General features: G+C 40.5%; 53 protein-coding genes, 1 tRNA gene and 1 pseudogene (2 of these 55 only partly in view). 32 read left to right on the top strand and 23 right to left on the bottom strand.

The window, feature by feature from the left end:
- A protein-coding gene (sbmA, locus tag EAH57_RS02265) for a peptide antibiotic transporter SbmA (protein ID WP_121928660.1) crosses the window boundary here: on the top strand, positions 1–1,100 show its 3' portion. It extends 97 nt beyond the left edge of the window; 1,100 of the gene's 1,197 nt are visible here — the last part of the coding sequence; its start codon lies beyond the left edge, outside the window; the stop codon is at positions 1,098–1,100.
- Positions 1,101–1,157: 57 nt separating this feature from the next.
- On the opposite strand, the gene EAH57_RS02260 is transcribed toward sbmA, so the two are convergent.
- Positions 1,158–1,673 (bottom strand): chromate transporter, encoded by a 516-nt coding sequence (locus EAH57_RS02260; protein ID WP_121928659.1) that lies wholly within the window; start codon positions 1,671–1,673, stop codon positions 1,158–1,160.
- Positions 1,670–2,242, bottom strand: a complete 573-nt coding sequence (locus tag EAH57_RS02255) for a chromate transporter (RefSeq protein WP_121928765.1) — start codon at positions 2,240–2,242, stop codon at positions 1,670–1,672. Before EAH57_RS02255 ends, EAH57_RS02260 begins: the two co-directional genes overlap by 4 nt.
- A 100-nt stretch (positions 2,243–2,342) precedes the next feature.
- Between EAH57_RS02255 and EAH57_RS02250 the strand changes: the two genes are divergently transcribed.
- The 4 genes from EAH57_RS02250 (at position 2,343) to EAH57_RS02235 (ending at position 7,027) form a co-directional block, all read left to right on the top strand.
- A complete protein-coding gene (locus EAH57_RS02250) occupies positions 2,343–3,245 on the top strand; it encodes a LysR family transcriptional regulator (RefSeq protein ID WP_121928658.1) in 903 nt (300 codons plus the stop codon).
- 83 nt (positions 3,246–3,328) lie between these two features.
- Positions 3,329–4,399, top strand: a complete 1,071-nt coding sequence (locus EAH57_RS02245; protein WP_121928657.1) for a DUF1176 domain-containing protein — start codon at positions 3,329–3,331, stop codon at positions 4,397–4,399.
- A gap of 81 nt (positions 4,400–4,480) precedes the next feature.
- Positions 4,481–5,002, top strand: a complete 522-nt coding sequence (locus EAH57_RS02240; protein ID WP_121928656.1) for a hypothetical protein — start codon at positions 4,481–4,483, stop codon at positions 5,000–5,002.
- 165 nt (positions 5,003–5,167) lie between these two features.
- Positions 5,168–7,027, top strand: a complete 1,860-nt coding sequence (locus EAH57_RS02235; RefSeq protein ID WP_121928655.1) for an ATP-binding protein — start codon at positions 5,168–5,170, stop codon at positions 7,025–7,027.
- Positions 7,028–7,121: 94 nt separating this feature from the next.
- Here EAH57_RS02235 and EAH57_RS02230 read toward each other — a convergent pair whose 3' ends face one another.
- The 4 genes from EAH57_RS02230 to gatC all read right to left on the bottom strand — a co-directional run bounded on the left by EAH57_RS02230 (position 7,122) and on the right by gatC (position 11,046).
- Complete coding sequence (locus EAH57_RS02230; RefSeq protein WP_121928654.1) at positions 7,122–7,589, bottom strand: hypothetical protein; 468 nt, start codon at positions 7,587–7,589, stop codon at positions 7,122–7,124.
- 123 nt (positions 7,590–7,712) lie between these two features.
- Positions 7,713–9,197 (bottom strand): Asp-tRNA(Asn)/Glu-tRNA(Gln) amidotransferase subunit GatB, encoded by a 1,485-nt coding sequence (gatB, locus tag EAH57_RS02225; RefSeq protein WP_121928653.1) that lies wholly within the window; start codon positions 9,195–9,197, stop codon positions 7,713–7,715.
- Positions 9,197–10,675: an Asp-tRNA(Asn)/Glu-tRNA(Gln) amidotransferase subunit GatA gene (gene gatA / locus EAH57_RS02220; protein WP_121928652.1), complete on the bottom strand. Its 1,479-nt coding sequence runs from the start codon at positions 10,673–10,675 to the stop codon at positions 9,197–9,199. Before gatA ends, gatB begins: the two co-directional genes overlap by 1 nt.
- A 53-nt stretch (positions 10,676–10,728) precedes the next feature.
- Complete coding sequence (gene gatC / locus EAH57_RS02215) at positions 10,729–11,046, bottom strand: Asp-tRNA(Asn)/Glu-tRNA(Gln) amidotransferase subunit GatC (protein ID WP_004669364.1); 318 nt, start codon at positions 11,044–11,046, stop codon at positions 10,729–10,731.
- A gap of 133 nt (positions 11,047–11,179) precedes the next feature.
- On the opposite strand from gatC, the gene EAH57_RS02210 reads away from it, so the two are divergent.
- From EAH57_RS02210 to EAH57_RS02185, 6 genes are all read left to right on the top strand, one after another.
- The gene (locus tag EAH57_RS02210; protein ID WP_121928651.1) at positions 11,180–12,226 is read left to right on the top strand and encodes a rod shape-determining protein; all 1,047 of its coding nucleotides are present in this window, start codon (positions 11,180–11,182) and stop codon (positions 12,224–12,226) included.
- 17 nt (positions 12,227–12,243) lie between these two features.
- A complete protein-coding gene (gene mreC / locus EAH57_RS02205) occupies positions 12,244–13,101 on the top strand; it encodes a rod shape-determining protein MreC (protein WP_121928650.1) in 858 nt (285 codons plus the stop codon).
- On the top strand, positions 13,088–13,582 hold the full coding sequence (gene mreD, locus EAH57_RS02200) for a rod shape-determining protein MreD (RefSeq protein WP_121928649.1): 495 nt from the start codon (positions 13,088–13,090) through the stop codon (positions 13,580–13,582). The genes mreC and mreD overlap by 14 nt, the downstream gene beginning before the upstream one ends.
- Positions 13,570–14,136, top strand: coding sequence for a Maf family nucleotide pyrophosphatase (locus EAH57_RS02195; protein ID WP_121928648.1), 567 nt, complete (start codon positions 13,570–13,572; stop codon positions 14,134–14,136). Before mreD ends, EAH57_RS02195 begins: the two co-directional genes overlap by 13 nt.
- Positions 14,137–14,178: 42 nt before the next feature.
- On the top strand, positions 14,179–15,633 hold the full coding sequence (rng, locus tag EAH57_RS02190; RefSeq protein WP_004669353.1) for a ribonuclease G: 1,455 nt from the start codon (positions 14,179–14,181) through the stop codon (positions 15,631–15,633).
- A 134-nt stretch (positions 15,634–15,767) separates the two neighbouring features.
- A complete protein-coding gene (locus tag EAH57_RS02185; RefSeq protein ID WP_005195458.1) occupies positions 15,768–15,941 on the top strand; it encodes a PA1571 family protein in 174 nt (57 codons plus the stop codon).
- A 34-nt stretch (positions 15,942–15,975) separates the two neighbouring features.
- Here the strand turns inward: EAH57_RS02185 and EAH57_RS02180 are convergent, their stop codons facing one another.
- Positions 15,976–17,361, bottom strand: a complete 1,386-nt coding sequence (locus tag EAH57_RS02180) for a WS/DGAT/MGAT family O-acyltransferase (RefSeq protein WP_005195460.1) — start codon at positions 17,359–17,361, stop codon at positions 15,976–15,978.
- A 224-nt stretch (positions 17,362–17,585) separates the two neighbouring features.
- A complete protein-coding gene (locus tag EAH57_RS02175; protein ID WP_004669347.1) occupies positions 17,586–18,317 on the bottom strand; it encodes a phosphoadenylyl-sulfate reductase in 732 nt (243 codons plus the stop codon).
- Between the two features lie 173 nt (positions 18,318–18,490).
- Here EAH57_RS02175 and thrH point away from each other — a divergent pair, with 173 nt between their 5' ends.
- Complete coding sequence (thrH, locus tag EAH57_RS02170; protein WP_121928647.1) at positions 18,491–19,108, top strand: bifunctional phosphoserine phosphatase/homoserine phosphotransferase ThrH; 618 nt, start codon at positions 18,491–18,493, stop codon at positions 19,106–19,108.
- A 78-nt stretch (positions 19,109–19,186) separates the two neighbouring features.
- On the opposite strand, the gene EAH57_RS02165 is transcribed toward thrH, so the two are convergent.
- Both EAH57_RS02165 and EAH57_RS02160 read right to left on the bottom strand, forming a co-directional pair.
- The gene (locus EAH57_RS02165; RefSeq protein ID WP_121928646.1) at positions 19,187–20,416 is read right to left on the bottom strand and encodes an OmpP1/FadL family transporter; all 1,230 of its coding nucleotides are present in this window, start codon (positions 20,414–20,416) and stop codon (positions 19,187–19,189) included.
- Positions 20,417–20,640: 224 nt separating this feature from the next.
- The gene (locus EAH57_RS02160; RefSeq protein WP_121928645.1) at positions 20,641–22,080 is read right to left on the bottom strand and encodes an opacity family porin; all 1,440 of its coding nucleotides are present in this window, start codon (positions 22,078–22,080) and stop codon (positions 20,641–20,643) included.
- Positions 22,081–22,567: 487 nt separating this feature from the next.
- Here EAH57_RS02160 and kdpA point away from each other — a divergent pair, with 487 nt between their 5' ends.
- From kdpA to EAH57_RS02120, 8 genes are all read left to right on the top strand, one after another.
- The gene (kdpA, locus tag EAH57_RS02155; RefSeq protein ID WP_121928764.1) at positions 22,568–24,265 is read left to right on the top strand and encodes a potassium-transporting ATPase subunit KdpA; all 1,698 of its coding nucleotides are present in this window, start codon (positions 22,568–22,570) and stop codon (positions 24,263–24,265) included.
- A 13-nt stretch (positions 24,266–24,278) separates the two neighbouring features.
- Positions 24,279–26,291: a potassium-transporting ATPase subunit KdpB gene (gene kdpB, locus EAH57_RS02150; RefSeq protein WP_121928644.1), complete on the top strand. Its 2,013-nt coding sequence runs from the start codon at positions 24,279–24,281 to the stop codon at positions 26,289–26,291.
- Positions 26,292–26,300: 9 nt separating this feature from the next.
- Entirely contained in the window at positions 26,301–26,912 is a 612-nt protein-coding gene (kdpC, locus tag EAH57_RS02145; protein WP_121928643.1) for a potassium-transporting ATPase subunit KdpC, read from the top strand.
- 13 nt (positions 26,913–26,925) lie between these two features.
- Positions 26,926–29,577 (top strand): sensor histidine kinase, encoded by a 2,652-nt coding sequence (locus EAH57_RS02140; protein WP_121928642.1) that lies wholly within the window; start codon positions 26,926–26,928, stop codon positions 29,575–29,577.
- Positions 29,578–29,587: 10 nt separating this feature from the next.
- Positions 29,588–30,286 (top strand): response regulator, encoded by a 699-nt coding sequence (locus tag EAH57_RS02135; protein WP_121928641.1) that lies wholly within the window; start codon positions 29,588–29,590, stop codon positions 30,284–30,286.
- A gap of 145 nt (positions 30,287–30,431) precedes the next feature.
- On the top strand, positions 30,432–31,103 hold the full coding sequence (locus EAH57_RS02130) for a CsgG/HfaB family protein (RefSeq protein WP_121928640.1): 672 nt from the start codon (positions 30,432–30,434) through the stop codon (positions 31,101–31,103).
- 18 nt (positions 31,104–31,121) lie between these two features.
- Positions 31,122–31,490 carry a DUF4810 domain-containing protein gene (locus EAH57_RS02125; RefSeq protein ID WP_121928639.1) on the top strand — a complete coding sequence of 123 codons (369 nt, stop codon included), beginning with the start codon at positions 31,122–31,124 and terminating at the stop codon, positions 31,488–31,490.
- Positions 31,487–32,164, top strand: coding sequence for a DUF799 domain-containing protein (locus tag EAH57_RS02120; RefSeq protein ID WP_121928638.1), 678 nt, complete (start codon positions 31,487–31,489; stop codon positions 32,162–32,164). The genes EAH57_RS02125 and EAH57_RS02120 overlap by 4 nt, the downstream gene beginning before the upstream one ends.
- Positions 32,165–32,221: 57 nt before the next feature.
- Here the strand turns inward: EAH57_RS02120 and EAH57_RS02115 are convergent, their stop codons facing one another.
- Entirely contained in the window at positions 32,222–33,682 is a 1,461-nt protein-coding gene (locus tag EAH57_RS02115) for a coniferyl aldehyde dehydrogenase (RefSeq protein WP_121928637.1), read from the bottom strand.
- A gap of 153 nt (positions 33,683–33,835) precedes the next feature.
- Here EAH57_RS02115 and EAH57_RS02110 point away from each other — a divergent pair, with 153 nt between their 5' ends.
- The 3 genes and pseudogenes from EAH57_RS02110 to EAH57_RS02100 all read left to right on the top strand — a co-directional run bounded on the left by EAH57_RS02110 (position 33,836) and on the right by EAH57_RS02100 (position 35,915).
- Positions 33,836–34,396, top strand: a complete 561-nt coding sequence (locus EAH57_RS02110; RefSeq protein ID WP_121928636.1) for a phosphatase PAP2 family protein — start codon at positions 33,836–33,838, stop codon at positions 34,394–34,396.
- Positions 34,397–34,456: 60 nt separating this feature from the next.
- A pseudogene (locus tag EAH57_RS02105) lies at positions 34,457–34,746 on the top strand (IS3 family transposase); the annotation flags it as partial.
- A 359-nt stretch (positions 34,747–35,105) separates the two neighbouring features.
- The gene (locus EAH57_RS02100) at positions 35,106–35,915 is read left to right on the top strand and encodes a metal-dependent hydrolase (protein ID WP_171407344.1); all 810 of its coding nucleotides are present in this window, start codon (positions 35,106–35,108) and stop codon (positions 35,913–35,915) included.
- A gap of 51 nt (positions 35,916–35,966) precedes the next feature.
- Here EAH57_RS02100 and EAH57_RS02095 read toward each other — a convergent pair.
- Together EAH57_RS02095 and EAH57_RS02090 are read right to left on the bottom strand one after the other, a co-directional pair.
- Positions 35,967–36,042 (bottom strand) — tRNA-Arg (locus EAH57_RS02095).
- 82 nt (positions 36,043–36,124) lie between these two features.
- Positions 36,125–37,483, bottom strand: coding sequence for an amino acid permease (locus EAH57_RS02090; RefSeq protein ID WP_121928634.1), 1,359 nt, complete (start codon positions 37,481–37,483; stop codon positions 36,125–36,127).
- Positions 37,484–37,850: 367 nt separating this feature from the next.
- On the opposite strand from EAH57_RS02090, the gene prpF reads away from it, so the two are divergent.
- The 3 genes from prpF to EAH57_RS02075 all read left to right on the top strand — a co-directional run bounded on the left by prpF (position 37,851) and on the right by EAH57_RS02075 (position 40,542).
- Positions 37,851–39,038, top strand: coding sequence for a 2-methylaconitate cis-trans isomerase PrpF (gene prpF, locus EAH57_RS02085; RefSeq protein WP_121928633.1), 1,188 nt, complete (start codon positions 37,851–37,853; stop codon positions 39,036–39,038).
- Between the two features lie 169 nt (positions 39,039–39,207).
- Positions 39,208–40,119 (top strand): polyprenyl synthetase family protein, encoded by a 912-nt coding sequence (locus EAH57_RS02080; RefSeq protein ID WP_121928632.1) that lies wholly within the window; start codon positions 39,208–39,210, stop codon positions 40,117–40,119.
- Between the two features lie 54 nt (positions 40,120–40,173).
- Positions 40,174–40,542 carry an MmcQ/YjbR family DNA-binding protein gene (locus tag EAH57_RS02075; protein ID WP_121928631.1) on the top strand — a complete coding sequence of 123 codons (369 nt, stop codon included), beginning with the start codon at positions 40,174–40,176 and terminating at the stop codon, positions 40,540–40,542.
- Between the two features lie 43 nt (positions 40,543–40,585).
- Here the strand turns inward: EAH57_RS02075 and EAH57_RS02070 are convergent, their stop codons facing one another.
- From EAH57_RS02070 to EAH57_RS02055, 4 genes are all read right to left on the bottom strand, one after another.
- The gene (locus EAH57_RS02070; protein WP_121928630.1) at positions 40,586–41,437 is read right to left on the bottom strand and encodes an SPFH domain-containing protein; all 852 of its coding nucleotides are present in this window, start codon (positions 41,435–41,437) and stop codon (positions 40,586–40,588) included.
- A 20-nt stretch (positions 41,438–41,457) separates the two neighbouring features.
- Positions 41,458–41,919 carry an NfeD family protein gene (locus EAH57_RS02065; protein WP_121928629.1) on the bottom strand — a complete coding sequence of 154 codons (462 nt, stop codon included), beginning with the start codon at positions 41,917–41,919 and terminating at the stop codon, positions 41,458–41,460.
- Positions 41,920–42,016: 97 nt separating this feature from the next.
- The gene (locus EAH57_RS02060) at positions 42,017–42,934 is read right to left on the bottom strand and encodes a patatin-like phospholipase family protein (RefSeq protein ID WP_121928628.1); all 918 of its coding nucleotides are present in this window, start codon (positions 42,932–42,934) and stop codon (positions 42,017–42,019) included.
- 62 nt (positions 42,935–42,996) lie between these two features.
- Positions 42,997–43,623 (bottom strand): 1-acyl-sn-glycerol-3-phosphate acyltransferase, encoded by a 627-nt coding sequence (locus EAH57_RS02055; RefSeq protein ID WP_121928627.1) that lies wholly within the window; start codon positions 43,621–43,623, stop codon positions 42,997–42,999.
- A 144-nt stretch (positions 43,624–43,767) separates the two neighbouring features.
- Here EAH57_RS02055 and EAH57_RS02050 point away from each other — a divergent pair, with 144 nt between their 5' ends.
- From EAH57_RS02050 to EAH57_RS02030, 5 genes are all read left to right on the top strand, one after another.
- Positions 43,768–45,042: an MFS transporter gene (locus tag EAH57_RS02050; protein ID WP_121928626.1), complete on the top strand. Its 1,275-nt coding sequence runs from the start codon at positions 43,768–43,770 to the stop codon at positions 45,040–45,042.
- A 524-nt stretch (positions 45,043–45,566) separates the two neighbouring features.
- On the top strand, positions 45,567–46,850 hold the full coding sequence (locus tag EAH57_RS02045) for a DcaP family trimeric outer membrane transporter (RefSeq protein WP_121928625.1): 1,284 nt from the start codon (positions 45,567–45,569) through the stop codon (positions 46,848–46,850).
- Between the two features lie 164 nt (positions 46,851–47,014).
- On the top strand, positions 47,015–48,655 hold the full coding sequence (locus EAH57_RS02040) for a phosphoethanolamine transferase (RefSeq protein WP_121928624.1): 1,641 nt from the start codon (positions 47,015–47,017) through the stop codon (positions 48,653–48,655).
- A 14-nt stretch (positions 48,656–48,669) separates the two neighbouring features.
- The gene (locus EAH57_RS02035) at positions 48,670–49,347 is read left to right on the top strand and encodes a response regulator transcription factor (protein ID WP_121928623.1); all 678 of its coding nucleotides are present in this window, start codon (positions 48,670–48,672) and stop codon (positions 49,345–49,347) included.
- Between the two features lie 6 nt (positions 49,348–49,353).
- Complete coding sequence (locus tag EAH57_RS02030; RefSeq protein WP_121928622.1) at positions 49,354–50,724, top strand: ATP-binding protein; 1,371 nt, start codon at positions 49,354–49,356, stop codon at positions 50,722–50,724.
- A gap of 11 nt (positions 50,725–50,735) precedes the next feature.
- Here EAH57_RS02030 and EAH57_RS02025 read toward each other — a convergent pair whose 3' ends face one another.
- The 6 genes from EAH57_RS02025 to EAH57_RS02000 all read right to left on the bottom strand — a co-directional run bounded on the left by EAH57_RS02025 (position 50,736) and on the right by EAH57_RS02000 (position 56,627).
- Positions 50,736–51,545 carry a serine/threonine protein kinase gene (locus EAH57_RS02025; protein WP_121928621.1) on the bottom strand — a complete coding sequence of 270 codons (810 nt, stop codon included), beginning with the start codon at positions 51,543–51,545 and terminating at the stop codon, positions 50,736–50,738.
- A 189-nt stretch (positions 51,546–51,734) separates the two neighbouring features.
- Positions 51,735–52,460 (bottom strand): amino acid ABC transporter ATP-binding protein, encoded by a 726-nt coding sequence (locus tag EAH57_RS02020; RefSeq protein ID WP_171063413.1) that lies wholly within the window; start codon positions 52,458–52,460, stop codon positions 51,735–51,737.
- A 14-nt stretch (positions 52,461–52,474) separates the two neighbouring features.
- Complete coding sequence (locus tag EAH57_RS02015) at positions 52,475–53,158, bottom strand: ABC transporter permease subunit (RefSeq protein ID WP_004669291.1); 684 nt, start codon at positions 53,156–53,158, stop codon at positions 52,475–52,477.
- Between the two features lies 1 nt (position 53,159).
- Positions 53,160–53,903, bottom strand: a complete 744-nt coding sequence (locus EAH57_RS02010; RefSeq protein WP_121928619.1) for an amino acid ABC transporter permease — start codon at positions 53,901–53,903, stop codon at positions 53,160–53,162.
- A 157-nt stretch (positions 53,904–54,060) separates the two neighbouring features.
- Positions 54,061–55,005: a transporter substrate-binding domain-containing protein gene (locus EAH57_RS02005; protein WP_121928618.1), complete on the bottom strand. Its 945-nt coding sequence runs from the start codon at positions 55,003–55,005 to the stop codon at positions 54,061–54,063.
- A gap of 434 nt (positions 55,006–55,439) precedes the next feature.
- Complete coding sequence (locus tag EAH57_RS02000) at positions 55,440–56,627, bottom strand: ammonium transporter (protein WP_004669285.1); 1,188 nt, start codon at positions 56,625–56,627, stop codon at positions 55,440–55,442.
- A 414-nt stretch (positions 56,628–57,041) separates the two neighbouring features.
- Between EAH57_RS02000 and EAH57_RS01995 the strand changes: the two genes are divergently transcribed.
- Positions 57,042–57,671, top strand: the 5' portion of a protein-coding gene (locus tag EAH57_RS01995) for an AEC family transporter (RefSeq protein WP_121928617.1). It continues 276 nt past the right edge of the window; 630 of the gene's 906 nt are visible here — the first part of the coding sequence; the start codon lies at positions 57,042–57,044; its stop codon lies beyond the right edge, outside the window.

Here is a 57,671-nt window from a genome sequence, read left to right as displayed (position 1 = left end):
CTTGGGGTGAATATTTAGGTTTTCCTCAAGGGTACGCAGAGGCTACATTACCCGTTGGTGTTAGTCGTTTTTGGCAAGCATCATCACTTTGGTTTTATATTTGGTTTGTGATTGCGACAGCTCTGTTTGCTGGGTTTTGGCGATTCTTTTCGGATAATAAATGGCAGCGTTGGTCGATCTGGGGCTCAGCTTTTATTTTGTTTAATATCTGGTTTGGTGTGCAAGTCAGTGTTGCCATAAATGCTTGGTATGTTCCTTTTTGGGATCTCATTCAGAAAATGCTCACCAATGGCGGTGGCGATGTTACTGAGTTATATCGAGAGACACTTGTATTTCTATATATCGCGATGGTTTATGTAACCTTGGCGATCTTAAATATTTTCTTTACCAGTCATTACGTCTTCCGTTGGCGTACGGCGATGAATGAATACTATGTAGAGCATTGGGAAAAACTACGAAATGTTGAAGGTGCTTCGCAACGTGTTCAAGAAGACACCATGCGTTTTGCTTCGATTGTTGAAGATTTAGGTGTGGAATTTGTCAAAGCGATCATGACACTTATTGCATTTTTACCGCTATTATTCCAACTGTCGAAACATGTGCCTGTCATTCCTATTATTGGGGAAATTGAACATTCCTTAGTTTGGGCGGCGGTCAGTTGGTCCATATTTGGAACTGTATTATTGGTGGTTGTTGGGATTAAATTGCCGGGTCTACAATTTAACAATCAAAAAGTTGAAGCGGCTTATCGTAAAGAATTGGTTTATGGTGAAGATCATGCAGATCGGGCCGAACCTTTAACTTTAAAAGAGCTGTTTGGTCAGGTTCGAAAAAACTACTTCCGACTATATTTCCACTATGCTTATTTTAATATGACTGCAACTTGGTATGGACAGCTTGATATTTTATACAATTTCGTGGTGCTATTTCCCGCCATTGCAGCAGGAAAATTAACATTAGGTTTATTACAACAAATTTTGGGTGTGTTTAATCGAGTGCGTGATTCTTTTCAATATTTAATTACGTCATGGAAAACCATCATCGAGCTGTTGTCGATTCATAAACGTCTTAAAGCCTTTGAGTCGATTTTAGATAAATAGATAATTCTAGAAAAACCTGCATTGATAAATCATGCAGGTTTTTTTATGCGCTTATACTTATAAAAAACAGATGCCTAACCCAGCCCCAAAAGTCATAACCCATAATGGATGTATTTTCTTAAATAAGCCCAGTATTGCGGTCAAAATTACAATCAAAACCAGCAGTATATTTTGAGCAGAAGCATCGGCGATTAGCCACGCACTGACCAAAACCAAGCCGACTGTGATGGGTTTAAGTGCTTTTTCAAAACGTGCACGTAAAGGGTGATGTTTGAATCGTTGCCAAAACTTGAGTGCATAAATGGTAATAATAGATGATGGTCCAAACTTAGCGATGGATGTCACGATAAGTCCTGCTGGCCCTGCAATATGCCACCCGACTAATGGAACGACCATCATATTTGGTCCGGGAGCCGCCTGTGCCATCGCAAACAATGAACTAAACTGTTCGGCTGTCATCCATTGATGTACCGTGACAACTTGATGCTGCATTTCAGGCAAGATCGCATTCCCTCCACCAAAAGCAACCAGCGATAGTTGTGTGAATACGATCGCAAGCGTGAGCAATATCATGATTTTTTCACTCCCAATATCAACATATTTATCGCCAGTAAAATAACCAAGATCAGCAGCAACGGCAGCTTGAACCACAACATAAAGATAAAGGTCAGCAAAATCGTGACAATGGTTAAACGTTTTTTAAAAATAGGTTTCAACATTTTTATGCCTGTTGCAAAAAGTAAGCCTGCAGCGGCGGCAGCTAAACCTTGGATCAGATGTTTAACGCTCGACAAATGTTGAAAATGCACGTAGGTCTGATAGATCAGTAACACAATGATGGTTGGGGCAGAGATCAAGCCAAGTACAGAACTGACTGCTCCTTTAATACCTTGAAATTCCATGCCGATCGCCACGGCCATATTGATAATATTGCCACCGGGTAGTACCTGACAAATCCCCAGCAGATCTGTGAATTTAGCCTCATCTAACCATTTTTGTTCTTCTACGATGACGCGATATGCCAATGGCAGAACCCCACCAAAGCCGATCAATCCCAACTTCATAAATCCCATAAACAGCGCCTTGCTATCTGGCGTTGTAGATGATGATTCATTCGCGATTGAAAGGGCTTGAGCTTTCATTGGGACGGTTTCCTGATTGACTTTACTGGTAATAGGATGGTGGAATAGTGGTATATTTACAAATGCTTTATTTTTCATTATCTATACTTTTAAGGTATGTATGATCGACATCCATAAACTCAAAGCCTTTATTGCAGTTGTTGAGGAAAGCAATATTTCCAAGGCAGCCGTTCGCTTGCATATACAACAACCGCCACTGACGCGTCTGATTAAAAGTCTAGAGAAAGATTTAGATACCGTGCTGTTAAAACGATTGCCGCGTGGTGTAGAAGTGACAGAGGCAGGCAAGGCCTTATACCAAGAGGCGCTGACGATTTTGGATCATGCGGAGTCCATTCCTCGAAGAGTGCGTAATATTGCGCAAGGAAAGGAAGGTCAGATTAATATTGGATTTACCCACTCTATTGGTTTACACCCTTTTTTACCTGCTTTATTGCGTCAATATCGAGAGCAATTTTCTGCTGTTGCCATTCACTTAGAAGAGGATAGTAGTAGTGCTTTGGTGGATGCTGTGATCAATGAAAAATTAGATATTGCCTTCCTGCGAAAACCAGCACCGATACATGCGGATTTGCACAGTTTGTATGTCTTAGATGAACCTTTAATGGTGGCTTTGCCGAGCAACCATCCTTTGGTCGAGCAGCAAGGAGCAATTCATTTACCTGATTTAGAAGCGTATGAGTTCGTGTTATATCGCCGTCTAGGCGGACAAGACTTATTTGATAATATTTTGGCAAATTGCTATCAGGCAGGATTTAGTCCAAATATTGTCCAAGAGGCGCCACGTTTAACCTCAAGTCTTAATTTGATTGCGGCAGGGATTGGACTCTCGATCGTACCAGCCTCTATTCAAGAGTTTTGGAATAAGCAGATTGTCTATCGTCCCTTAGAAGCGGATCAACCATGTATTGCACCCATTTATGCAATTTACCGAACGAAAGAAAAGAGCGTGCGAGTTAATCATTTTCTGAGGTTATTAAATACGAGTAGGTTAAGTGCTTAGGCATCTTCTGCTTAGATTGTAATTAGAAAAAGCGTTAAACTGCTGTTGAGATGAATAATAAATAAACCAAATAGAGAAAAGCCATGAAAAATTTGCTGTCAGGTTGTTGTTTAGTTGCGATGAGCTCCGTTGCTGTTGCTCAAGAGATAAAAGGAATTGCTTTTTTCCATCAAAACTGGGAAATGTATTGCAGCAATACAGGTACTTGTCGTGCGGCTGGCTATCAAGCGGATGCTGGAGGGGATAATCCAGCTTCATTACTTTTGACACGCCAAGCAGGTGCGAAGCAAGCGGTGACAGCCAAGTTTGCTTTAACGCTATATGATGAACAAAGCATTCCAGCCAATAAACTGAAAAATATTCGATTCTATCTCAATGGAAAAGACTTAGGACAGGTTAAGGTGGATGGCAATGAATCTCCCTTAATGGGAAAACTCTCTGTATCGCAAGTCACGGCTTTATTGCAACAGGCGCAACAAAAATCAGAAATTGTATTTAAAAATGCGTTTTTCCAATGGCAAATCTCGGACGCTGGTATGACGGCGACTTTATTGAAAATGGATGATTTTCAGAAGCGTGTCGGAACAGTAGGCGCACTGGTGAAAAAAGGCAAGGGCGATGAATCTAAGGTCTTAAAGGCTCAGCCTAAACGAGTGATCAAGCGGGTCAATACCGCAACTGAGCCTTATTTGACCTTGCAACCGAGTAACAAGCAGTACCCATCTATTTATCAGCGTTTAATGGCAGCACAACCGACTCCAAAAGAGGAGGGTTTCTGTGAAGGGACTTATGATTATGCTCGTGATGGTGCGCAATCTCAGCCGATCCAACTTTATAAGTTAAGTAATCATAAAGTATTGGCAATGAGCTTATGCTGGCGTGCTGCTTATAACGAAGGTTATGGTGCGTGGGTGATGGATGAGTCATTAAAGGGTAAAGCCACTTTTGTGACGGAACATGCTTCTGATTTTGGTGCTGGCGTGATTGGTAGTGCGCAAAAAGGTCGAGGTGTTGGGGATTGTTGGTCAAGTTCGGAGTGGGTTTGGGATGGTCAAAAGTTTGTCCAAAGTAGAGATATGTGGACGGGAATGTGTAAAGGTTTAGCTGCTGGTGGTGTGTGGGAATTAGATTTGATCGAAGCGGCTGTGAAATGATACCTGTAGTTACACAGTCTCACAGATGATTGTATTGGCTCTATGGTACAAAGAGACAGATTGCAATTTGGAACTGTGCTTATGTCTCGTGTTTATATTTCTCCCCGTCGTAAATTTTCTCATTTGAGTCGTTCTGTATTGATGGCTGCGGCTGTGTTAGGCACAACTCAAGTGGCAATGGCAGGACCTACAGTTGATCAACTCAGTGATTGTTTAGTTAAAGCGACCACGGCAGCCGATAAAACCACGGTATTGCAATGGACCTATAGTGCTTTAGCGGCACATCCTGATTTAAAAACGTTTAGTAATGTCACGCCTGAGCAAAAAACTCAGCTTGATCAAAAGTTGGCACAAGTTTTACAGCGTGTAATTGTGGAGCAGTGTTCAACTCAGACCAAAGCAGTGATTCAGGCAGAGGGCATTCAAGCGGTTGGGGAGGCTTTTCAGCAGTTAGGTCAGAGTGCGGGTGAGGATATTGTCAAAGACCCAGCGGTCAGACAGCAGTTGCAAGGAACGTTGCGTTATATTGATTTAAATAAATTAGTCACGACTTTTTTAACACCTGATATATGGAATAAGTTGGGTGTGTTAAGAGGGGAGTGATAAGTACTTGTGAGAGATTTTTAAAACTTCCTGAAAGTAATTATTCTATAGAATGAATGCGACATAAATCTTCGTGCCGATGGAGACATAAGAGGTTATAGAAGATACTTTTGAGTTATGATATTTCAAAGAGTGACTAACTATTGAAATATTTGGAGGGAGTAGATGGAAATCGAAACAAGTAGTGCCATTAGATTGTTTTTCCACAATTCCTCATTACAATTAGTTTACTTTGAAGCACTGGCTAATGCTTTTGATGCTGACGCAACTGAAATCCACGTTGAAGTGGATATACCATTATTCAAATCAGCTGAAAGATTGAGTATAAGAATTATAGATAATGGAGCAGGATTTAATGAAGAAAATTTTATTAGATTTAAAACTCTATTGAAACCTCGTGATGAACTACATAAGGGCTTAGGTCGTTTAGTTTTTTTGAAATACTTCAACAAAGTAGAAATTGTTAGTACATGGGATAAATTTCAAAGAGAATTTATTTTTAAAGATGGTTTTGATGGTGCATCAATTTTAACAACTTCAAATGTTGATCAAAAAAATAAAACAACATTATTTTTTACTGGTTTTTCGAATAAAAAAATCAAATCTTATGATGACTTAATACCTTCAGTATTAAAGTCTGAAATAATAAATCATTTTTTACCTACTTTGATTTCGTTCAAAGGCCAAAAAAGAGATTTTAGAATTACTGTAAAATTAAATACACAAGATAAAAATTTTGATAGAGGGTTTTTCTCTCAGGAAGAGATAATAACTGCAGATGATTTACCTCGAATGAGTGAGGTTATTGTTGAGGATCATGGATTGGATCTTCACTCAGATATTAAAATTTACTACCATGTAAACTTAGATGCTAAAGCTAAAGGTACTTCATTGGTAGCATTCAGTATTGATGGACGAACAATTCCTATCAACAATTTAATCCCTCCCTCTTCGTTTCCTTCTGATCATCATTGTATATTTCTATTCGAGTCAGAATTATTTAATTCACATTCAGATAGTGCTCGTCAAAAAATAATTTTTCCTGATCATATTGATGACACCAAGCTATATCAAATTCTTAGAGGTGAAATAGGTAAAATTTTATCTGAAAAAATTCCTCAGATTAATGAACTTAATAAGAAGACTCAAAAAGAGTTTGAAGCTAAGTTTCCCCATCTTTTAGGTTTTTTTGAGACGGATACAATAGGTCTTATAGATAAAGATTCTGCTCTTAATACGGCGCAACAAAAGTTTTTTCAAAAACAGAAAGAAGTTTTACAAAGTGATCATTTGAGTGATAGAAATTATCAAAAAGCTTTAGAGTTATCATCAAGAACTTTAACGGAGTACATTTTATATCGTGAAAAAATAATTGATAAAATGGCAGAATTTTCTGAAGAAAATAAAGAATCTGAAATTCATGATCTTATTGTGCCAAAATTTAGTGAGTATTGTGGGGATGAAGTTTGTTCAAATGTCTATCAAAATAATGCTTGGCTTTTAGATGATAAGTTCATGGTGTTTAGAACTATTCTTAGCGAAAAAAGAATGGAAAAGGTCATAAATGCTATTCGCTTAGATGACGAAAAAGTAGATGACAATGGACGTCCAGATATAACAATGATCTTTTCAGCCGATCCATTAGACGTAGAAGTGGTAGATGTGGTGGTCGTTGAAATCAAGAAGAAAACTGATGATGAAAAAGAAAATCAATATGCTGTTAATCAATTAATGAAACGTGCTAGGAAACTAGTGGAATATTGTCCGAAAATCCAAAGAGTTTGGTTCTATGCTGTAATTCAAGTGAATGATGAGATGGCAATTGGATTACGTCAGCAAAATTGGTCTCCATTATATTCTAAAGGTAAAGTTTTCTATCAAGAGTTTAAAACAGAAAAACCAAATGGTCACTTAGTACCAACACCAACGTTTATTATGTCTTTTGATGCAATCGTAAATGATGCAAAAAATCGCAATCATATATTTTTAGAAATTTTAAGAGATAGTATGAAAAAATTCTCTTAAAAAACCCACTCTAAAGCGGGTTCTGTTAGAAATTAGATCAGTTTAACTAATCAATTGATTGATTGGCTCATTGAACTGAGAGAGTCTGATTTATTTATCTTAACTCACAAGCCTTACCTTCATATTCATAACGATTAACTTCGTAGGCTTGACCATCCCAACGATAAACTGCAAAGCAGAAACCAGGACCACCATTTTCAATATCTGGCCAGCCATCTTTTCCTTTGGTTTTCAAAAAGGTGGGGATGCCCGGATTACTAAATAACTGCTTCCATTTACCATTTTTTTGCTGTGAAACAATATAGTAACCGACACCAGTTCTGCCATAACACATGCTGCTATTATCTTGAATAACGGCATCTTTACGACCGTCACCATTTAAATCTTTATAAATGATAATTTCACCAGTATCACAATTACCTTCCCAGCCATATTTGGTTCTTTTGAAATCTGCAGCTTTAAAAATAGCTTGAGCATCTGCTTTAGGGACTTTAGGCTGTTGTGCAAAATTAGGTGTGCTGATTAGAAATAAAGAGGCGCTAAGTAATAATTTATTTTTCATAAGTTTTACGATCATGTTGGTTGAATTTAAAATTTATTGTTTGGATGTTTTATCGTATTAAAATTATAAAACCCCACATTAAGTGAGGTTTTATATCATGAAATAAATTGACTAGCCAACTAATCAACCAATCAATTTTTTCATTAATTCATTGACTTGAGCAGGGTTGGCTTTACCCTTAGACGCTTTCATCACTTGACCGACAAGACCGTTAAAGGCTTTTTCCTTACCAGACTTGTATTCCTCAACCATTTTTTCATTGGCTGCAAGTACTTCTTTGATGATCGCTTCAATCGCACCCGTATCAGTTTCTTGCTTCAAGCCTTTCTCAGCAATGATGTAATCTGCAGATTTACCTTCTGCTTCCCACATAAAGCCAAACACTTGCTTCGCAATCTTACCGCTGATGGTGTTATCCACAATACGTGCCACCATACCGCCCAATTGCTCCGCAGAAACAGGAGAATCCGCCAATTCTAGGCCCGCTTTGTTTAAAGCACCTGAAAATTCACCCATTACCCAGTTAGCCGCAATTTTACCTTGTTTCGCACCACCCGCAGCAACCACAACAACCTCATAGAAGTCTGCGATTTCGCGTGACAGCGTCAACACATGTGCATCGTATTCAGTCACACCAAAGTCAGCGATGAAACGTGCACGACGCGCTTTAGGTAATTCTGGAAGGGCAGCACGTGCCGTTTCGATCTGCTCATCAGCAATGATGACAGGAAGCAGGTCAGGGTCAGGGAAGTAGCGATAGTCGTTCGCTTCTTCTTTCGAACGCATCGAACGAGTTTCCATTTTCACTGGATCGAACAAACGTGTTTCTTGGTCGATCTTGCCGCCGTATTCCAAGATTTCCATTTGGCGTTCAATTTCAACATTGATCGCTTGCTCAATGAAACGGAATGAATTGAGGTTTTTCAACTCACAGCGTGTACCAAATGGCTGATCAGGACGACGTAAAGACACGTTACAGTCACAACGGAATGAACCTTCCGCCATGTTGCCATCAGAAATACCTAACCAACGCACTAAAGTGTGAATCGATTTGATATAAGCAACTGCTTCTTCAACCGAACGCATATCTGGTTCAGATACGATCTCAAGTAACGGAGTACCTGCACGGTTTAAATCGATTCCTGACATGCCTTCAAACTGGTCATGGATAGATTTACCTGCATCTTCTTCAAGATGCGCGCGAGTAACGCCTATGCGCTTGATCGTGCCATCTTCAAGTTGGATATCAATATGACCCAAGCCAACGATTGGATTGTCCATTTGGCTGATCTGATAGCCTTTTGGAGAGTCAGGGTAGAAATAGTTCTTACGTGCAAACACAGATGCTTGGTCGATATAAGCATCAATCCCTAAACCAAAGCGAATCGCAAGATCAACCACTTCTGCATTCAATACAGGCAATACACCCGGCATCGCCAAATCAACGAGGCTAGCTTGTGTATTTGGGTCTTGACCAAATTCAGTCGATGAACCTGAGAAGATTTTTGATTTAGTTGCAAGCTGCGTGTGAATCTCGATCCCGATAACAACTTCCCAACCGTCAATCAGATTTGATTTTGGTTTAGCCAACTTTTGAGCTTCAGTCATTATGCAGTCTCCTCAGCAACGCTAGCACGCTTGGTATGCCAGTCTGTGTTTTGTTGATATTGATGCACAATCGAAAGTAATTGTGATTCTGACCAGTAGTTACCAATTAACTGTAAGCCGACAGGCAAGCTTTCTTGATCAAAACCAACAGGGGCGTTAATGGCTGGAAGACCTGCCAAGTTCACCGCGAGGGTATAAATATCGCCTAAATACATTTCAGTTGGGCTGAGGTTCGCACCGATCTTATACGCTGTGGTTGGTGCAGATGGCGCAGCGATTACATCGACATTTTCAAATGCTTTTAAGAAATCTTGTTGGATCAGACGACGTACTTTTTGTGCTTTGACATAGTATGCATCGTAATAACCAGCAGAAAGGGCATAAGTACCAATCAAGATACGACGTTGTACTTCTGCACCAAAACCTTCTGAACGTGAACGCTTGTACAAATCCATCAAGTCCACAGGATTTTCACAGCGGTAGCCATACCGTACGCCATCAAAACGAGACAGGTTCGATGAAGCTTCCGCAGGAGCGATCAGGTAATAAGTTGGAACATAGGCTTCGGTCATGTTGAGATCAATCTCAACTAAGCTTGCGCCCATTTCCTCAAGTTTTTTCAATGATTCTTCGACACGGGCTTTGACCTCAGCATCTAAACCAGAGACGTTGAAGTATTGCTTTGGAATACCAATACGTAAGCCTTTGACCGATGTACCGTTCAAGTTTGCAACGTAGTCATCAACTTCTTTATTGATAGAGGTTGAGTCTTTGGCATCATGGCCTGCGATTACATTCATCAAGTAAGCACAGTCTTCGGCAGTACGTGCCATTGGACCGCCCTGATCCAGTGATGAGGCATAGGCGATCATACCGAAGCGAGAAACACGACCATACGTCGGTTTTAAGCCTGTTAAACCGCAGAATGAGGCAGGTTGACGGATTGAACCGCCAGTATCCGTACCTGTAGCAATCGGTGCGAGATCAGCCGCTACAGCAGCAGCAGAACCACCTGATGAACCACCCGGTACATGATCAAGTGCCCAAGGGTTGCCTGTTGCACCAAAGTAAGAGCTTTCCGAGGTTGAACCCATGGCGAATTCATCCATATTCACCTTACCTAAGGTCACAAGACCCGCAGCTTTGGCTTTGGCCACCACAGTTGCATCATAAGGGGAGATGAAGTTATCCAGCATTTTTGAACCAGCAGTGGTTTTAATGCCTTTGGTACAAAAAATATCTTTATGCGCCAGTGGAATACCTGCAAGTACAGATGCATTGCCAGCTTTTAATGCAGCATCAGCGGCATCCGCTTCAGCCAAAGCTTGTTCTGCTGTAACCGTCACATAACTCTTTACTTTTGTGTCAATTTTGGCGATACGTTTTAAATAATGTTCAGTCAATTCACGTGATGAAAATTGGGCTTGTTGTAAGCCTTCAGAGAGTTCACGAATTGTTAAGCGATGTAAATCTGTCATATGAAAAATTTCTTTACATTCTAAATATAAAATATTGACTAATCGAATAAAAATTATTCAATTACACGAGGAACTAGGTACAAACCTGCTTCTGTCGCAGGAGCGACCGCTTGGTATTCATCACGGTGATTAGTTTCACTCACAACGTCAGTACGTAAGGGTTGTGGGTGATCAAATGGGCTTTTTAAAGGTTCAACATCATCGGTGTTAATGCCTTTTAATGTTTCCATCATACCTAAGATTTTATTCAAACTTTGAGCATATTCAGCAGATTGCGTGTCATTTAGGGATAAGCGAGCCAAATTTGCGATTTGCGATACAGTTTGCGCATTTAGATCCGCTGTCTGTGACGCATCAGATGATGTAGACATAACTTTACCTAATTCAGTATCAAAAAAATTCAAAATATAGTGCGTTATAATAAGCGATTGACTTGTTCAAATCATCACATTTAGTTAAAGTTGCCACCTTGTATTCACACAAAGTTTAATTGAGAACGCCCCCGTGATTCTAAAAAGACTACTTGGCTTGTTTTCGCCGGATTTAGCCATAGATTTAGGTACTGCAAATACACTTATTTATGCACCAGGCCGTGGCATTATATTAAATGAACCGACAGTTGTGGCGATTCGTCACAGTGGTTCACAAAAAATAGTTGCTGCTGTTGGTCTTGATGCTAAACAAATGTTAGGCCGTACCCCAGCGAATATTTCAGCCATTCGTCCCATGAAAGATGGTGTGATTGCTGATTTTGAAGTTACTGAAACGATGCTGCATCAGTTTATCAGTAAAGTACATGAAAAACGCTTGTTCCCCAATCATCCAAAAGTTGTGGTCTGCGTACCATGCAAATCAACTTTGGTTGAACGTCGCGCGATTCGTGAAGCCGTATTTAATGCAGGTGCGCGTGAAGTTCGTCTGATCGAAGAGCCAATGGCTGCTGCGATTGGCGCAGGTATGCCAGTTGAGCAAGCATGTGGTTCGATGGTGGTTGATGTTGGTGGTGGTACCACTGAAATTGCTATTATTTCATTACAAGGTTGTGTTTACGCGGACTCTCTACGTATCGGTGGTGATGTTTTTGATGAGCAAATTATCAATTATGTGCGTAAAGCGCATGGTTGCGTGATTGGTGAAACAACTGCTGAAGTCATTAAAAAAGAAGTCGGTATGGCGATTGCAGATGCAGATGGCAAAACGCTTGAGATTGAAGTGCGTGGTCGTAACTTGGCTGAAGGTGTTCCTCGTGCCATTACCGTAACTTCTGATGAAATTACCCAAGCGATTACTGATCCATTACAAAGTATTGTAAGTGCGGTGAAATCAGCACTTGAACAAACACCGCCTGAACTCTCATCTGATATTGCAGAGCGTGGGATCGTACTGACTGGTGGTGGTGCATTACTCCGTAATCTCGATAAATTGATCGCGCAAGAAACAGGCTTACCTGTCGTTGTGGCAGAAGAACCGCTGACCTGTGTTACGCGTGGTGCAGGTAAAGTATTAGAGTTCTTTGACAATCCAAACCATGACATGCTGTTTGTTGGTTAATTCATAAGGAATAGGCGGTGCAACCGAATCTTTTTTCAAGAAAACCGCCCTCTTTTCGTTCGTTTGTTATTGCGGTCATCACATGTTTGGTCGTGCTTTTCTTTGATTGGCGCATGCCACATGTGGTTCAACCTGCCAGAGAAGTATTGTACGCTGCGTATAATCCAATTTATGCGCTGGCAAGTTATCCAGTACTGTCGCGTGAATGGCTGAATCAACAAACCAAGTCTGAAGCTCAGTTGCGCCGTGAAAATACCGCGATGCAAGCTGAGTTATTGCAAGCACAGGTTCGCTTGCAAAAACTTTCAGAACTTTCTGCTGAAAATAATCGATTGCGTGGTCTACTTGATACCCCATTGATTATCGATGGTCGTATGCAAATCGCCGAAGTAATCGGTACAGATGCAGATCCACTACGTCATATTATTATTATCAATCGTGGTGCGCTCGATCATCTTAAAATCGGTCAGACCGTTTTAGATGACAAAGGGATCATGGGGCAAATTATCGATGTCTATCCGCATAGTGCCCGAATCATGTTGCTTTCAGATAAAGAACATTCCTTATCGGTACGTTTAGAGCGTACGGGAATGCGAGCGATTGTGTCTGGTACTGGTGATTTGGGACAGCTAAAAATGCAATATGTGCCAACCAGTGCAAATATTAAAGTGGGCGACAAAGTTTTTAGTTCTGGTTTAGGTGAACATTTTCCAGCAGGTTACTTAGTCGGAACAGTGTCTAAGGTCAGCCGTCATAACTCGGGTGAGTTTGCTGAAATTGATGTCATGCCGACTGCACAGTTGGCCAGTGGTCATCATGTCGTGGTTCTGTTCTCAGAATCTTTGGCAAAGGAGCAGCCTTATGCCGATCGCTAAATTAAATTATGCCAGAACCAATAAAGACCCACTTTGGATGATTATTCTCTCCATTGTGATTGGGTCGGTACTGATGGTCTATCCATTGGCTTATGATACATCTGGATGGCGACCGTCGGTAATGTTGATGATCACGTTATTTTGGATTCTCTATCAGCCCGTTTGGTGTGGTATTTGGTTCGCATTTGCGATGGGGGTCTTTGTCGATTTATTGTTAGATGCACCGCTTGGCTTAAATGCACTGAGCTTTGTTCTGATTTGTTTTTCGACACGCTATTTTATCCGTGAACGTCGAATTTTGACCTTTGCTAATTCATGGGTGATTGCGATTATTGCGATTACTGCACATATTACCTTTTTGTGGGTGGCTCAGACGATTGCAGGTACACATTTCTCAATTGCACGACATTGGCAACCGCTCATTACGGGTATACTTGCATGGCCTGTCATTTATTATTGTTTACATAAATGGCGAATATAATTTTAGCATCCAGCTCTCCTCGTCGACAGGAGCTGTTACAGCAACTCGGTTTGGACTTTCAGGTTTTTAGTCCAGAGGTGGATGAAACAGTATTGGCGGGTGAAACAGTCGAACACTATGTTGAACGTTTGGCGAAAGACAAAGCCAAAGTTGTTTTAACACGTTATCCTGAAGCAGTTGTGATTGCTGCAGATACCAATTTGAGTTTTGCTGGAAAGATTATAGGTAAACCCGAGTCAAAGCAGCACGCCTTTGAAATTTGGTCGGCGCTTTCAGGACACTGGCATGACGTGTTGTCTGGACTATGTGTCGCTCAATCCTCTAAGATGCTTAGTACAGTAGTAAAAACTCAGGTTGAGTTACAAGTATTGAGCCATGCAGAAATGGAAAAATACTGGGCAACGGGTGAGCCGATCGGAAAGGCAGGGGCATATGCGATACAAGGAATTGCTGCACAATATATTCCTCAGATTCGTGGCAGTTATAGCAATGTTGTTGGTTTACCTTTGCATGAAACAGCACAGTTATTAGAAAGCATAAAGGCATTTCGCTGATACTTTCGGATATAAGAATTTTTATAAAGTTTTGAGTTGGTTATGGCTGAAGAGTTGCTAATTAACGTCACACCGATGGAATGTCGTGTGGCATTAATCGAAAATGGTACGGTCAATGAGCTATTTGTTGAACGTACAGTAAAACGTGGGTTGGTCGGTAATATTTACAAAGGCAAAGTTGTACGGGTATTGCCCGGTATGCAGGCGGCTTTTGTGGATATCGGTTTATCGAGAACTGCCTTTTTACATATCAATGATATGGTCTGGCCGCGTTCACAGCCAACCCCAAATGTTTTTGAACTTTTGCATCCGGGGCAAATGCTTACGGTTCAAGTCATGAAAGACATGTTGGGGACCAAAGGTGCACGTTTAAGCACTGATCTTTCTATTCCATCGCGTTATCTCGTGCTTATGCCTTATGGCAATCATATTGGGGTATCCCAGCGTATCGAATCTGAGGAAGAACGAGATCGACTGCGTGGCATCATTGAGCACATTCAGGAAGAACACCTTCTTCCCGGTAGTGTGATTGTACGTACGGCAGCAGAGGGTGTGGACGAAGCTGCAATCGCCCAAGATATGAATTATCTAAGTAAACTTTGGGAGTATATTCAACGCAAACAAAAAGAAGTTGCGACCCCTGAAATCATTTTCGAAGAATTGCCACTTCCACAGCGAATTGTTCGTGATCTTGCAAGTGGTGAAACCGCTAAAATCTATGTCGATTCACGTGAAATCCATGCCAAACTTAGTGAGTTTGTCGATGAATTTGTACCGATGATCAAAAACCGCCTGATTCACTATCCGGGGGAAAAGCCATTATTTGACTTGTATAACGTCGAAGAAGACATCCAAAAAGCATTGCAAACGCGCGTCGCACTTAAATCTGGTGGTTATCTGATGATCGACCAGACTGAGGCAATGACCACGATCGATGTCAATACAGGTTCTTATGTTGGTGGTCGAAGCTTAGAAGATACGGTTTTTAAAACCAATATGGAAGCCACGCAAGTGATTAGTAGGCAACTCCGCTTGCGTAATTTGGGTGGCATTCTGATCATTGATTTTATTGATATGCAAGAAGCTGGGCATCGTGAAGAGGTGATGCGTCAGTTTGAGAAAATGCTCGAACGTGATCATGCGAAGACCAAAATTACTCAAGTTTCTGAGCTTGGTTTAGTTGAAATGACACGTAAACGTACGCGTGAATCTTTGGAACATTTGCTTTGTGAATCTTGCCCAACCTGTCAGGGACGAGGATATGTGAAAACAGCAGAGACAGTATGTTACGAAATATTTCGAGAGGTCATGCGATATGCCCGTGCATTTGACTCCAAGGGTGGCTTTACTGTCGTTGCGCATCCAGCGGTGATTGATCGGCTCTTAACAGCAGAAGCCCCAGCCGTGGCGGATTTAGAGCATTTTGTGAACCGCGTCATAAAATTCCAAGTTGAAAATCTATATACGCAAGAGCAATACGATATCATTTTAAGCTAAAGTTGTAACAAGATTTCGCTTAATCCTTGTTACAACTGAAATTTTACTTTCTATCATGAATTTTAAATACTAGAACCATAAGATTAGCCATAGGCATTTTTCAGTGCCTTAGCAAATATAATGAGGTATATAATATGAATGTTAGTAAAAGATTAGTGAGTCACGGTTTTAAGCATGTTTTGGACAGCACCCCTGTAAATACATGTTACATGGTCGATAGCCAAGGTAAAGAAGTTCCGATTACCACAGCTATGATCCGCTCTGCTTGCCATCAACTGCTACAACGGTGTCGCGCAATTAAAAACTAAGGGGCTATGAAAGCCCCTTAGTTTTTTCTGAAAGTTAATTCGCAATTTTTTGCTTTTCGAACTCTTGAATCTTTTGTTCAAAACGTTGAATTTCTTCTTCTAAATGAGTCAGTAGATTTTGCATTTTAGGTAATGCATTGCGACATGCAATCAGTCCAACCTCAAGTTTATCGAGATAACTGGTCAAAGTGATATTCAGCGCTTGACCATCCATAACGATTGAAGCAGGGTACAAAGCATCTAGTCTTGCCCCATTCCAATATAAAGGCTCACGTGGACCGGGTACATTCGAAATCACAAGGTTAAATGCTTGGCGTTTAGGCAGCATGCCTGAAACGATATTTAGACCTGCTGGTCCATACACAACAGCACTATAGTTCAAAATCTCATTTGCAGTCATACGGCTAAAACGTTGTTTAGAGTTTTGTACGCTACGACGAATAATTTCTAAACGTTCAATCGGATTTTCAATGTGCGTCGCAAGATTTGCCAAAATCATGGTGATACGGTTACTGACGTCTGAATCATCTGTGCGTAATGAGGCAGGAACCATCGCAATGAGCGGTTTTTTCGGCAGACTATTTTGGCTAATTAAATATTCACGCAATGCACCTGAGCACACGGTAAGTACTACATCATTGATGGTCACACCCAAGACTTTAGCAATATAGCGCAAGCGATTCAGCTCAAAAGATTGTGCTGCGAAACGACGAGAAGAACTGACACGCTGGTTTAAAATTGAAGGCGGTGCTTGAAAGGTTGAAACGTAGTCTGGGTTTTTCCCCATTTCTTTAAATATGGTTTGAGACAACTCTTGCATGACTTTAGGGGTGACTTCAAGCTGAGATTTAATCCCATCTATAAACCCTTTGATTTTGCTGACTGTTGGTGGTTTTGGTACTTTTAAACGTTTACCGCGCGTTCCTTCAACACACCATAAAGGCACAACGTGTTTTTCGTTTGGATCTTTAGATAGTGATTTTTCAATCAAGCGCATACCCGCAACGCCATCAACCATCGCATGGTGGATTTTGAAGTACATGGCAAAGCGATTGCCTTCAATGCCTTCAATAATGTCACAGGTCCATAGTGGCTTGGCACGATCAATTAGTGAACTATGCTGCTGTGAAATATAGACCAGCAATTCGCGAATACGTCCGGGATTCGGTAGTGCAATATGACTGAAATGATGATCTAGGTCGAATTCATTGTCTTCACCCCAAAATAAACCATTAAGTTGGTTATTAAATGGAGGGACTGGAATGCTTTTTGATTGGCGAATTTCTTCCACTAAGTCATGCACGAAAGTCGGCGAAGCATTCTTAGGAAGTTCGAATAAAAACAAGCCACCTACATGCATAGGTTGTTGTCTTTTTTCTAATGAAAGAAAAATGAAGTCGATTGGGTGTAATGGGCGCATAGCAGATTAGCCTCTCGTCGCATTTTTTATAAGATACTCGTAGGGTTTGCTGATATTTCAACCATGAAGTGTCAACAGACCCTATAACTCTTATTAGAATTATTGAACCGTTCTGTCGAGTATATACGGTTTGTTCTGGTTAAAATATGACTTTGTACACGGCAGTCATAAAAAATAAAACCACTGATTAATCAGTGGTTTTAATATACCAAATCTGTAATTGATTATTTTTTGAGATTGCCAGCATGCAAGCCGCATTCTTTGTGTGTGGCTTCTTCCCACCACCAGCGTCCTTCTCGCTCATGCTGATTTGGAAGTACGGCACGCGTACATGGCTCACAACCAATCGAAATAAAACCACGCTCATGCAATGGATTGTATGGGATTTCCATCATACGGATATAACTCCATACATCCGCACTGCTCCAGTTCGCAAGTGGATTGTATTTAATCAATTGCTTACCTTCACCTGAAAAACCAACATCGGCTTGAACCACTGGAACGTCACTTCGCGTTGGGCTTTGATCCTTACGCTGACCTGTAATCCAGCCGTCTAAAGTTGCTAACTTTTTACGTAAAGGCTGTACTTTACGGACGCCACAACACTCCTGATGACCATCTTCAAAAAAGCTAAATAAGCCTTTTTCATCTACAAGTTGCTGAACTGCTGCTGATTCAGGAAAGCAAATTTCGATATTGATCTTGTAATGTTTACGCACAGTTTCGATGAACTGATACGTCTCGGCATGCAAGCGCCCGGTATCTAAACTAAATACACGGAAGGGTTTGCCAATACGAGATGCGATATCAATCAATACAACATCTTCAGCGCCTGAAAAAGAAATAGCGATTTCACCTGATTGGCTTAAAGCAAGTTCTAAAATTTCTCGTGGTGATTTATCTGCATAGTCAGCAGCGAGAGCATCTACAAGGTCAATAGTCGGAATAACAGTCATGAATGTTCCTGGCGATAGGCTTGGGCATAATTGTAAATCATTCTAAGCAAAGCGGAGGGCTTGCCGTCAACTTTAATCTTGCAGAATAAAGTCGTTTTATTCAACAACAGCGCAAAAAATTGAAAATGTTAATGGTATGATACAGCAATTTTTAACCAACATTGGACGCATTCATGGAAATCGTATGCCTAGATCTTGAAGGGGTTTTAGTTCCAGAAATCTGGATTAATTTTGCAAAAAAAACAGGGATTAAAGAACTCGAAGCGACCACGCGTGATATTCCAGACTATGATGTGCTGATGACGCAACGTCTAAATATCTTAAAACAACATGGTCTGGGTTTAAACGATATTCAGGCTGTGATTGCTGATATGGGGCCTTTTGAAGGAGCAAAGGAGTTTGTTGATTGGGTGAGTACTCATTTTCAACTGATTATTTTGTCTGATACTTTCTATGAGTTTGCACATCCGTTGATGAAGCAACTCGGTTGGCCAACTATTTTCTGTCATAAGTTAGAGACAGATGAAAATGGTATGATTACCGCGTATAAACTGCGTCAACCTGATCAAAAGCGTCAAGCAGTCAAAGCATTACATGGTTTGAATTTTCGTGTAATCGCAGCGGGCGACTCTTATAATGATACAACGATGCTTGGTGAAGCAGATCATGGTTTCTTATTTGATGCGCCAGATAATGTCATTGCTGAGTTTCCACAATTTCCACCACTTCATGGCTATGAAGCATTGAAGCAAGCGATTCGCTCTGTATCGCAACGTAATATTCCAGAATAATATGTGTTTTTTCACCATCGTGTGAAAAATGTATAAAATAAAAGGCGCATAAAGCGCCTTTTATTTTATCAAATGCAATTAGAACTTATAACCAATTTTCATACCGTAAGCGATCGCATCGTTATTGTTAAACTCGGCGATATAATTAGGCGTATCAAACTGAGAACCAGATTGTGCTTTGGCATCACCTAACCAGAAATATTTCACACCGCCAGCAATGAAGTAATTTGGAGCAGGGCTGTATTGAACCCCGACACCAACATTCCAGTATCCTTCTGTTGGTCCAAGTGTGGTGACTGGATTACCTGCACCAGAGTCCCAACCGACAGATAGATTACCTGCCCATTGATCATTCAGTTTACGTCCTACACCCGCAGTAACCGAATATTGATCATCGGTATAAGCGACGAGATCGAAACCTTCTTTTTTGCCAGTGCTACTCACAACAGGAGCGAGTACGGATGCAGCACCAAACTTATAAGGACGAATAGCAAAGTCTTTCCAGTTGACCCAACGTATGTTAGCAAAGGCAACGGTATTTTCCATGATCCCTGTTTGTAAATCGAGATTGATCGACTGTGGGGTGGTAATCTCAGTTGTACCTTCTGAATGATTAATTTGATTTAAAATAGCATCAAAACCAGCATTGCCAGTCATACCTGCTACGCCATGTTTTTCATAAGCATTCATTTCGTGCTTGATCTTGGCACGGTAGGTTAGGGATGCTTTAAGGGCGATTTCAGGAATTTGATAAGCGACACCCGCTAACCAGCCCACTGCTGCATCTTTACCTGTTTTAAAGTCATAGCCATTGTATGCGCTATAGCTAGTGCCACGTAATAACACAGTACTGTCTAAGGTTTGATAAACCGCACCTGCATAAACGTTCCAGTTTTGATTTGGCTGATAACCAAAGATTAAATTTAAATTTTCGGTGCTTACCGTAACTGATGTTCTGCCGTTAAAAGGTACTGGTCGATTTTCGACAAAATTGTTTTGACCGTGATATTCAGCATCAGCACCATAAGGATGATCATAGAGTAGACCAATAGAAAAATGCTCAGTTGCTTGAATTTTTAATGCGGCACTTGGTGAGTAATACTGGTTTGCCATGTCCCCTGTATTATTTTGTGAAGTATCTTTTCCTGAAACATCTGCGCTCAGAAAGGTAATACCCGCTTCAAAATAGTTGTCTGGCTGTAAAAATGCAGCGATTGACTGACCCGAACGATCTAATGCAGCAGCAAAGGCTGAGGTCGTTGGTAGTAAACTGAGTAATACAGCTTTTTGAATGGCATGCAGCTTCATTGATATTTTTCTCTCATATCACGGTGTAACAAGAATGCCGCGGAAAGTAACATAATTTTGGTAAGCCTAAATATTTTACAAATGTCAATAAATGAACTGCTAAAGTCATGGAAAGGTGTTGAGTTATATGGGCTTATAGATTATTCACTCTAATTTTTTTATTTAACGGTAAATTATGAGTAAAAAAAGACCGTCGTATGACGGTCTTTTTATCTTGATATAGATTAGAAGCGGTAACCGATTTTTAAGCCGTAAGCTAGAGCGTTATTGTCTTCAAACTTCGCAACGTATTCATTAGTACCTGCTTGAGCGCCAGTTTGAGCTTTAGCATCGCCTAACCAGAAGTACTTCACACCACCTGCAATAAAGGTCGCTGGAGTAGGGCTATATTGAACACCTAAACCCACATTCCAGTAGCCTTCTGTAGGACCTAAAGTCGTAATTGGGTTGCCTGCGCCTGAGTCCCAACCTACAGAAACATTACCAGCCCATTGTTCGCTGAGTTTACGACCAACACCTGCGTTGACTGACCATTGGTCATCAGCATATTCAACAAGATTGAAACCGTCTGGACGTCCAATGATTGGACCAACGAGTTTTGATAACTTACCAAATTTATCAGGTTGAATTGAAAAGTCTTTCCAGTTCACCCAACGTACATTAGCAAATGCGACAGTGTTCGCCATGATCCCAGTTTGGAAATCAAGGTTAACTGATTGTGGTGTAGTAATTTTAGTTTTGTTGTCAGCGCTTAAAGCAGCGAGTTGTGAAGCATCAAGCCCTAAACCAGCAAGGATGCCACCTAATGCAGGGAAACCTAATAATGCCATATCTTCTTTGATTTTTACATCATGGTCGATTTCTGATCGGTAGGTGATCGATGCTTTTAACGCAATTTCAGGAATTTGATATGCAGCACCCGCTAACCAACCCACACCAGTGGTTTCTTTGATATTTGCATCATAGCCGTTATAAACACTATATGCTTCACCACGCAGATTGACATGACCTTTAACGGTTTGTAGCACAGGGCCTGCATAAAAATTAAAGCTTTGATTTGGTTGGAAGCCAAAGACCATGGATAGGTTTTGAGTATCAACTTTTACTTCGGTATTATTACTGTCTGTGCTGGAACCAAGATAGCCTTTAGCTGCATTCAAAGCACCTGCAAGTTGTTGAAATTCAGGACTGCTTTGTACTTGGGCTTTTGCCTGAGCAATTGATTGTTCATTTACTGGTATACCTTGTGCTTCTAAAGCATCAATTGCTCTTTTTGTAACAATACCATCAATAGATTTTGCTGATAATACGCCATCATTTGGATTGGATACAAATACATTATCCCCAGTGTATTTTGCATCTGCGCCGAATGGTTGATCGTAGAGTAAACCAAATGAAAATTTGTCAGTGAGTTGAAGTTTTAGGGCAGCGCTTGGGAAAAAATAATCTCCCGCCATGTCATCGATTTTTCGTGTTGTTGCAGTTCCACCAGCTTCTTGTCCTTCTACTGTTGGGTCCAAAACTGAAATTCCAGCTTCAAAGTAGTTGCCTGGCTGTAAAAAAGCAGACATAGACTGACCTGAACGGTCTAACGCCGCTGCAAAAACTCCAGTTGCAGGTAACGTTGCTAAGATCATTGCAGTGCTAAGGTGTTTTAATTTCATTTTAAATCTTTCCTTGAACTTTTAAGATTCTTAAGTGTTGAGAAGCTATGAATTAACAACAAAACAGTTGTCTATTGTGATTGGCTATAACTTCATGTAACAAAAATACCATAATTAAAATAAGAGTAAATGTTCTAAATGAACTATTCAGTACGATTTTTTACATGAAAATGAACGGAAAATAATCTATATATATTTTATACATCTGTGTTTTTATTGATAAAATCATGAAAAATATAAATTATTTTTTTTGGAGGAGTGCATTTTTTTTTGCATTTTTAAGAAAAATATTTTTTTTAAGGTCAAAGATTTTTTGTAATAAATAGGAAATTTTTTCAATACTGTTATTTTAATTGCGCTATCAGGCGGTTTAGGTGTGCAGTAAATAAGTTTACGCAAAATTTACGCATCAGTCTTTTTTCAATATAGAGAATTTACGCACTCAATTTCCATACTTATGCCGAACTATTTTTTTATGGCATTACCTATGTGGGAATTTATTTCCGTATTTATGTTTGCATTGCTTCTAGCGTATCCCTTAGGACGCTATCTCGCCGATGTGATGCAAGCAAAACCGATGCGAAGCGACCGATTTTTTAAATGGATAGAGCAGCCCATTTATACTGTTCTCAATGTAAAACAAGTTGGAATGAATTGGCGCCAATATTTGGCAGCCTTTGTTCTGAGTAATATTTTATTGTTGGTGACCAGTGTCACTATTTTAATGACACAAGCTTGGTTACCACTGAATCCTGATCATATTCCAAATATGAATTGGGATTTGGCGTTACATACTGCGATTTCGTTCCTGACCAATACCAATCAGCAGCATTATTCTGGACAATCACAGCTTTCTTATTTATCACAAATGACAGTGATCGTGGGGCTGCAATACTTGTCACCTTTAATGGGATTGGCACTATTAGTGGCAATGTTAAGAGCATTATTCTTACAGCCGAGTCAAACAGAAAACTCAGAGAAAAAGACATGGAAAAATATTAATCTGGGTAATTTTTGGATGGATATTATTCGTCCATTATTTCGGTTTTTTATTCCTTTAGCATTTATTTTCTCTTTATTGCTCACGTTTCAAGGTGTTCCAGCAACGCTTTCTGCTGGCCCGACTGTACAAGTTTTGGATCAATCAGCAGAAGTACAAACTCAACGTATCCCTCTTGGCCCAGTGGCACCGATGGTTGCGATTAAGCAATTAGGGAGTAATGGTGGGGGGTGGTATGGTCCAAACAGCAGTGTGCCTTTAGAAAACCCGACTCCACTTTCAAATGTTCTTGCAATGATTGCCATCCTATTGATTCCATTATCTGTGGTGTTTATGGTCGGGCGTTTTGTCCAACGTCGGAAATTGATGTGGATGATTTTCGGAACGATGTTATTGATGTCAGTTGCTTCTGCCTCGTTGACATTGTGGACTGAAAAATCATCTTTGCTTGCAAACTCAGCATTGATGGAAGGGAAAGAAGTCCGTTTTGGCGCTGATACATCCGCATTGTGGGGCAGCTTGACCACACAAGTAAATAATGGCTCTGTCAATATGATGCATGATTCTGCTTCCCCTCTGACGGGTTTGCTAGAGCTATGCAATATGTTGATTAATGCGATTTGGGGTGGGATCGGTTGTGGTCTATTACAGTTCTTTATTTATTTGTTCTTAGCCGTTTTTATTGCAGGCTTAATGACAGGGCGCTCTCCAGAGTTATTTGGGCGAAAAATTGAAGTCACTGAAATTAAACTTTTAGCATTCGTGATCCTATTACAGCCTGTTGTGATTCTTGGGTTAACTGCAATTGCAATCGCATTTCCTTCGTTGACAGGCAATTCAAACCCTGCATTCCACGGGATCAGCCAAGTGTTTTACGAGTATGTCTCTGCTTATGCCAACAATGGTTCTGGTTTTGAGGGATTGGGCGATGACAGCTTGTGGTGGAATCTCAGTGCGAGTGTCGCATTGTTAGCAGGGCGCTATAGCGTATTGATCATCCCTGTTTTAATCGCCGTGAGCTTGGCAACCAAACCGCAAGCTGGAGAAAGCAAAGGTTCTTTACAGATTGAGTCGCCTACATTTGCGCTGACGTTGATCGCAATTGTATTGATCCTCACGTTATTGCAATTTATGCCAGTGTTGGTGATTGGACCAATTGCTGATTATTTATCTGTAAACATCTAGTGGAGCAAGCTCAATGAATCATTCAAATGCGACACAAATGGATATTTTGAATAAAGCAATTATTCAGCAAACCTTTTATAAACTGCTGCCGCAACATGCATTTAAAAACCCTGTGATGGCGTGTGTATGGGTGGGGACTGTTTTAACCATTATTGCAACTTTAATGGGAAGTACCAGTTTAGGCTTTGGTCTATTGCTGACTTTGATTTTATTGGTGACGGTGTTATTTGCCAATTATGCAGAAGCTGTTGCAGAGGCCAAAGGACGGGGGCAAGCCGCTTCATTGCGTCAAGCCCGTGAGAATTTAACTGCAAATCGAATCGCAGACCTCAATGCGACCCCACATGTCATATCTGCAAATTTACTTAAAAAAGATGATTTAGTCGTGGTCAAGGCCGGTGAAATTGTGCCTGCTGATGGAGAAATTATCCAAGGTTTCGCCACCATTAATGAATCAGCCGTAACTGGTGAATCTGCGCCTGTACTCCGTGAAGCTGATACTGATCGTTCAGGGGTGATCGGAGGAACGAAGGTATTGTCTGATCAAATTATTATTCGAGTCAGTAATGAAGCTGGTCATAGCTTTCTAGATCGAATGATTGCTTTGGTAGAAGGTGCCAACCGTCAGAAAACACCGAATGAAATAGCACTGAGTATCTTGCTCAACATTATGACCATAACTTTTGTGGTGGTGGTTGCAACGTTACCGTTCATAGGTTCAATGGTGGGAATCAAGATTAGTCTTGTGTTGTTGATTGCTTTGTTGGTGTGTTTGATTCCGACGACGATTGGTGGATTATTGCCTGCAATTGGGATTGCAGGGATGAACCGCGCATTAAAAGCCAATGTATTGGCAAAGTCAGGAAAAGCAGTTGAGGTGGCAGGCGATATTGATGTGTTACTGTTAGATAAAACTGGCACGATTACCTATGGCGACCGTCAAGCAACCGCATTTTATCCACTCAAGGGTGTTGCGATTCAAAACTTACGTCAAGCCGCAGTCTTATCATCTTTAGCTGATCCAACGCCTGAAGGTAAGTCGATTGTTAAATTGGCTCAAGAACAAGGTGAACAGGTTCATTCTTCTGAGATTGAAATGCAGTTTATTCCCTTTAGTGCTCAGACGCGTATTTCAGGTGTGGACTTGGCAGAAAATCGCCAGATTCGTAAGGGATCTTATGATGCAATTATTCAATTACCTTATCAAAATCAAACGATTCAAGCTGAATTAAAGCAAGTAGTCGAAACAGTTGCTCGTAAAGGTGCAACACCTTTGGTGGTGATTGATCGTGAAATGATCCTCGGTGTGATTGAGCTGTCTGATGTGATCAAGCCTGGGATTAAAGAGCGTTTTGCTTTGCTACGTGAGATGGGCATTAAAACCATTATGGTGACAGGGGATAATCCTTTAACTGCCGCCGCAATTGCTGCTGAAGCTGGGGTTGACGACTATATTGCCGAAGCTAAACCAGAAGATAAGCTGAACTGTATTCGTAAAGAGCAAGCTGCTGGTAAGTTAGTGGCCATGGTGGGGGATGGTACCAATGATGCACCTGCTTTGGCGCAAGCCGATATTGGTTTAGCAATGAATTCAGGTACGCAAGCCGCTAAAGAAGCTGGCAATATGGTGGACTTGGATTCTGATCCGACCAAACTGTTAGATGTGGTCGAAATTGGTAAGCAACAATTGATCACGCGTGGTGCGTTAACCACCTTCTCTTTGGCAAATGATGTATCTAAATACTTCGTTATCTTGCCTGCATTGTTCGCCGTGGCAATCCCTCAACTTGAAGTGCTCAACATTTTACAATTGAGTAGTCCAAGCAGTGCTGTTATTTCTGCTTTGATCTTTAATGCACTCATTATTCCAATGTTGATTCCACTTGCACTCAAAGGGGTGCAATTCAAGCCAGCGAGTGCTTTGCAATTACTCCGCCGTAATATGCTGATTTATGGTGTCGGTGGGGTGGTATTTCCATTCATTGCAATCAAGCTGATTGATCTTGTTGTTTCGTTGTGGATTTAGGAGTGTGAAATGAATACATTAGAAAAACTTCCATCAATGATTGAGTCTCAGTCGTTACTCCGTCCTAGCCTTGGTTTGATTATGGTTGGGTTCCTGATTGCTGGTGTGCTGTATTGCAGTGCGAGTGTCTCGATTGCACAGCTCATATTTCCAACGCAGGCGAATGGTAGTTTAATTACTACGAATGGTAAAATTGTAGGGTCAAGCTTGGTTGGACAGTCCTTTGTGAGTGATCGCTATTTTCACGCTCGTCCTAGTGCTATTGACTATGATGCGTTTGCGGTTGGGGGAAGTAATCTGGCTGTTTCAAATCCGGAATTACATCAGCAAATAAAAGAAAGAACAGCACAGTTTGCGCAACACAATCATACGACGACAGAGCAAGTGCCGAATGAGATGATCACTGCTTCGGGAAGTGGGATTGATCCTGATATCTCACCTGAGAGTGCGTTATTACAGGTCAAACGTGTGGCTGAACAACACTATTTAGCTGAGCAAGAGGTTACTAATCTGGTCAAACAACATATTCAACCTGCTCAATGGGGGATATATGGGCAAGCACGAGTGAATGTACTTCAGCTAAACTTGGCATTAGATCAATTATCTTCTACACCACGTTGATAGAGCAAACTTTATGCAGATCGACCGTAACAATAAAGCTGATGCATGGTTGGCACATAGTCAGCGTGAACAATCTGGACGTTTAACCATTTTCTTGGGGGCAGCGCCAGGTGTGGGTAAAACCTATGCCATGCTGACCCGAGCACATGAGTTGATGCAACAAGGTCATCATGTGGTTGTGGGCGTGGTGGAAACACATGGTCGATCTGATACGGAACGCTTGATTCAGGGGCTCAATGTTATACCAAGCAAGAATGTTGAATATCAGGATCGAACTTTGGATGAGATGGATCTCGATCACATACTGAGTTTAAAACCTGAAATTGTGTTGGTTGATGAATTGGCACATCGTAATGTACCCAATAGTCGCCATGAATATCGTTGGCAAGATGTCAATGAATTACTTGATGCTGGGATTGATGTATATAGCACTTTAAATATCCAGCATCTCGAAAGTTTGAATGATGTGGTCTATCAAATCACAGGGATTCGAGTCAGTGAAACAGTTCCCGATGCGTTATTGAAACGTCTGAAAGATATTCGCTTGGTTGATTTGCCCGTTCCAGAATTGTTGGAACGGATGAATCACGGCAAAATTTATAGAGCGGATGTTGCACCGCATGCTTTGCAAGGTTTTTTTAAGCCAGCACATTTGACTGCGTTACGTGATTTAGCAATTCAAACTGTCGCTGGACAAGTGGAAATTGATTATCGAGAAAAGTTTGTTGCTCAAGGGCAAATTATTCCGATCCAAAATCATGTCATGCTGGCGATTGATGGTTCAGAGTTTTCAGAGGATTTGGTCAGACGAGCACATCGAATCGCAGAAAGACGGAATGCAACGTGGAGCGTGATGTCGATTCAAAAGAGTCGATATCAAGACAGGCAAACCTTTGCAGTTACTAAAGCTTTTAATTTGGCACGTAAGTTAGGTGCAGATACTTATTTGCTATATAGCAATCATATCGCCTCAAGTATTTTACAAGCGGCTTATGATTATGGCGCATCGAATATTTTACTCGGTAAAAGTCCCAAAAAATCAGTGTGGCAGCGGCTGTTTTCAGATCATATTGCCGATCAACTCTTAGAAAAACAGCATCCTTTTGAGATCACTTTTGTTCAGCCGTTGAAGGATAGGCAGAATGATCATCAACAGCAAGGGGATGCTTCAAGTAAATCATTTTTCGAGCAAGGTTTCGCTTTTAATCAACGTGAAGTGATTGAAAGTATTTTTATCATTCTCCTTGGATTTTTTGCTGCGGTCGTGAGTGACCGATTTATTGGTTATAGTGATTTAGCTTTAATTTTTATTGTTACCGTACTTTTGGTCGCTATGCGAGCACGGATGGTGATTACCCTCGCAACGGTATTTATTTGTTTTTTACTTTATAACTACTTTTTTATTGACCCTCGCTATACGTTTAGAATCAGTGCCGAACGTGGTGTGATTACGATTGTGACATTTATCGTCACGGCATTATTGGTTGGACGTTTGGCAAATCAGTTACGTGCTCAAGTATTGAGTTTACGTGCTGCAAATTCAGTTTCCTTACAACTCCAAGAACTGGAAAGGAAACTCTCAAGTTGTGTTGATATTGAGCAAGTATTAAATGTGGCGAAACAACATTTAGAAAGCGCTTTAAATGCAGCAGTTTGGTTGAGAATAGGGACTCAAGAGTTAGGTGAGACAGCTTCTTTATTGAATAAAAAAGATCAAATCGCAGCAGACTGGACGCAAAAAAATGCTAAACCTTGCGGACGTTTTACCAATACATTGACTCAGTCGGAATGGTGGTTCAATCCAGTTCATTTAGTTGATGGATATGGTGTTATTGCGATTCAATTTAACCAACATCCCCAAACCATCAGCTTTGAACAACAACGTTTGGCTGAGTTGATGATTGATGATATTGCTCAAACCGTGTCTCGGGTACAGTTGTCATTACAGTTGGAAAACTCTCGGGTCGTGGCTGAAACTGAAAAGTTACGTTCAGCCTTATTGTCATCTGTTTCGCATGATTTACGCTCACCATTGGCTGCGATGATTGGTTCTGCGGACAGTTTAAAATATTATAGTGAGCAGATGTCGGTGTCTGACCGCCACGATTTATTGGATACGATTCATATCGAGGGGGAACGTTTAGATCGTTATATTCAAAACTTACTCGATATGACGCGATTGGGTCATCAAGGTTTGACGCTTAGTCGAGCTTGGATTGGGGTGGATGAGTTGATCGGTTCTGCAACCCAACGACTCAAACGTTATCAGCCGAATATTAATATTGAAGTGTCTTTTCACGAGGATTTGCCGCAACTCTATGTGCATCCTGCTTTGATTGAACAGGCGATTTTCAATGTTTTGGAAAATGCTGCCAAGTTCTCACCCGATGACATTCCGATTGAAGTAAAGATCCAGCAGAATGAAACTGAACTTCAAATAGATATCGTAGATCAAGGTGTTGGGATTCCTGAAGATGAGAGAGAGCAAATCTTTGATATGTTCTATACCATGCAACGTGGTGATCGTGGTAAAACTGGAACAGGTTTAGGTCTTGCCATCGTCAAAGCGATTATTGGTGCCCATATGGGCAGCATTACAGCCCATGCTGGAGCATATGGTCAAGGTACCTTAATTCGAATACGATTACCGTTACATCAGGATTAAAATCATTTGTATGCCACAAACATTTAATCAACAAGCGTCGGTTCTTATTATTGATGACGAACCGCAAATCAGAAAATTTCTAGATATCGCCTTACGTGCTCAAGGTTATCAAGTGCATGTTGCTGAAACTGGTATGAAAGGGTTGGAAACATTAGCAACTCGCGGTGCAGATTTATTGATTTTGGATTTAGGTCTGCCTGATATGGAAGGGCAAGCTGTTTTAACTGAAATGAGGCAATGGTCCGATATTCCAGTCATTGTTCTTTCAGCACGACCCGATGAAAATCAAAAAATTAAGCTACTGGATGCGGGTGCGAATGACTATGTGACCAAACCATTTAGTATTCAGGAGTTATGCGCTCGAATCCGTGTATTGTTTCGTAATAAATCACAGCAATCAGAACACAATATCATTTTTAATGATGGACAATTATTTGTCGATGTCGCTGAGCATGTCGTGAAACTTGCTGGTGAGGAAATTATTTTAACCAAAAAAGAATTTCAGCTTTTTGCATTGTTGATCCGCCACCAAGGCAAAATAGTGACGCAAAAACAAATTATGAATGAGTTGTGGGGCATCACCCATGAAGAAGATACGCACTATCTCAGAATTTTGCTGAAAAAGCTTAGAACTAAAATTGGTGATTCTGCCGCAACGCCACATTATATTTTTACGATTGCAGGAGTTGGTTTGCGATTTTGCGAATAGTCTCGATTAAGTCGATCTAATTGCTTGGATTATAAAATGATTTGTTCTGATTTAAATGGATGCTTGAATTGTAAAGTGTTAGGTGCTTAATCGTTTTTAAGCTATAATTTTACGGTTTTTTTATCTTTATTTTGATTGAGCAACAATGAAAAAATTATTAGCGATTACGGCATTTAGTTCTTTAGGCTTAATGGCCTGTTCAACCACAGAAACATCAAAATCAATTCAAAGCCCACAAGTGACGGCAGCGGTACAACAAATTAAATATAACGGAGCGAAAGTACCTGTTTCGATTGGTAAGTTTGATAATCGTTCAAGTTATATGAGAGGAATATTCTCGGACAATGTCGATCGTCTTGGTGGACAGGCGAAAACCATTTTAGAAACTCACCTACAGCAAACTGGTTATTTCTCGGTTTTAAACCGCGATAACTTGTCTGAACTCAAGCAAGAAGTAGGCTATAGCAATACCACTCAAGCGATCAAAGGCGCGCGTTATGTGCTCACAGGTGATGTATCTGAGTTCGGCCGCAAAGAAGTTGGTGATCAGCAATTATTTGGGATTTTGGGACGAGGTAAACAACAAATTGCTTATGCCAAAGTGAACTTGAATATTGTGGATGTGAAAACATCAGAGATCGTGCATTCAGTGCAAGGTGCGGGCGAATATGCATTGAGCGCGCGCGAAGTACTTGGTTTTGGTTCTACAGCTTCTTATGACTCAACCTTGAACGGTAAGGTACTTGATTTAGCGGTACGTGAAGCAGTCAACAATTTGGTTACCGATATTCAGAATAACCGTTGGACTGCACAATAAGACAGGGTCGCTGTAAAAATGAAAAAAATTCTTTTCACCAGTCTGATGAGTATTGGATTGGTTGGCTGTGCTGCTGGACCTCAACCTTTATACAGTTGGGGGTCTTATACGCAACAGACTTATTTGATGTATAACGCGCCAGAAAAAGCCACACCCAATGCACAAATCATCAAGTTAGAAGCGGAAATAGAAAAAGCAAAAGCGAAAAATTTGGCTGTTCCACCGGGACTCTATGCGCATTTAGGGTTGTTATTTTTACAACAGAACAATGCACAAAAAGCAGTTGAATATTTCCAATTGGAACGACAAGTTTATCCAGAATCAACCGTGTTGATGGATCGTTTGTTGCAGAAAATGAATGCCAATGTAGGATCGACACAGCCATGATCAAGACGTTTTTAGTTGCGAGTCTTTTGCTCACAGGTTTGGTGTTTACGGGCTGTGCATCCTCTCCTGCGGTGAATAAAGATATGACTGTGTATAAGCAGCATATGCCAAAATCAATTTTGGTATTACCGCCTGTCAATGATTCCCCAGATGTGAAGGCAACCTATAGCTATTGGCCAACTGTGATTATACCTATTGCTGAAGCAGGTTATTACGTCTTTCCAATTTCTGTGGTTGATTCGATGTTTAAAGAGAATGGCGTGACCAATGGTCATGATGCTCAAAGTATTCCGACTCAGAAATTACACGAAATTTTTGGTGCTGATGCTGCACTTTATATTCGAATTAAAGAGTATGGCTCTAAATATCAAGTCATCCAAAGTGTTGCGACGGTGAGTGTAGAGGCAAAGCTAGTTGATTTAAAAACCAATGAGACGCTTTGGACTGGTGAGAAAAAGGCGGTTCAATCCAGTAATAATGGCAACAATGATTTACTCACTGCACTTGTTGGGGCATTGGTTGAACAAATTGCGGGTAGTTTAAATGATCGTGCTTATCCTTTAGCAACAATTGTAAATACGCAATTATTTACACCGACGCAGCATAATCCTGGTTTGGGCTTGCTCTATGGACCACGATCCCCTCGATATCAACAAGATGGTGTTGTGAAATAATCCATTGTTCATACACATAATAAAAAGCCTCTGAATGAGGCTTTTTATTATTGAAGGTTATTTAATATTTGGATCGCCTTTTTTCAAAAAGAAATGCAAAGCGAGTTTTTGTACCCATGTACCATAAGGTGGATAAAATAATTGGGTTGGGAAGAATCGATGTCGAATAAAGACTGTTTTTGCATGTGAAAGTTCTCGGAAACCTTCTACACCATGATATGTACCCATACCTGAGTTGCCGATCCCACCGAATGGTGCATCATGATTGACGACATGCCAACCCCAGTCATTGATGGTGACACCGCCAGAGTGAGTCTGTTTTAAAATGTGATCACGTTCTGTGGCATCATGAGTAAAACAATATAAGGCTAAAGGTCGATCACCCACTTTAATATAATCAATCGCATCATCTAAGGTGTCGTAAGCAACAACAGGTAGCACAGGTCCAAACAACTCTTCTTTTAAAATATGCATTTCTGCTGTGCAGTTTAGTACGATATGCACAGGCATACGACGCGCATCTTGTTCATGATCGTAATCACCACAAACAATGATTTGAGCACCTTTAGTTCTTGCGTCTTCTAATATTTCTTGAATACGTTTTAAATGGCGGTCATTTACAATAGAAGTGTAATTGTCATTATTGTGAATATTGTTGCCATACATCGCCGTAAAATTGGTTTTACATTCCTGCACGAACTGCTCAACTTTTTCTTTAGGCACTAGCGCATAGTCAGGGGAAACGCAGATCTGACCACAATTGGTAGCTTTACCATGCAAAATACGTTTTGCTGCATCGGCTAATGGATAATTACGGCTAATCAGTGCAGGGGATTTACCACCTAATTCAAGTGTTACAGGTGTTAAGTTTTCTGCGGCTGCGCGCATCACAACACGTCCAATCGCAGGTGAACCCGTAAAGACGATGTGGTTAAACGGTAGCGATGTGAATAGTGATGGATCAGTGATTTCCTCACCAAACACACAGACCTCATCTTCACTAAAAACTTCAGCCAACATTCTTTTGAGCATGGCATTGGTGGCTGGGGTAATCTCAGGAAGTTTGATCATGACGCGATTGCCTGCTGCAATCGCTGCAACGAGAGGACCGAGCGCCAAATAAACAGGGAAATTCCACGGCACGACAACGCCAACAACTCCTTTGGGTTGGTATTGCACACGTAATCGATTGGATAGGAAAAGTAATTCAGTACTGCGTTTGCTTGGTCGCATCCACTTACGTAAGTGACGAATCGCATGCTCTGCTTCTAATACTGAACCCAGTAAATCCAATAGTTTGGACTCATCGAGTGAGCGTGAACTAAAGTCAGTATTGATTGCTGTTGCGATCGCATCTTGGTAACGAATGATCTGTTTTTTAAGGTTAAATAATTTACTGCGTCGTGTGTCTAGGTCAGGATAGGGTTGAGCATTGAAAGCCGTGCATTGTCGAGTAAAAACAGATTGCATATATTTATCGGCGGATTGACTAGATTCGAGTGAGTGTGGGGAATTCATTATTGCTCCTTTTATACTTCATTATCTCGATTGTTTAAATATTCTAAATATTTCATCTCAACGGCTTGGATTTAGCAAACCGAATACATCATTCGTTCATCTGGCTGTTGTACAATTGTTGGAACTTATTCATTGATCAAAAATAGACTTGAGATGATTTTTGAAAACTTAAACCTTCATTTATTTCATTGTATAAATTCTTTTGCTTTGAAATATCCGATTTTAGACAAAATAGCGATATTCTTGGCTGATGATTTAAACACAGTCTTTATCAGTTTTCTTGTGTTTTTACTGGTTGTACAGTTCAAAACTTATAGTTTAATTTTTTCAAAAACATTGTTTATTGTACTTATATCATTGTTATTGTGTGATTTAGTGGATGCTTTCTATCATCATCCTCGCCCATTTCAATACGGGGTGGGACACAAACTGATTGGTCATGGTGCGAGTTCATCATTTCCAAGTCAGCATACTTTGACGATGGTGATTATTGCATGTTCGTATTTGATGGCTGGATTTAAGCTGATTGGTGGTATTGGCTTGGTGCTGAGTTTAGTGGTTGGGTTATCTCGAATTTATGTCGGAGTGCATTTCCCATTTGATATCGTGGGGGCTTTCCTGATTGGCTTTATGTTGGTGGTAGCTGTCAACTATGGCTTAAAAGAATTGGCAATAAGATTGCGTAAAGCAACGTCAATACAAGCGATTGATTAGATTGAGTCTAGGATGAAAACGGAGCATTTGCTCCGTTTTTTATGGTTTATTTTTATGGTTGAATATCAAAATATGCTTGAAAAGCATGGCTTTCAAGGTTCGATGAGTAATCGTGGCGACTGTTATGATAATGCGCCAATCGAAAGTTTTTGGAGGATATTAAAGAACGAGATTGTGCGTCATCGTAGCTATCAAACCAGAGAAGAAGCTCGAGCAGATATTATAAAATACATAGAGCTATTTGATAATCAGCGAAAAATTCAGAAAGGATTCGGTTTAAGACACCAAATCAAATTGTAGAGGACTTTTATAGGTTCGTTGCATACAATCAAAGTGGAAAGCTTCTGTAATTTAAGCACACATCAGGTGATATGTACTTTTGATTGAATACAAAAATGTTGATTAGCCTATGTTTTAGAGCAAAAAAAGACATATTTTTTCTTTAGGGAGTAATTCCTATGAGGTCACAAAATGTCTTTATAGGACGAATTATGGTAATACTCTAAAAACAAATTGACAGTATGTATAGTAAGTTATAATTTAATTATTAGTTCTAATTTGGAACTTTACTGAGGTCTCGAGAGCCATTTATATCGTTGAAGTGATTTCTTCATGGCTCATTTTTGGGGATTATACTTTTTTCTTAAAAAACTCCGTGAAGGTGATAGTGTGATTGCTTGCTAAAGCTTTATGGATGAGGGAAGCAATGATGTCAAAAGATATAAATACAATTACTGTTCGTCAAACGCAATTCAAAGCGGAGAAAATTAAAAAGCATTATACTGAATCGACTTTGATGTCACATTTTCTCACAGCATTATCCATGAGTTTTCCACAGGGCGAACGATTTTTTGTAGAAACTGTCCGAAATGTTCGTGATCAAATTAGTGATGAACAACTACAAAAAGATATTTCAGGTTTTATTGGTCAAGAGGCGCATCATGCTCGTGCTCATGAACAGTTCAATCAATTGGTTCAAAGCAGCGAATATCATTTGAAAAAATTTGAAAAGGCTTACGAGCAGGAAATGATTCGCTTAAGGACTTTAAGTCAGCGTCGTCAATTGGCAGCAACGGTTGCACTTGAGCATTTTACAGCGATGATGGCGGGTTATATGCTTGAGTATCCAAACATTGTTTTCAAGGGTTTATCCGAAAATATGAGAAATCTTTGGCTTTGGCATGCTGTTGAAGAAATTGAACATAAACATGTTGCATTTGATGTATATCAGCAGATCTTTTCCAATCTGCCTCAGCGCCGTAGAAGTATGCGAACAATTACAGTTGGGTTTATCAGCAGCACCATAGTGATGACAAGTCATCTTGTATGGCAAGACCGTAAAAATACTTTATATTCGCCTGAGCAACTCTTAAAAAATGCACAAACACTTTTAGTTCTAGTACAAATGATGTGGCGTTTATTGCCTGACTATTTAGCTTTTTACAAAGAAAATTTTCATCCCTCCGATATTGATCAGCAGGATTTATTGATAAATGCTAGAGAATTACTAGCCAGCTAATTTATTGATACTATATCAAAAATGTCTATTCGTCTTGCTGCTTGATCAAAATGGTACGCTCAGCGGGACTCGAACCCACGTCGGTCGCTTAGGAGGCAACTGCTCTATCCAGTTAAGCTATGAGCGCATAATTTTATGATTGTAAATCAAAATTATAAACAAAAAAGTGATTGCCTAAGCAATCACTTTTTGATTAAACCGATCAAGTGTTAGGTCTTGGGTTTGCTATTTAGAATTTTAAATAGAACAAACATCAACACAATCCAGATTGGGATCATCAACACAGACTCTTTAAAGCCTTGCTGCCACATGATGTACAGAACCACAGCAATAAATGCTAAAACCAGATAGTTACTAAAAGGTGACCAAAGCGCAGGGAAGCTAGTTTTTAGGTCTTTTTGTTTCACCATCGCTTTAAACTTCAAGTGCGTTAAGCTAATCATTGCCCAGTTTAGAACCAAAGCACCGACAACCACATACATCAAATGACCAAGTGCTTCTTCTGGCACAAAGTAGTTTAAGAGTACGCAGCCAAAGATCAATAACGCTGAGAGTAACACAGCAGGGATAGGTACGCCTTGTTTGTTGGTTTTGGCAAAAACTTTTGGTGCATTACCTTGTTGAGCTAAACCAAACAACATACGGCTATTGGCATACATACCACTGTTATAAACCGAGAGTGCTGCAGTCAAAATAATAAAATTCAATAAATGAGCAGCCCAGCCGATCCCCATCTGACTAAAAATCATTACGAATGGACTTTTATCCAAACCACCTAAGTCAAGCTGATTCCACGGCACAAGCGAGAGTAAAATCGTTAATGAACCGACATAGAAAATCAAAATACGGAATACAACTTGGTTAATGGCTTTCGGAATCGTTTTCTTTGGATCTTTCGCTTCAGCCGCCGCCATCCCGATCAGTTCAATACCACCGAAAGCAAACATCAAGAAAGCCAACATGAAGAACAAACCTTCGAAACCATTGGGAAAGAAGCCACCATGAGTCCAAAGATTACTAAATGAAGCGGTTGAATTTGCGTCAGCAGTTGCAATCAAGAACAGACCAAAAAGAATCATCGCAATCACTGCGGTGACTTTGATGATTGCTAACCAGAATTCTGACTCACCGTAGAATTTGACATTGGTTAAGTTGACTGCGGTGATGACCACAAAGAAGAATAAAACTGAAGACCAAGCAGGAATATGAGGCCACCAATAACTAATATATTTTGCTACTGCGGTGAGTTCCGCCATGGCAACTAAAATATAAAGCACCCAATAGTTCCAACCAGACAAAAAGCCTGGAAATTTACCCCAATATTGATATGCAAAATGACTAAATGAACCTGCAACAGGTTCTTCAACGATCATTTCACCGAGTTGGCGCATGATTAAAAAGGCAATCAAACCGCCAATCGCATAACCCAAAATAATAGATGGTCCAGCAGACTGGATCACTTGTGCAGAACCTAAAAATAACCCCGTACCAATTGCCCCACCCATCGCGATGAGTTGGATATGACGGTTTTTTAGTCCACGCTGAAGTTGAGAGGAATCGTTGTTCAAAGGACTGAGCTCGACGAGGAATAAGTGGATTATTCTAATAGATTCAACGATTTTCGACTAGTAAAAGTACAGTCTGGGTATGACTGGAAAGTTGTTTAAAAAAATCATTTAAAATCTTATATTTGAGTGAATAGTAAATTTAAGTCTAATAGAAGTGTAGACTGTAAAATGTCATCTTTGTTGTTTAAACCGGGTTTGTTGGCTTTGATGCCATTGTTTAATTATCTTGATATATGGAAGATATAGCTTAGTTTCTACTGACAGTGATCGCCAAAAAATAATAAGGTATATGGCATTTTAAATCGTTGTGCAGTAACTTTAGACGCAATATTTTGTACCATGAACATGATAAAAGGATGAAATTAACATGAGTTCAGTTCCACAAATTAAAGTCCCTGCAACCTATATGCGTGGTGGTACAAGTAAGGGTGTATTTTTTAAATTGGACGACTTACCTGAAGCAGCACAAGTTGCTGGTAAAGCGCGTGATCTGTTGCTTTTACGTGTGATAGGGAGCCCAGATCCTTATGCAAAACAAATTGATGGGATGGGCGGGGCAACTTCAAGCACAAGTAAGACCGTAATTTTGGCAAAAAGTTCTGAGCCAGACCATGATGTTGATTATTTATTTGGACAAGTTTCGATTGATCAACCTTTTGTAGATTGGAGTGGTAACTGCGGCAATCTCACTGCTGCCGTGGGGTCATTTGCGATTTCAAATGGTTTGGTCGATGCAGCGCGTATTCCTGAAAATGGTATATGTACGGTACGTATTTGGCAGAAAAATATCCAAAAAACCATTATTGCGCATGTACCTATCACCAATGGCCAAGTGCAGGAAACAGGTGATTTTGAGCTGGATGGTGTGACTTTTCCCGCAGCGGAAGTTCAAATTGAATTTTTAGACCCTGCTGATGATGGTGAAGAAGGTGGCGATATGTTCCCTACAGGAAATGTCGTTGATCAACTCGTTGTTCCTGACGTTGGGACTTTCCAAGCAACTTTTATTAATGCCGGTATTCCAACGATTTTCCTCAATGCAGAAGATATTGGTTACCAAGGTACAGAGTTACAAGATCATATCAATGGAGATGCTGCTGCATTGGCTCGTTTTGAAAAGATTCGTGCTTATGGTGCAGTTCAAATGGGACTGTTTAAAGATATCTCTGAAGCTGCATCACGTCAGCACACCCCGAAGATTGCTTTTGTATCTAAGCCAAAAACATATCCATCTTCAAGTGGTAAAACTGTTGAAGCAGCTGACGTTGATTTATTGGTTCGTGCGCTTTCTATGGGTAAATTACATCATGCTATGATGGGAACTGCTGCGGTGGCGATTGGTACTGCAGCTGCGATTCCCGGTACATTAGTCAATTTAGCTGCTGGTGGTGGCGCGCGTGAAGCGGTTCGTTTCGGACATCCATCAGGCACGCTTCGTGTTGGTGCTCAAGCTGAGTGGATTAATGATAAATGGGCTGTTAAAAAAGCCATTATGAGTCGTAGTGCGCGTGTGTTGATGGAAGGTTGGGTACGTGTGCCTGGTGATACATTTTAAACTGTCACTATCGCATTGCTATAAAACCTCCATATTTGGAGGTTTTATTATTTAAAAGGGGCAAGATACAAACCCGCCTATCCAAATAAATAATGTTATGATATTGCCATTCTGACGGGCTGAAGTGTCTTGTCATTTTATTCTTCCACTCAGATTTCCCGAGGCAATTGTGTCATCTATTTCTCAAGTTAATGCGGATGTTTTAAAGCAAGCTCAACAACGTATTCAACAAGATTTATTGACCGCATTGGCTGCGTTTTCAATTGCAGAACCTTTAAAAGCAGCAGTTCACCACACCGTGATGTTGGGGGGGAAACGTGTTCGTCCTGCTTTGTGCTATGCAACTGCTTCATTGCAACCTAACCCTAATTTTGCCGCTGCTCGACGTGCGGCTGTTGCCGTGGAGCTGATTCATTGTTATTCCTTAGCGCACGATGATTTGCCATGTATGGACAATGATTTATTGCGCCGTGGACAACCAACTTGTCATGTCGCTTTTGGTGAAGATACTGCTTTATTGGCAGGGGATATTTTGCAGTCGATGGCATTTGAAATTTTGGGTAGTCGTTTGTTCGATGAACAAGGGCAGGGAACAGATGCCGCGATTGTGCTTAAACAAGTTCAGATTTTAGCAACAGCCAGCTCAAAAATGGTTTGCGGACAGGTTTTAGATATCCAAGCTGAAGGCAAGATGGTTGATCAGGTTGAATTGGAAAATATTCATCGTAATAAAACAGGTGCGCTGATTCAGGCTGCAATCATGATGGGTGCGGTGACGATTTTTACGGGAACGGATCAGGCGATTCCAAAATTACGTCAGTTCGGGCAGGCGATAGGTTTGGCTTTCCAAGTGCAAGACGATATTTTGGATATTACCGCAAGTACAGAAACTTTAGGCAAAACTGCGGGTAAAGATGAGCAGGTTCAAAAATCGACTTATCCTGCGCTTATGGGATTAGAGCAAGCCCAAGCTTATGCTCAAACTTTGCATGATCAAGCTTTTGAGGCCTTAGCACATTTTGGTGATCAAGCTCGGGAGTTGCTGGATATTTCACATTTTCTGCTAGCACGAAAAAGCTAAAAGTTTCATTTTAATGGTCTTGCTGATTGAGATAAATTCATAGCGGAGCATCTCATGGATGGAGAAAAGTTACATCAAGAGGCACTAGCGATTGCAGCACAATTGCCTTTTGCTCAGCATACCCAGCCTTTTGGACCTGATTATGAAGTCTTTAAAATTCTAGGTAAAATCTTCATGCTCACGGCTGAGGTGAATGGTGTCAAAATGGTCAATGTAAAATGTGATCCTTATAAAGGGCAAGAATACCAAGAGTTATATCGCTTTATTAAACCCGCTTATCACATGAATAAAAAACACTGGATTTCGATTGTCGAAAACGACTTACTTACCAGTGACTTACTGACAGACTTAATTCAAGACTCTTATACCCTCGTCGTAAAAAAGCTTCCACTCAAAGATCAAAAGCGTTTAAACGCCCAATAAAAAACAGCCCGTAGGCTGTTTTTATTAGGTATAGATAGAAAGCTTAGTGTTTACCCATCAATCCACGAATCGTATTTAAGACATCAGCAGGCAATACCACGGTTTTGGCATTGTTTGATTTTGATAACTCTTGCATTGCTTTCACATATTGTTCACCTAGCAAATAAGCAACAGGTGTTTCTTTGTCGCCAACAGCACTGGTGACCATTTCAATGGCGCGTTGTGATGCTTCAGCTAGAACCACTTGTGCCTCTGCGTCACGGCGAGAAGCTTCTAAACGACCATCCGCTTCTAAGATCGCCGCTTGTTTCTCACCATCAGCCTTGGTTACGGTTGCACGACGTTGACGTTCAGCCGCCGCTTGAGCTTCCATCGCAGATTGCATGGTATGTGATGGTTGAATATCTTGGATCTCAACAGTTTTAAGGGTAATGCCCCAATCTGCAATATCATCAGAAATCGCCATCTTCAGTTTTGCTTTGATTTGATCTCGAGAAGACAATGCATCATCTAATGCCATTTCACCTGCGATTGAACGCAGTGAAGTCTGAACCATATTTTGAATTGCCCAGTTATAGTTCTCAATACCATAGACGGCTTTTTCTGGCGTTGTAATGTTGATATATGCGACCGCATTCATCACGAGTACAGCATTATCACTGGTAATCACTTCTTGAGACGGAATATCTAAAACAATATCTTTGGTCGTGATTTTATACGCGACTTCGTCAATATAAGGAATAACGAAATTTAGACCAGGACCTAAAGTGGTATGGTATTTACCCAAGCGTTGTACAATCCATTTGTAGCCTTGAGGAACGAGACGTACCCCTTTGAAAATGGTGATCGCAACGAATGCTAAAAATGCTAAAACAACTATAGTACCGACAGCCATTTGAAACCCTCTTTTTTTGTTTATGAAGTGAAATGTGGTTGGACAACTAAATCATTGCCTAAAATATCAACTACGCGAACGCGATCACCCACATTGACTGGTGCTGTACAACGACAATACCATTCATCAGAGCCTAACACGGGGAGTGAAAAGCGAACTACAATTTGTTCGTGCTCAAGCCCAGTTTGGATGACCATACCGACTTGTCCAATAGTGGCTTCGCGCGATAGCCCTGCTTTGGTTTTGTCGATTGAAAGTGGCTTGATAAATTTGAACCAAAGAAGCGTACATAAAATAGATAGAACGCCCCAAGTAATGACCTGTGTTGGAAATCCCATCATCGGGAAAAGCCATAATAAAATGCAGACCATGACTGCTGCGATGCCGAACCATAACGCGGCGAATGCAGGTATGATCAACTCTGAAAGAATCAGTAAGATCCCTAATACAAACCAGTGCCAAGGTTCAACTACAAATTCCATAGATTTGCTCGCATTATTAAAGTATTGGAGGTGAATATTTACTCACCTCCAATACTCTAGCAGATCATTATCTTTATGAATATGAAAAGATTGTTTTTTAGAATTTTGGTGCTGGTGCTGGCTTGAATGCGGCAGGTGACTTCTTAAATGTAGAGATCGCTTTTTGAATCGCGACGATCTTTGCTTGAGCCGCTTTCTCACCCTCTAATATGGCTTGATTACTTGATTTGAGGTCAAGCACACCTAAATGTCCTACTTTTGGTTGGATCACTACAGTCGCTTGTCTGAGTTCTTCGTTAATACCGTGTTGCCCCATAATATTAATGGTTTGATCGAGTAATCCCCACATGCTTAAGGGTTTATCACCTGTTGGGCGAGCGGAAATATCCACGGCGATGACAATATCCGCACCCATATCTTTTGCTGTTTTTACTGGAATCGGGCTGACTAAACCACCATCAACATATTTCGTATTCCCGATGAGTGCAGGTACAAATACGTTTGGAATACTACAAGAGGCACGAACAGCCTGACCTGCATTGCCTTTGATAAACTCGGCTTTTTTACCATTATCTAAGCGCGTCGCAACAGCAGCAAAGCGGATTGGAAACTTCTCTATCGGTTTATTGCCAATTTGTGTGTTGACGTAATTTTGTAGTTTTTGACCCAGAACGAATCCTTGACTATTAAGGGTTAAGTCACGAATATCAGACTCTTGCAGTTTGAGTGCAAGATTTTGTAGTTGATAAGGCGTTTGTCCACTGGCATAAATACTCCCAACAAAACTACCTGCACTGGTTCCAGTCACAATTTTGGGTTTAATCCCATGAGACTCTAAGACTTTAATCACTCCTATATGGGCAAAGCCTTTCGCACCACCACCGCCCAAGGCAATCGCAATGACAGGTTCACGCGTTTGAATTGTTGGGGTAGGGACAGTTTTTTTTGCAGTGGGATCACAGCCAAATAATGTGAAGCTAACAAGTGCCAAACAAGACAGTCGAGCAATATTCATATCGAGTGTAGATAAATTAACCAATGAGAAGGGCACATCAGATCAGATTTGCCCTTATTTTTCTAGTTTTTTTTCACAAGTTTTTGTAATGGTTTAGCAAGCCAAGCTGGATTCTGTGGAGAGAAGTGACCAACATAGTGTTGCATGATCTGTTCAAGGTCTTGTTGATAATGTCCTGTTGGTGTAAAAGCACCTAAGCTATAGATGGTCTTGTGATCATAGTCAAAGGCAAACATGACGATCGGAATACCGGCTGCATGTGCAATATGGTAAAAGCCACTTTTCAATTTCTCTGCTTTTTTTCGTGTACCTTCAGGTGCCATCCCGACCCATATTTGGTCGTACTGTTGAATGGTTGCAACGACTTGTTCAGTTAGACCATGGGCAGTGTCACGATGTACAGGCACCAGTCCAGCCCATTTGAGAAAAGCTTTAAAGGGTGGTTTAAATAACGTATCTTTGCCTAAAACAGTGATTTTTAAACCTAGACCACCGATTGCCAGAAAGCCGTACCATCCATCAATATTCGAGGTATGGGGGGAGATAATCGCAACGGCTTTGGGTAGGTTGGGGATTTCGCCTACGATCTTCCAGCCTTGACCAAGAAAAAGTTTTTTACATAATGCACGACTATATGCAGTTCCACGTTGTGGAACGAGCGGTGGTAAATCAGGAAAATGTTGTGGCATAAATGAAGATATATAATGACAACTTCTATTATGTTAAACCCTGATTAAATTGGCTGCATTGGCAAAAAATAAGATTTTGTTGTCTCTGTGCTGGAAGAATTAGATACTTAAGCACGCTGATCGATCTCTAAAGGAATGCAAATAATGCCGAATATGCGGCAGGTTTATGTCCTGTTATTTTCTTTGTATTGGGCACAGGGATTACCTGTTGGCTTTATGACGCATGCGTTGCCAGTGATTTTAAGGGCACAAGGCGTGTCATTAGCGCATATTGGTGGTTTTGGTCTGCTGATGTTGCCATGGGCGATTAAGATTTTTTGGGCACCTTTTGTTGATCGAATCGCATTGTCACGCTTAGGGCAGTACCGCAGTTGGATCATTCCAACGCAATTATGCAGTGTAATTATCCTAATTATTCTTTCATTTTTCCCTATCCAAAGCTTGGATCAGCCGAGTTATTTACTCATTTTCTTTGCATTACTCTTTTTAATGAATCTCACGGGTGCAACCCAAGATATTGCAACAGATGCATTGGCTGTAAATTTACTTAAACGTGAACAACAACACTGGGGCAACACGTTTCAAGTGATCGGTTCCCGACTCGGGTTTATTGTGGGTGGTGGTGGAGTGCTTTGGGGCTTGGACTGGCTACACTGGCAGGCGACCTTTCTTACATTGGCGGGATTGGTTTTCTTGAATACACTGCCTGTTTTGCTTTTTCAAGAACCAATACATTCCAGCAAACAAAATAACCCTGAAGCAGTTGCCACTCCCGTTATTCAAGCCATTAAAAACTATTTGAATTATTTTAAATCTTCCGCTGAGCTAAAAGCGTGGTTGATTATTTTAGTGAGTTTTAAAGTTGCAGATGGTTTGTCTGGGCCATTATTAAAACCTTTAATGGTAGATATGGGTTTGAGTTTCTCGCAGATTGGGGTTTACATCACCATGTTTGGTGCTGTCGCAGCACTCATCGGAGCGGGACTTGCAGGTGTACTACTTCGATCTGTTTCTAGACCTGCATCGTTGATTTTTTTCTCAGTTTTAAAAATTAGCAGTTTAATCGGTTATGTGTTTTTAGCATTTGCCTATGAACGTCAATATCAGCTTAGCCCTGTGTGGTTATATGCAGTCAATGCATTTGAAGATGCCTGTTCTGCGATGTTGCTGGTGGTGATGCTGACTTTGATTATGCAATACAGTCGTAAACCATTTGCAGGGACAGATTTTACTTTTCAGGTGTCAATTATGGCGACCGTAAGTGGCTTACTGTACATGGTCAGCGGCGTGATGGGGGATTTATTTGGTTATTATCATTATTTGATTATTATTGTGATTATTGGGGTATTTGCATTGATGCCGATTTACTTGTGGAAACAAATAGTTTTACATAAAAATAATAATAAATATTTGAAATAAAAGGTTTAAGTTTTAAATTTAACTCATTTTATATCTTGGATATGCTTTTTAAACATGTTGTGAAGTGTATGTTTTAGCCATTTGAATACAAGTTTAATTATACTAATTTATGTGAATTGGGAATAAAAAAACAAAAGGAGTTGCATAGCCATAATCAGCAAAATCATGTGAATAGCCCAGTAAATTTACAAGACCTACTCACACTTGGATATTAGCCTAAAGTCTAATTAAGAATAATGAAATATTTTTTTAATCGTTCTGTAAGATAAAGGTGATGTGTAGGATTCGTTACTAAATATAAATAGTAAAGAGAGTAACTTTGTAAACTGGAAGCATGGTTTCACCTGATCGCAATTCAAGTTTCAAGTTCGACTTTATTTTATATATAAATCATTTTTTGGATGTAGTAACCGAACCCATGCAACTCAATACATTTTAAGACGGTTGATTTCTTTAGTTCTTAGGAATAGTACGAATCAACTGAGCATGGATAGGCAATATAAAATATAGATTAGGAGTTTTTGATGGAACTATTTCTTAATGGTAAATCATTTGTAATTAAAGGTTTAGCGCTTACAGTCACAGCTTTAATGATGAGTGGGGCAAATGCGGCGGTCTCAGATAAAGAAGAAATTCAAAAGCTTCGTCAAGAGGTTGAAGCATTAAAAGCGTTAGTTCAAGAACAACGACAAGTACAACAGCAGCAGCAACAAGTACAGCAACAACAACAAGTACAGTTAGCTGAAGTTAAAACACAACCGCAAGCAGCTGCACCCGTTTCCCCTTTAGCTTCATTAAAATCCAAAACAGGTGCTGATGTGAGCCTGTATGGTTTCGTTCGAGGAGATGCGAACTACATTATTGAAGGTGCAGACGATGATTTTAACGCTGTAAGTAAGTCAACTGGCGAAACAAAAGATAAATTACGCGCAACAGCGAAAACGACGCGCCTTGGTTTAGATTTCACAACCCCGCTTGGTGACGAAAAAGTAGGTGGTAAAGTCGAGGTTGACTTTGCTGGTACGAATGAGGGATTACGTATCCGCCATGCTTACTTAACTTACAATAACTGGTTATTTGGTCAAACAACCTCAAACTTCTTGTCAAATCACGCGCCAGAAATGATCGACTTCTCGACTAACATTGGTGGTGGTACCAAGCGTCTTCCACAAGTGCGTTATAACTACAAATTAAGTCCTACAACACAATTATTTGTTTCTGCTGAAGAGGGCGATAGCTCTGCAACAGGCGATACACTCAAGTATAGATTACCTGTGCTGACAGCTAAACTGACGCAAGCTTATGCGGAAGGCAAAGGCTCTGCCTCAGCTCGCGCTTTAGTCGAAAACTATAAGTCCGAAAAGGCGGGTGACGATAAAACTGGTTGGGGAGTTGCTGTAGGTACAGATTTTAAAGTCGCTGATCCGTTGAAGCTTTTTGCTGATGCTTCTTATGTTGTAGGTAACAGTAGTTATTTATATGGTAGTAACACTGCCTATACGGTGGTCAATGATGCTATTGAACAGAATGAATTAATCGCAGTGCAGGTGGGTGGAACCTATAAGATTTTACCGAATCTACGTTCGACGTTAGCGTATGGTGCTCACTTCGCTGATGATGGCACTGACTATGCCAAAGCGAATGTCACAGCCAATGAGAAAGTTCAACAAGCTTGGATCAACTTTATCTATACGCCAGTAAAACCAATTGATTTGGGCGTTGAATATATCAATGGTAAGCGCGAAACATTCGAAGGTAAGTCTTTCAAAGATAATCGCGTCGGCTTAATGGCTAAATACAACTTCTAAAATTTGTTAAAACTCAAATTTTAAAAAATCGAGGTTTAAACCTCGATTTTTTTGTTTATATAACTTTTGAAAGATTCAGGAGCTTTGAGACATTCTGTCTTTAAGTCATTTTTAAGTTTCTAAAACTATATTTAAGTAGCTCAGCAATCGGTTTTTAGAATGTGATGTCACTACAGAAAATCAAGACCCAGACCATCTCCCTATTTGCATTCAATCTGCTCCTTGCAATTTGGTTAGGTGTTTTTCTGAATATTGTATTCTATGAGAAAATACAAGCGCTCACGCCCTATACTGGGGTCAAGTCAGGACTGTTCATCGCTGCATCAGTCATTGTGGTTGCAGCCGCATATTACTTTGTATTGCAGATTTTAAGCTGGACATGGACGGCCAAACCACTTGCAATTGCGCTGGTGGTGATTGGTGGTTTTTCTTCCTATGCCGTGACGAGCTTGGGGGTGTTGATCACGCCAGACCAAATTCAAAACCTGATGCAAACAGATATTGTTGAAGCACGTGATATATGGTCTTGGGACTTGGTGATATGGGGTTTAGGGATGGTTGTGTTGCCTATCATTGTGATTTTATCAGTCACTTTGAGGCCAGAACCCATATGGCAAAAGATTTGGAAAAAAGCACTCGGTTTAGCGCTTTCCCTTGTGCTAGTTAGTGGTTTGTTATTTGTTTTTTATGTTGATTTTGCAGAGATTTTTCGTGAAAATCGTGATCTAAAAGAAATGATTTCACCACAAAATATGATCGAATCGGTTGCGTCTTATTATAAGCATAAAGCACCCAAACAGAATTTAGCTTTGCTGAGCTATGGTGATGACGCTAATATGCAGGCAAAGAGTGCATCAATATTGCCGAAATTGATGGTATTAGTCGTTGGTGAGACGGCCCGCGCAGAAAGCTTTTCGTTAAATGGCTATGCAAAGGAGACCAATCCAAAACTCTCCAAGCAAGATATTTTAAACTTCTCTCAAGTCAGTTCATGCGGTACAGCCACCGCCGTTTCGGTTCCATGTATGTTTTCAGGGATGCCGAGAGAAGATTATGATGAACAGCTTGCAAGTCATCGTGAGGGTTTATTGGATATTGCAAAACGCGCGGGTTATCAAGTCACTTGGATTGATAATAACTCGGGGTGTAAAGGGGTATGTGACCGCGTTGAACAGTTTAAAATCCCTGAATCTCTGCAACAGAAGTGGTGTAATGAGGGGGAATGTTTTGATGGTATTTTGATTGATAGCCTAAAAGCATATTTAGCTGCACTTGATCAAAAGGATAGGCGACCGCGATTAATCGTTCTGCATCAAATCGGCAGTCATGGACCAGCTTATTATCGGCGTGTCCCTCCACCATTCAAAGTGTTTAACCCCACTTGTGAAACCAATGCTATTCAAGGCTGTACACGAGAACAGTTAATGAACAGTTATGACAATAGTTTACTTTATACCGATCATGTTTTAGATGCTTTAATTAAAACACTAAAAAATACAACGCAATATCAAACAGCTTTATGGTATTTATCAGATCATGGCGAGTCCACCGGTGAAAGCGGTATGTATCTACATGGTGCGCCTTATGCGATTGCTCCCACCCAACAAACCCATATCCCAATGTTGATGTGGTTTTCTGACACATGGAAACAATACGCAAAAAAACAAGTACAGTGCCTCGCTCAGCAAGCTAAAGATGAGCTTAGCCAAGATAATTTATTTCCAACCATGCTGAGCTTGTTGGATATTAAAAGTAAGATAATTAACCCTAAAAATGACATGTTACAGACATGTTTGAATCCATAAGGTGAGATGAAATCATGACCAAAATCTTGATGATAGAAGATGATTTTATGATTGCAGAGTCAACATTGACACTATTGCAATATCATCAGTTTGATGTGGAGTGGGTCAACAATGGCGTGGATGGCTTAGCCTTGTTGAACAAACATGCTTTTGATTTGGTGTTATTGGACTTAGGTTTGCCTTTGATGGATGGGATGCAGATTCTTAAACAACTTCGTCAGCGTACCTCGATTCCTGTATTAATTATTTCGGCGCGTGATCAGCTACAAAACCGTGTGGATGGTTTAAATCAAGGTGCAGATGATTACTTGGTCAAACCTTATGAGTTTGATGAGCTACTGGCAAGGATTCATGCATTATTGCGGAGAGGGCATTCGGATACGGCTCAGCTAAAAAATCAATCTCAGTTACTTAAATGTGGTGAGTTGGTGCTTGATGTGGAACAGCATTTAGCAACTTTTAAGGGACAGCAAGTCGAGCTATCTAACCGTGAATGGGCAATTTTAATTCCAATGGTCACGCATCCGAATAAAATTTTCTCAAAGGTTAATCTTGAAGATAAGTTATATGATTTTGATAGCGAAGTGACCAGTAATACTATTGAAGTCTATGTACATCATTTACGTGCCAAGCTGGGCAAAGATTTTATTCGCACCATCCGTGGCTTGGGTTATCGTTTGGGACAATCATAAAAACTGATGAAAACGGTTAAGCATTATTCGCTCAAGAAAAGGCTGATTTGGGGAACGTCTATTTTTAGCCTGTTATTGGGCTGTTTATTGATTTTGGCCGCCTATAAGATTTCATTGCATGAAGTCGATAAGATTTTAGATACGCAAATGCAATATATGGCAGAACAGTCCGCGACTCGTCCAGTGCCAAGTATAGCGAGTCGTATCGAATCACATGAAACCTATTATTATCACAAAGAGGCGCTTCTGATTGATATTTGGGCATATCAAGATCACAACCATTTATCTGATCCAAGTCAGTTATTACTTCCGCCAGTCAAACAAGCTGGTTTTTATAGTCAGCAGACCAATCAAGGGAACTGGCGCGTTTATGTGATTCCACTTAAACACTATCAGATTCAAGTCAGTCAACGCGAAAGTGTGCGCCAAACCTTTGCGTGGGAGTTGGCTGGCAGCATGTTTATGCCATATTTGCTGTTATTGCCGATTGCAATCTTGGTCTTGGCTTTTATTATTAGTTTGAACTTAAAGCCTTTGGATGATTTTAAGACAGAACTGACTCAGCGTGATTCGGATGGACTAGCACCGATCAACAGTGATCATTATCCTCAAGAACTCATGCCGACGATTGAAGAAATGAATCGTTTATTTGAGCGGATTCAACATGCGCAAACGGAACAGAAACAATTTATTGCGGATGCTGCACATGAGCTGAGAACCCCGGTCACTGCACTGAATTTACAAACGCGAATTTTGATTAAGCAGTTTCCTGAACATGATGCCTTACAAAATTTAAGTAAAGGTTTAGCGCGAATCCAACATTTGGTCACACAGCTTTTAGCACTGGCGAAACAAGATGTAGCATTGAGTTTGATTGAGCCTAATACACAATTTCGCTTAAATGATGTGGCATTAAATTGCGTTGAGCAATTGGTCAATTTAGCGATGCAAAAAGAAATCGATTTAGGTTTTGTACGCAACGAATTGATTGAGATGCAGAGTCTTGAATCCACGGTACACTCGATTATTTTTAATTTGATCGACAATGCGATTAAGTACACTCCCAATCAAGGCATTATTAATATTTCGGTTTTTAGTGATCGCGATGGCTTTGCTTATATCCAAATCGAAGATAGTGGCGCGGGGATTGAGCCAGAAAAATACGATGAAGTATTGAAACGCTTTTATCGCATTCACCATCATTTAGAAGTGGGGAGTGGTCTTGGGCTTTCGATAGTCGATAAGGCGACTCAACGTTTAGGTGGTGTTTTGACGTTATCGAGAAGTCTTGATTTGGGTGGTTTATCAGTATTAGTTAAATTACCAAAGAAACTAGAATTGTATGAAATAAGCACAAAACTTGATGCTAGAAAATAAAAAGTCTTTTTTTAGCTCGTTGTGGATTCAGCTTGATCTCTTAAATAGCGTAAAAATAACACACATTTTTGAATGCGTTGTCCATCATGACCTACTTTATTGATATGAAGATGCAATACCCAATTTAAGCGTTTGCCGACCTTACAGATATCTTTATAGACTTGTGGTTCAGTTTGCAAAGCAGTATGAAAAATTTGGCTTGCTTCAGTTAATTGTTCAAACTCAAAATGATATGCAGTTGAGAAAATAAATAGCAACCAGTCTCGAACAAAACAATCATGTAGGCTGAGTACATCAAGAGGGTCTGTTTCAAAATCAATAAAACTAAACTGATTTTGTTTATCCACTAGAATATTACGAGCAAAGGCTTCACTTAAATATCCATCTTTGAAATGTAGATTTTGGATGGCTTGGATGGCTTGAGTGAACAATAAAAACTGTGCTTCAGGCTTGGTTTTACGAGTTGCCAAGGCTTGATCCAGTTGTTTCACTTTACTTTTATGTTGTGTGCTGAGATCTTCTAATAAAATGCCTTTTTCGGATAGTGCTAAAACATTAGGGGTAGAAATCCCGAGTGTTTTGAGTTGTTGGATACGTTTATATTCACATTGAATCGCAGCAGCACCGCCTTGATTGGGTACAGGGATCATGGCAGCAAGATTAAATATTTTGGCTAACCATTTTAAAGGGGTATATAACCACAACCCATGACGTTCAGATGCTTTCTTTAACCAGACTTTACCCGTGCTTAATTCATATGCTTGGATCGAATCTTGTTGAGTGGTAACAGTGGTTTCTAAGAATTTTTGAAAGTCATCCATTAGCAGCAATCTATTCCTAAGTCATCATATCCATTTCAATCAGCAGCCACTTTACCATATTGTGGTTCATTTACGGAATTGAAAATACATCTAGTGATGTGATTAATCAGAAGATAAATCATTTGATCTTATTTCAGCATAAAGCAGCCCAAAGGGGCTGCTTTATTAGTGTTTGGTATTTTAAAAATATTAGTGCAGAATTTTATCAAGAAACTGTTGAGCACGTTCGCCACGTGGGGTGCCAAAGAATTCATCTTTGGAACAGTCTTCCACAATTTTTCCTTGATCCATGAAAATAATGCGATTGGCAACCTGACGGGCAAAGCCCATTTCATGAGTGACACACATCATGGTCATGCCTTCTTTTGCAAGTCCCACCATCACATCAAGCACTTCATTGATCATTTCGGGGTCAAGTGCAGATGTTGGCTCATCAAATAACATTGCAATGGGGTCCATGCATAGGGCACGGGCAATCGCGACACGTTGTTGCTGACCACCTGAAAGTTGGGCTGGATATTTGGCGGCTTGTTCACTTAAGCCAACTCGATCTAGATAGGCTAGTCCTTTCTTATTCGCCTCTGCTTCTGAGCGCCCAAGCACCTTAATTTGTGCAATGGTTAGGTTCTCAGTAATGCTCAAGTGTGGAAATAATTCAAAGTGCTGAAATACCATGCCTACACGACTGCGTAATTTGGTCATATCTGTTTTGGGATCATGAATGGGGATGCCATCCACAATAATTTTACCTTGCTGAAAAGGCTCAAGACCATTCACGGTTTTAATCAGTGTTGATTTTCCAGAACCAGATGGACCACAAACGACAACCACTTCACCTTGACGGATTTGAGTAGAACAGTCGGTCAGTACCTGAAATTTTTCATACCACTTACTGACATTTTGGAGGTCTATCATTACTTTATTTTCGCTCATACACGTAACCTCCTTTGTAAACGTTTAACTGCGAATGTCGCAATGGCACTGACGGTAAAGTACACCAACCCTGCAAATAAAATATATTGGGTCAGCAAGGCCATTAAGTCTCCACGAACATAGTTTGTTCTGAAAAAGTCCAGCAAACCAATGGCATATACCATGGTGGAATCCTGAAATAGAATAATGGTTTGTTGAAGCAGCAACGGGGTCATTTTCCGAAAAGCTTGAGGAAGAATAATCAGCCGCATAGATTGACCATAACTCATGCCCAATGCTGCCGCTGCTGCGGCCTGACCTTTGGGAATCGACTGAATACCTGCACGTACAATTTCAGAAAAATAGGCGGCTTCAAACAGCATAAACGCCACAATACTGGAAACAAGGGCGGTATCAATGGTCAGATACTTGCCTGTGATTGCGGTATAGATAAACGGAACGGCAAAATAAAACCACATCAGCACCAACAGCAAGGGAATGGAACGGAATAGGTTCACATAGGCCTGAGCAATCAGATTTAGGATTTTGATTGAAGATAGACGCATCAATGCGAGCAGCGTACCAATGATAATACCGCCAATGGTGGCAATGACCACCACTTTTAAGGTGATGCTGAAACCGTGCCAGAGTGCAGGTCCAGATTGCTGCAAATCATTTAGAAAAGAAGTAAGCCATTCCATACTACTTCCCTCCTGAAATTAAACCAGGAATACGCAGACGTTTTTCCAGTAGACTCATAGCAGAAATCAGACAGACATTAATGACAATGAAAATCAGGGTGACAAAGGTATAAATTTCGATGGTGTTTTGGGTGTATTCGCTGATGGTTTTCATCTGCGAAATAATTTCAGCAACCCCAACAAGCGAAGCCACAGAAGTGTTTTTTACGCAGTTGGTCAGCTCTGAGCTGAGCGGGGGTAAAATGGTACGAAATGACTGCGGCAGAATCACATAGCGATACAATTGCACCGTCGAAAAACCCATGGCATAACCTGCATTGATCTGACCTTGGGGTAAGGCTTCAATGCCTGTCCGAACTTGTTCGCAGACACGTGCTGCGGTAAACAACCCTAGTCCGATACTGGCAGAAATCAATGCTGTGGTATTGGCACCAAGATCACTCATCCACCAGCTTTTAATTGGCGCAGGCAGAAAGTTGGGAACCACATAAAACCAAATAAATAATTGAACGAGTAAAGGAACATTCCTAAACAGAGTGACATAGGCCGTACCTATGGCTCTGGCTGTTTTATTCGGGAGCGTACGCATGATACCAAGGATGCTGCCAAGAAGCATGGCAATGGTCCATGCCACCACAGCAATAACCACCAGCCATCCCAGACCCGTTATAATCCAGTTCAGGTAAGTGGTATCTCCCACACCTGTAGACTGCCACAAAACTCCCCAGTTCCAGCTATAATTCATAATAACTCCTGAGAAGAAGCGGGAGAACATCCATTGTTCCCCGGTTCCGCAATAATATTTTAGTTATCGAAGATAAATGATTCGATCTCTTTCATAAGTTTTACTCTTCTTTGTATTTCTCTCATCGGGAGAAATAAAAGGGATTTATGCAAGAAGTCTACTGATCTCGATCATGCGGATTGCTGATTAACGCTTTTAGTTGATCAGACATCTCAAAATTCAGGTTAATGTTTTTAGGTGGAATCGGTTGCTGGAACCATTTTTCATACATTTGATTGATTTCGCCTGAAGCATAAGTCGCTTTGATTGCGTCATCGACCACCTGTTTAAAGCCTGTATCGCCTTTGCGCAGCATACAGCCATAAATTTCTTGAATAGGTGCAGTTCCAACGATATCCCATTTATTTGGGTCTTTGGCTTTAGATTTTTCACCAGCAAGCAAAATATCATCCATCATAAACGCGACAGCACGACCATTTTGTAACATCAGGAATGACTCAGCATGGTCTTTGGCTGAAATGATTTCACCAATCCCTAATTCTTGCTGATGCTGACGGATATAGCGCTCAGATGTGGTGCCTGCAGTCGTAACCAGTTTTTTGCCTTTTAAATCAGCAAAATCCTTAATTCCTGAATCCTTCGCCGTTAATAGTCTCGAACCGACCTCAAAGAAACCAACCGAGAAATCGACTTGTTGCTGTCGCTCTTTGTTATTGGTGGTAGAGCCACATTCCAAATCCACAGTACCGTTCGACACCAACGGGATACGATTTTGACTGGTGACGAGGTTATAGCGGATTTTCAGATCAGGCATGTTGAGTTTTTGCTTAACTGCCTCTACAACTTTAAGTTGTAAATCATGTGCATAACCGACAGGTTGGTTCGGGCTTGCTGCAATGTAGGAAAATGGAATGGACGAGTCTCGATAACCCAGCACGATGGTGCCAGAGCTTTTAATTTTGTTTAAAGTACCTGATGTGGATGTGTCACCTTCAGTGGCTTTATCACCAGCAGCGGGTGCTTTGTTGTCACTACAAGCACTTAAGCCGAACATTAAAGCGCTTGCGCAAAGCAGAGAGGTCATGGTGCGTTTATGTGTCATGTACAAAACTCCTTTTGTATCGTTATGGACGCATTCGTCATTGTTACTATTGAGCGGTCAGTTTTTATGAAAATTAATATCTTTTTATATGTATAAAAATACATTCGTTTTCATATTAATAGACTTCAATACGGTTGCTCAAGCGATATTCTTTACGGTTTTGTTACCAGTAACTATTGATGAATTAAGCAATTTTTAAATCGGTGAATTACAGTAAAAATTGCAGGAAATAGAAAGCATAATGTGTGCCATGATTTGTATTTTTTAGACAAGGCAAGAGATAAGATAAAATTTCAGTGCGTATCGAATGATGATGAGGATCTAGCATAGATGTGCCGCTTTCACTAAGACAGCGGAGAGGAGAATAAGCGAATCAGAAGATTTCTTTAAGACACAAAAAAAGCGGCATTAAGCCGCTTTAAGATATTGAAAAATTAGAACATTGATTCGTCAGAATTTGCTGAAACCTTATGAATCGAAAGGTCAGCACCACGATATTCATCTTCTGCTGATAAGCGGATGCCAATCGTCAGTTTTAATAAACCATAGACGATAAAACCACCAATCAACGCAACGCTAATCCCTAAACCCGTGCCGATCAATTGAGAAATAAAAGAAACACCACCTAAACCACCAAGTGCTTGTTGACCAAATATTCCTGCTGCAACGGCACCAAAAGCACCACAGACACCATGTAAAGGCCATACCCCGAGTACATCATCGACTTTAAGTTTGTTTTGCGTGTAAGTGAAGAAGTAAACAAAGATTGCACCTGCACATGCGCCAATCATCAATGCCCCAATTGGATGCACAATATCTGACCCAGCACAGATTGCTACAAGACCTGCCAGCGGACCATTGTGTAAGAAACCAGGGTCATTTCTACCCATAAAGTTGGCTGCCAACGTACCACCAGCCATCGCCATAAGTGAGTTAATGGCTACCAGTCCAGAGATGGCTTCGACACGTTGCGCACTCATCACGTTAAAGCCGAACCAACCAACAATCAAAATCCATGAACCTAAAGCAAGGAATGGAATTGATGACGGTGGATGAGCACTAACACGACCATCTTTTTTGTAGCGACCATTTCGAGCACCTAACAACAGCACCGCCGCTAGCGCAATCCAACCGCCCATGGCATGAACAACCACTGAGCCGGCAAAGTCATGGAAGGGTGCACCAAATTGGTTTTCTAACCACGTTTGCACACCATAGTTACCATTCCAGATCATACCTTCAAAGAATGGATAGATCAGGGCGACCAGCAGTAAAGTCGCTAATGCTTGCGAACGCATCTTTGCACGTTCTGCAATACCACCAGAAACAATCGCTGGAATGGCGGCTGCAAAGGTGAGTAAGAAGAAGCAACGCATTAGGTCATAGCCATGATTGGCTGATAACAGCTCACCTGTTACAAGGAAGTTTTGACCATAGGCAATCCAATAACCAACGAAGAAGTAGGCGATGGCTGAGATACAGAAGTCTGTCAGGATTTTGCTGAGAGCATTGACTTGGTTTTTGTGACGTACTGTGCCTAACTCGAGGAATGCAAATCCTGCGTGCATTGCAAGCACCAATACGGCACCAAGTAATAGAAAAAAGATGTCTACATTTTGCATAACATGCTCGATATAAGTGCTAAATCTAATTCTGATGCAAAATAAATGATCATTTTTTGCACCAAAATGGATTTATCGAATCTAAAGAACTTGAGCCATCTTAAGGAAGCTCATTTTGATGCACTAAGCTATGCAAAAAACGCACCAATTTAGAAAGTGTATTTTATTTTTGGTGAAAAGTGGTGCACCTATAAATATATATCAAATAGATCGCGCTATTTTTAATGAGCCGTGCAACATTGCAACGCTTGAATGAGAATTAGAAGTACGATGTTCTAGGTTTCAAAAATCATGTTGGGTTTATGGGGAGGAAAAACTGGTTTTAATATGTGTATAAATCATCTTTAATAAATGGCGTGTTGGGTTCATTGCAAAAACGCCAATGAACAGTAGAAATAAAAGCTGAGTAAAGTAATGAATAATATTGTTCTGGCCCTGTTTCCTTTGGTTGCATTCATTGCATCAGGATATATTTTTAAAAAATACCATTTCCTGAGTAAAGAGTTTTGGGCTGGGGCAGAGAAGTTAAATTACTATATTTTATTTCCAGCTTTATTATTCAATACTTTAGCGACCACAAAAATTGATTTGCACAGTCTGAGTAGCGCTGTTATCGCGATGTTGATCGTGGTGCTGACGGTCACGGCTGTCATGTATGTATTACGAATGTTTTGGGATATTCAGCCCGCGCGTTTTGGTGTGCATGTCCAGAGTATGGTCCGTTTCAATACTTATATTGGTTTAGCGTTGGTCGCCTCTCTCTTTCAAAAAGAAGGGATGGCGATTTTGGTGATTTTACTGGCGCTTTGCATTCCATTGGTCAATGTGATTTCAGTGCTGGCTTTAACCACCAAAGAGCAGATGGCGATCAAGCCTGTTTTGATTGCATTGCTGAAAAATCCGTTGATTGTTTCTTGTATTGTGGGTGGGTTGGTCAATGTATTAAACATTCCGATTTGGGATGGCCTTTCTAGTTTGATCAAGCTTTTTTCAGCATCGAGTTTGCCACTAGGTTTGTTATGTGTTGGCGCGGCTTTACAGTTT

The sequence above is a fragment of the Acinetobacter sp. 2JN-4 genome, from assembly GCF_003687745.1.
GTDB classification, from domain to species: domain Bacteria; phylum Pseudomonadota; class Gammaproteobacteria; order Pseudomonadales; family Moraxellaceae; genus Acinetobacter; species Acinetobacter halotolerans.
This window is presented reverse-complemented; position numbering and strand designations above follow the sequence as displayed.

Coding starts and splice junctions, on each gene's coding strand:
- EAH57_RS02180 (WP_005195460.1), bottom strand. CDS start 17,361: ATGCGCCCATTACACCCAATCGACTTCATTTTTCTTTCATTAGAAAAA.
- prpF (WP_121928633.1), top strand. CDS start 37,851: ATGAGTTCAGTTCCACAAATTAAAGTCCCTGCAACCTATATGCGTGGT.
- EAH57_RS02050 (WP_121928626.1), top strand. CDS start 43,768: ATGCCGAATATGCGGCAGGTTTATGTCCTGTTATTTTCTTTGTATTGG.
- EAH57_RS02005 (WP_121928618.1), bottom strand. CDS start 55,005: ATGACACATAAACGCACCATGACCTCTCTGCTTTGCGCAAGCGCTTTA.
- EAH57_RS02230 (WP_121928654.1), bottom strand. CDS start 7,589: ATGAAAAATAAATTATTACTTAGCGCCTCTTTATTTCTAATCAGCACA.
- EAH57_RS02240 (WP_121928656.1), top strand. CDS start 4,481: ATGTCTCGTGTTTATATTTCTCCCCGTCGTAAATTTTCTCATTTGAGT.
- EAH57_RS02130 (WP_121928640.1), top strand. CDS start 30,432: ATGAAAAAATTATTAGCGATTACGGCATTTAGTTCTTTAGGCTTAATG.
- EAH57_RS02260 (WP_121928659.1), bottom strand. CDS start 1,673: ATGATATTGCTCACGCTTGCGATCGTATTCACACAACTATCGCTGGTT.
- EAH57_RS02010 (WP_121928619.1), bottom strand. CDS start 53,903: ATGAATTATAGCTGGAACTGGGGAGTTTTGTGGCAGTCTACAGGTGTG.
- gatA (WP_121928652.1), bottom strand. CDS start 10,675: ATGACAGATTTACATCGCTTAACAATTCGTGAACTCTCTGAAGGCTTA.
- EAH57_RS02160 (WP_121928645.1), bottom strand. CDS start 22,080: ATGAAATTAAAACACCTTAGCACTGCAATGATCTTAGCAACGTTACCT.
- kdpB (WP_121928644.1), top strand. CDS start 24,279: ATGAATCATTCAAATGCGACACAAATGGATATTTTGAATAAAGCAATT.
- EAH57_RS02120 (WP_121928638.1), top strand. CDS start 31,487: ATGATCAAGACGTTTTTAGTTGCGAGTCTTTTGCTCACAGGTTTGGTG.
- EAH57_RS02025 (WP_121928621.1), bottom strand. CDS start 51,545: ATGGATGACTTTCAAAAATTCTTAGAAACCACTGTTACCACTCAACAA.
- EAH57_RS02075 (WP_121928631.1), top strand. CDS start 40,174: ATGGATGGAGAAAAGTTACATCAAGAGGCACTAGCGATTGCAGCACAA.
- gatB (WP_121928653.1), bottom strand. CDS start 9,197: ATGACTGAAGCTCAAAAGTTGGCTAAACCAAAATCAAATCTGATTGAC.
- EAH57_RS02235 (WP_121928655.1), top strand. CDS start 5,168: ATGGAAATCGAAACAAGTAGTGCCATTAGATTGTTTTTCCACAATTCC.
- EAH57_RS02065 (WP_121928629.1), bottom strand. CDS start 41,919: ATGGAATTTGTAGTTGAACCTTGGCACTGGTTTGTATTAGGGATCTTA.
- EAH57_RS02100 (WP_171407344.1), top strand. CDS start 35,106: ATGTCAAAAGATATAAATACAATTACTGTTCGTCAAACGCAATTCAAA.
- EAH57_RS02055 (WP_121928627.1), bottom strand. CDS start 43,623: ATGCCACAACATTTTCCTGATTTACCACCGCTCGTTCCACAACGTGGA.
- EAH57_RS02020 (WP_171063413.1), bottom strand. CDS start 52,460: ATGATAGACCTCCAAAATGTCAGTAAGTGGTATGAAAAATTTCAGGTA.
- kdpA (WP_121928764.1), top strand. CDS start 22,568: ATGTGGGAATTTATTTCCGTATTTATGTTTGCATTGCTTCTAGCGTAT.
- EAH57_RS02165 (WP_121928646.1), bottom strand. CDS start 20,416: ATGAAGCTGCATGCCATTCAAAAAGCTGTATTACTCAGTTTACTACCA.
- EAH57_RS02115 (WP_121928637.1), bottom strand. CDS start 33,682: ATGAATTCCCCACACTCACTCGAATCTAGTCAATCCGCCGATAAATAT.
- gatC (WP_004669364.1), bottom strand. CDS start 11,046: ATGTCTACATCATCTGATGCGTCACAGACAGCGGATCTAAATGCGCAA.
- EAH57_RS02110 (WP_121928636.1), top strand. CDS start 33,836: ATGATTTTTGAAAACTTAAACCTTCATTTATTTCATTGTATAAATTCT.
- EAH57_RS02035 (WP_121928623.1), top strand. CDS start 48,670: ATGACCAAAATCTTGATGATAGAAGATGATTTTATGATTGCAGAGTCA.
- EAH57_RS02245 (WP_121928657.1), top strand. CDS start 3,329: ATGAAAAATTTGCTGTCAGGTTGTTGTTTAGTTGCGATGAGCTCCGTT.
- EAH57_RS02030 (WP_121928622.1), top strand. CDS start 49,354: ATGAAAACGGTTAAGCATTATTCGCTCAAGAAAAGGCTGATTTGGGGA.
- EAH57_RS02175 (WP_004669347.1), bottom strand. CDS start 18,317: ATGACTGTTATTCCGACTATTGACCTTGTAGATGCTCTCGCTGCTGAC.
- EAH57_RS02000 (WP_004669285.1), bottom strand. CDS start 56,627: ATGCAAAATGTAGACATCTTTTTTCTATTACTTGGTGCCGTATTGGTG.
- EAH57_RS02070 (WP_121928630.1), bottom strand. CDS start 41,437: ATGGCTGTCGGTACTATAGTTGTTTTAGCATTTTTAGCATTCGTTGCG.
- EAH57_RS02195 (WP_121928648.1), top strand. CDS start 13,570: ATGGCGAATATAATTTTAGCATCCAGCTCTCCTCGTCGACAGGAGCTG.
- EAH57_RS02060 (WP_121928628.1), bottom strand. CDS start 42,934: ATGAATATTGCTCGACTGTCTTGTTTGGCACTTGTTAGCTTCACATTA.
- EAH57_RS02015 (WP_004669291.1), bottom strand. CDS start 53,158: ATGGAATGGCTTACTTCTTTTCTAAATGATTTGCAGCAATCTGGACCT.
- rng (WP_004669353.1), top strand. CDS start 14,179: ATGGCTGAAGAGTTGCTAATTAACGTCACACCGATGGAATGTCGTGTG.
- EAH57_RS02250 (WP_121928658.1), top strand. CDS start 2,343: ATGATCGACATCCATAAACTCAAAGCCTTTATTGCAGTTGTTGAGGAA.
- EAH57_RS02125 (WP_121928639.1), top strand. CDS start 31,122: ATGAAAAAAATTCTTTTCACCAGTCTGATGAGTATTGGATTGGTTGGC.
- EAH57_RS02140 (WP_121928642.1), top strand. CDS start 26,926: ATGCAGATCGACCGTAACAATAAAGCTGATGCATGGTTGGCACATAGT.
- EAH57_RS02135 (WP_121928641.1), top strand. CDS start 29,588: ATGCCACAAACATTTAATCAACAAGCGTCGGTTCTTATTATTGATGAC.
- EAH57_RS02040 (WP_121928624.1), top strand. CDS start 47,015: ATGTCACTACAGAAAATCAAGACCCAGACCATCTCCCTATTTGCATTC.
- EAH57_RS02255 (WP_121928765.1), bottom strand. CDS start 2,242: ATGAAAGCTCAAGCCCTTTCAATCGCGAATGAATCATCATCTACAACG.
- thrH (WP_121928647.1), top strand. CDS start 18,491: ATGGAAATCGTATGCCTAGATCTTGAAGGGGTTTTAGTTCCAGAAATC.
- EAH57_RS02185 (WP_005195458.1), top strand. CDS start 15,768: ATGAATGTTAGTAAAAGATTAGTGAGTCACGGTTTTAAGCATGTTTTG.
- EAH57_RS02045 (WP_121928625.1), top strand. CDS start 45,567: ATGGAACTATTTCTTAATGGTAAATCATTTGTAATTAAAGGTTTAGCG.
- kdpC (WP_121928643.1), top strand. CDS start 26,301: ATGAATACATTAGAAAAACTTCCATCAATGATTGAGTCTCAGTCGTTA.
- mreD (WP_121928649.1), top strand. CDS start 13,088: ATGCCGATCGCTAAATTAAATTATGCCAGAACCAATAAAGACCCACTT.